At 55.5% G+C, this 57,671-nt stretch carries 46 protein-coding genes, 1 tRNA gene and 1 pseudogene (1 of these 48 running past the window's edge); 31 read left to right on the plus strand and 17 right to left on the minus strand.

The window, feature by feature from the left end; translation table 11 throughout:
* Window positions 1-129: 129 nt before the first annotated feature.
* A pseudogene (locus OCH02_RS19130) lies at window positions 130-288 on the plus strand (tyrosine-type recombinase/integrase); the annotation flags it as partial.
* 472 nt (window positions 289-760) lie between these two features.
* Here the strand turns inward: OCH02_RS19130 and OCH02_RS19140 are convergent.
* Entirely contained in the window at window positions 761-2,215 is a 1,455-nt protein-coding gene (locus OCH02_RS19140) for a PLP-dependent aminotransferase family protein (protein ID WP_261432550.1), read from the minus strand.
* A gap of 273 nt (window positions 2,216-2,488) precedes the next feature.
* Between OCH02_RS19140 and OCH02_RS19145 the strand changes: the two genes are divergently transcribed.
* The 3 genes from OCH02_RS19145 to OCH02_RS19155 all read left to right on the plus strand — a co-directional run bounded on the left by OCH02_RS19145 (window position 2,489) and on the right by OCH02_RS19155 (window position 4,688).
* A complete protein-coding gene (locus OCH02_RS19145; protein ID WP_261432551.1) occupies window positions 2,489-3,037 on the plus strand; it encodes a GNAT family N-acetyltransferase in 549 nt (182 codons plus the stop codon).
* A gap of 185 nt (window positions 3,038-3,222) precedes the next feature.
* Window positions 3,223-3,546 (plus strand): DUF3302 domain-containing protein, encoded by a 324-nt coding sequence (locus OCH02_RS19150; RefSeq protein WP_261432552.1) that lies wholly within the window; start codon window positions 3,223-3,225, stop codon window positions 3,544-3,546.
* Window positions 3,547-3,551: 5 nt separating this feature from the next.
* On the plus strand, window positions 3,552-4,688 hold the full coding sequence (locus OCH02_RS19155) for an HlyD family secretion protein (RefSeq protein WP_261432553.1): 1,137 nt from the start codon (window positions 3,552-3,554) through the stop codon (window positions 4,686-4,688).
* Between the two features lie 50 nt (window positions 4,689-4,738).
* On the opposite strand, the gene OCH02_RS19160 is transcribed toward OCH02_RS19155, so the two are convergent.
* Window positions 4,739-4,909: a hypothetical protein gene (locus OCH02_RS19160; RefSeq protein ID WP_176979969.1), complete on the minus strand. Its 171-nt coding sequence runs from the start codon at window positions 4,907-4,909 to the stop codon at window positions 4,739-4,741.
* Window positions 4,910-5,616: 707 nt separating this feature from the next.
* Here OCH02_RS19160 and OCH02_RS19165 point away from each other — a divergent pair.
* Window positions 5,617-6,366 carry a LuxR family transcriptional regulator gene (locus OCH02_RS19165; RefSeq protein ID WP_176979968.1) on the plus strand — a complete coding sequence of 250 codons (750 nt, stop codon included), beginning with the start codon at window positions 5,617-5,619 and terminating at the stop codon, window positions 6,364-6,366.
* Here OCH02_RS19165 and OCH02_RS19170 read toward each other — a convergent pair.
* On the minus strand, window positions 6,338-6,970 hold the full coding sequence (locus tag OCH02_RS19170; protein WP_261432554.1) for an acyl-homoserine-lactone synthase: 633 nt from the start codon (window positions 6,968-6,970) through the stop codon (window positions 6,338-6,340). The genes OCH02_RS19165 and OCH02_RS19170 overlap by 29 nt on opposite strands.
* Before the next feature lie 436 nt (window positions 6,971-7,406).
* Window positions 7,407-7,994, minus strand: coding sequence for a histidine phosphatase family protein (locus tag OCH02_RS19175; protein ID WP_261432555.1), 588 nt, complete (start codon window positions 7,992-7,994; stop codon window positions 7,407-7,409).
* A gap of 145 nt (window positions 7,995-8,139) precedes the next feature.
* On the opposite strand from OCH02_RS19175, the gene OCH02_RS19180 reads away from it, so the two are divergent.
* Window positions 8,140-8,376, plus strand: coding sequence for a DUF4282 domain-containing protein (locus OCH02_RS19180; protein WP_012004591.1), 237 nt, complete (start codon window positions 8,140-8,142; stop codon window positions 8,374-8,376).
* 35 nt (window positions 8,377-8,411) lie between these two features.
* On the opposite strand, the gene OCH02_RS19185 is transcribed toward OCH02_RS19180, so the two are convergent.
* The 5 genes from OCH02_RS19185 to OCH02_RS19205 all read right to left on the minus strand — a co-directional run bounded on the left by OCH02_RS19185 (window position 8,412) and on the right by OCH02_RS19205 (window position 13,739).
* On the minus strand, window positions 8,412-8,834 hold the full coding sequence (locus OCH02_RS19185; protein WP_261432556.1) for an HIT family protein: 423 nt from the start codon (window positions 8,832-8,834) through the stop codon (window positions 8,412-8,414).
* Between the two features lie 103 nt (window positions 8,835-8,937).
* Complete coding sequence (locus OCH02_RS19190) at window positions 8,938-9,975, minus strand: LacI family DNA-binding transcriptional regulator (protein WP_261432557.1); 1,038 nt, start codon at window positions 9,973-9,975, stop codon at window positions 8,938-8,940.
* Between the two features lie 68 nt (window positions 9,976-10,043).
* Window positions 10,044-10,805 carry an SDR family NAD(P)-dependent oxidoreductase gene (locus OCH02_RS19195; protein WP_261092969.1) on the minus strand — a complete coding sequence of 254 codons (762 nt, stop codon included), beginning with the start codon at window positions 10,803-10,805 and terminating at the stop codon, window positions 10,044-10,046.
* Window positions 10,806-10,829: 24 nt separating this feature from the next.
* Complete coding sequence (locus OCH02_RS19200; protein WP_261432558.1) at window positions 10,830-12,701, minus strand: TRAP transporter large permease subunit; 1,872 nt, start codon at window positions 12,699-12,701, stop codon at window positions 10,830-10,832.
* Window positions 12,702-12,725: 24 nt separating this feature from the next.
* Window positions 12,726-13,739, minus strand: coding sequence for a TRAP transporter substrate-binding protein (locus tag OCH02_RS19205; RefSeq protein ID WP_261432559.1), 1,014 nt, complete (start codon window positions 13,737-13,739; stop codon window positions 12,726-12,728).
* A gap of 322 nt (window positions 13,740-14,061) precedes the next feature.
* On the opposite strand from OCH02_RS19205, the gene OCH02_RS19210 reads away from it, so the two are divergent.
* On the plus strand, window positions 14,062-15,510 hold the full coding sequence (locus OCH02_RS19210) for an alpha/beta hydrolase (RefSeq protein WP_261432560.1): 1,449 nt from the start codon (window positions 14,062-14,064) through the stop codon (window positions 15,508-15,510).
* Here the strand turns inward: OCH02_RS19210 and OCH02_RS19215 are convergent.
* Both OCH02_RS19215 and OCH02_RS19220 read right to left on the minus strand, forming a co-directional pair.
* A complete protein-coding gene (locus tag OCH02_RS19215) occupies window positions 15,507-16,256 on the minus strand; it encodes an NAD-dependent epimerase/dehydratase family protein (protein WP_261432561.1) in 750 nt (249 codons plus the stop codon). The genes OCH02_RS19210 and OCH02_RS19215 overlap by 4 nt on opposite strands.
* Before the next feature lie 93 nt (window positions 16,257-16,349).
* Window positions 16,350-17,213, minus strand: coding sequence for a LysR family transcriptional regulator (locus OCH02_RS19220; protein WP_261432562.1), 864 nt, complete (start codon window positions 17,211-17,213; stop codon window positions 16,350-16,352).
* A 114-nt stretch (window positions 17,214-17,327) separates the two neighbouring features.
* Between OCH02_RS19220 and OCH02_RS19225 the strand changes: the two genes are divergently transcribed.
* Window positions 17,328-18,086, plus strand: a complete 759-nt coding sequence (locus OCH02_RS19225; RefSeq protein ID WP_261432563.1) for an SDR family NAD(P)-dependent oxidoreductase — start codon at window positions 17,328-17,330, stop codon at window positions 18,084-18,086.
* Window positions 18,087-18,098: 12 nt separating this feature from the next.
* On the opposite strand, the gene OCH02_RS19230 is transcribed toward OCH02_RS19225, so the two are convergent.
* On the minus strand, window positions 18,099-18,698 hold the full coding sequence (locus OCH02_RS19230) for an HD domain-containing protein (RefSeq protein WP_261432565.1): 600 nt from the start codon (window positions 18,696-18,698) through the stop codon (window positions 18,099-18,101).
* Between the two features lie 111 nt (window positions 18,699-18,809).
* On the opposite strand from OCH02_RS19230, the gene OCH02_RS19235 reads away from it, so the two are divergent.
* From OCH02_RS19235 to dppF, 13 genes are all read left to right on the plus strand, one after another.
* Window positions 18,810-19,274: a MarR family winged helix-turn-helix transcriptional regulator gene (locus OCH02_RS19235; protein ID WP_261432566.1), complete on the plus strand. Its 465-nt coding sequence runs from the start codon at window positions 18,810-18,812 to the stop codon at window positions 19,272-19,274.
* A 156-nt stretch (window positions 19,275-19,430) separates the two neighbouring features.
* A complete protein-coding gene (locus tag OCH02_RS19240; protein WP_004934114.1) occupies window positions 19,431-19,856 on the plus strand; it encodes an organic hydroperoxide resistance protein in 426 nt (141 codons plus the stop codon).
* Between the two features lie 224 nt (window positions 19,857-20,080).
* Window positions 20,081-21,775 carry a kdo(2)-lipid A phosphoethanolamine 7''-transferase gene (gene eptB, locus OCH02_RS19245; RefSeq protein WP_261432567.1) on the plus strand — a complete coding sequence of 565 codons (1,695 nt, stop codon included), beginning with the start codon at window positions 20,081-20,083 and terminating at the stop codon, window positions 21,773-21,775.
* Window positions 21,776-21,892: 117 nt separating this feature from the next.
* The gene (uhpA, locus tag OCH02_RS19250; RefSeq protein ID WP_017891232.1) at window positions 21,893-22,483 is read left to right on the plus strand and encodes a transcriptional regulator UhpA; all 591 of its coding nucleotides are present in this window, start codon (window positions 21,893-21,895) and stop codon (window positions 22,481-22,483) included.
* Window positions 22,483-24,024 (plus strand): signal transduction histidine-protein kinase/phosphatase UhpB, encoded by a 1,542-nt coding sequence (uhpB, locus tag OCH02_RS19255; protein ID WP_261432667.1) that lies wholly within the window; start codon window positions 22,483-22,485, stop codon window positions 24,022-24,024. The genes uhpA and uhpB overlap by 1 nt, the downstream gene beginning before the upstream one ends.
* Window positions 24,025-24,118: 94 nt before the next feature.
* Complete coding sequence (locus OCH02_RS19260; protein ID WP_261152920.1) at window positions 24,119-25,450, plus strand: MFS transporter; 1,332 nt, start codon at window positions 24,119-24,121, stop codon at window positions 25,448-25,450.
* 120 nt (window positions 25,451-25,570) lie between these two features.
* Window positions 25,571-25,647 (plus strand) — tRNA-Pro (locus OCH02_RS19265).
* A 436-nt stretch (window positions 25,648-26,083) separates the two neighbouring features.
* Window positions 26,084-27,775, plus strand: a complete 1,692-nt coding sequence (locus tag OCH02_RS19270) for a glycosyl hydrolase family 18 protein (protein ID WP_261432568.1) — start codon at window positions 26,084-26,086, stop codon at window positions 27,773-27,775.
* 601 nt (window positions 27,776-28,376) lie between these two features.
* Window positions 28,377-29,984 (plus strand): dipeptide ABC transporter periplasmic-binding protein DppA, encoded by a 1,608-nt coding sequence (gene dppA, locus OCH02_RS19275; protein WP_261432569.1) that lies wholly within the window; start codon window positions 28,377-28,379, stop codon window positions 29,982-29,984.
* Between the two features lie 142 nt (window positions 29,985-30,126).
* The gene (gene dppB, locus OCH02_RS19280) at window positions 30,127-31,146 is read left to right on the plus strand and encodes a dipeptide ABC transporter permease DppB (protein ID WP_153858669.1); all 1,020 of its coding nucleotides are present in this window, start codon (window positions 30,127-30,129) and stop codon (window positions 31,144-31,146) included.
* An 11-nt stretch (window positions 31,147-31,157) separates the two neighbouring features.
* A complete protein-coding gene (dppC, locus tag OCH02_RS19285; protein WP_261432570.1) occupies window positions 31,158-32,060 on the plus strand; it encodes a dipeptide ABC transporter permease DppC in 903 nt (300 codons plus the stop codon).
* Between the two features lie 14 nt (window positions 32,061-32,074).
* Entirely contained in the window at window positions 32,075-33,055 is a 981-nt protein-coding gene (dppD, locus tag OCH02_RS19290; protein ID WP_261092993.1) for a dipeptide ABC transporter ATP-binding protein, read from the plus strand.
* Entirely contained in the window at window positions 33,052-34,041 is a 990-nt protein-coding gene (gene dppF / locus OCH02_RS19295) for a dipeptide ABC transporter ATP-binding subunit DppF (RefSeq protein ID WP_012004614.1), read from the plus strand. Before dppD ends, dppF begins: the two co-directional genes overlap by 4 nt.
* Window positions 34,042-34,319: 278 nt before the next feature.
* Here dppF and bcsG read toward each other — a convergent pair whose 3' ends face one another.
* From bcsG to bcsE, 3 genes are read right to left on the minus strand one after another with little or no spacing between them, the layout of a single operon-like run.
* On the minus strand, window positions 34,320-35,972 hold the full coding sequence (bcsG, locus tag OCH02_RS19300) for a cellulose biosynthesis protein BcsG (protein WP_261432571.1): 1,653 nt from the start codon (window positions 35,970-35,972) through the stop codon (window positions 34,320-34,322).
* The gene (gene bcsF / locus OCH02_RS19305) at window positions 35,956-36,171 is read right to left on the minus strand and encodes a cellulose biosynthesis protein BcsF (RefSeq protein WP_017891241.1); all 216 of its coding nucleotides are present in this window, start codon (window positions 36,169-36,171) and stop codon (window positions 35,956-35,958) included. Before bcsF ends, bcsG begins: the two co-directional genes overlap by 17 nt.
* Window positions 36,158-37,726, minus strand: coding sequence for a cellulose biosynthesis protein BcsE (gene bcsE, locus OCH02_RS19310; RefSeq protein ID WP_261432573.1), 1,569 nt, complete (start codon window positions 37,724-37,726; stop codon window positions 36,158-36,160). Before bcsE ends, bcsF begins: the two co-directional genes overlap by 14 nt.
* 199 nt (window positions 37,727-37,925) lie before the next feature.
* Between bcsE and bcsR the strand changes: the two genes are divergently transcribed.
* The 9 genes from bcsR to OCH02_RS19355 all read left to right on the plus strand — a co-directional run bounded on the left by bcsR (window position 37,926) and on the right by OCH02_RS19355 (window position 54,049).
* On the plus strand, window positions 37,926-38,117 hold the full coding sequence (gene bcsR, locus OCH02_RS19315) for a cellulose biosynthesis protein BcsR (protein ID WP_174354730.1): 192 nt from the start codon (window positions 37,926-37,928) through the stop codon (window positions 38,115-38,117).
* A gap of 3 nt (window positions 38,118-38,120) precedes the next feature.
* Complete coding sequence (gene bcsQ / locus OCH02_RS19320; RefSeq protein ID WP_261432574.1) at window positions 38,121-38,858, plus strand: cellulose biosynthesis protein BcsQ; 738 nt, start codon at window positions 38,121-38,123, stop codon at window positions 38,856-38,858.
* Window positions 38,855-41,458: a UDP-forming cellulose synthase catalytic subunit gene (gene bcsA / locus OCH02_RS19325; RefSeq protein WP_261432575.1), complete on the plus strand. Its 2,604-nt coding sequence runs from the start codon at window positions 38,855-38,857 to the stop codon at window positions 41,456-41,458. Before bcsQ ends, bcsA begins: the two co-directional genes overlap by 4 nt.
* A gap of 55 nt (window positions 41,459-41,513) precedes the next feature.
* Complete coding sequence (bcsB, locus tag OCH02_RS19330) at window positions 41,514-43,823, plus strand: cellulose biosynthesis cyclic di-GMP-binding regulatory protein BcsB (protein WP_261432576.1); 2,310 nt, start codon at window positions 41,514-41,516, stop codon at window positions 43,821-43,823.
* A 5-nt stretch (window positions 43,824-43,828) separates the two neighbouring features.
* Window positions 43,829-44,941, plus strand: coding sequence for a cellulose synthase complex periplasmic endoglucanase BcsZ (gene bcsZ / locus OCH02_RS19335; protein WP_261432577.1), 1,113 nt, complete (start codon window positions 43,829-43,831; stop codon window positions 44,939-44,941).
* A complete protein-coding gene (gene bcsC, locus OCH02_RS19340; RefSeq protein ID WP_261432578.1) occupies window positions 44,923-48,396 on the plus strand; it encodes a cellulose synthase complex outer membrane protein BcsC in 3,474 nt (1,157 codons plus the stop codon). The genes bcsZ and bcsC overlap by 19 nt, the downstream gene beginning before the upstream one ends.
* 289 nt (window positions 48,397-48,685) lie before the next feature.
* Complete coding sequence (gene hmsP / locus OCH02_RS19345; RefSeq protein ID WP_261432579.1) at window positions 48,686-50,692, plus strand: biofilm formation regulator HmsP; 2,007 nt, start codon at window positions 48,686-48,688, stop codon at window positions 50,690-50,692.
* A gap of 291 nt (window positions 50,693-50,983) precedes the next feature.
* The gene (locus OCH02_RS19350) at window positions 50,984-52,273 is read left to right on the plus strand and encodes a dicarboxylate/amino acid:cation symporter (RefSeq protein WP_261432580.1); all 1,290 of its coding nucleotides are present in this window, start codon (window positions 50,984-50,986) and stop codon (window positions 52,271-52,273) included.
* Between the two features lie 282 nt (window positions 52,274-52,555).
* Window positions 52,556-54,049 carry a M16 family metallopeptidase gene (locus OCH02_RS19355; protein ID WP_261432581.1) on the plus strand — a complete coding sequence of 498 codons (1,494 nt, stop codon included), beginning with the start codon at window positions 52,556-52,558 and terminating at the stop codon, window positions 54,047-54,049.
* 27 nt (window positions 54,050-54,076) lie between these two features.
* Here the strand turns inward: OCH02_RS19355 and ppiC are convergent, their stop codons facing one another.
* Window positions 54,077-54,358, minus strand: a complete 282-nt coding sequence (gene ppiC / locus OCH02_RS19360) for a peptidylprolyl isomerase PpiC (protein ID WP_017891252.1) — start codon at window positions 54,356-54,358, stop codon at window positions 54,077-54,079.
* A gap of 109 nt (window positions 54,359-54,467) precedes the next feature.
* On the opposite strand from ppiC, the gene rep reads away from it, so the two are divergent.
* Window positions 54,468-56,492: a DNA helicase Rep gene (rep, locus tag OCH02_RS19365; RefSeq protein ID WP_261432582.1), complete on the plus strand. Its 2,025-nt coding sequence runs from the start codon at window positions 54,468-54,470 to the stop codon at window positions 56,490-56,492.
* A 31-nt stretch (window positions 56,493-56,523) separates the two neighbouring features.
* On the opposite strand, the gene ppx is transcribed toward rep, so the two are convergent.
* Window positions 56,524-57,671, minus strand: partial view of an exopolyphosphatase gene (ppx, locus tag OCH02_RS19370; protein WP_261432583.1) — the 3' portion only. It continues 349 nt past the right edge of the window; only the last 1,148 of its 1,497 coding nucleotides appear in the window; its start codon lies beyond the right edge, outside the window; its stop codon occupies window positions 56,524-56,526.

Below are 57,671 nucleotides of genomic sequence, written 5' to 3' on the forward strand. Positions count from 1 at the left end.
ATCCCTGCTCAGTGACCTGCTTTACGGCTTCAATTTTGAATTCTTCAGTGAAATTTTTGGCTGACATAAACACTCCTTCATTAAGCCTCTATTATGAGGCAAAAAAGTGTCTATAAAACCCGGGTCTATTCAGATAATGGTTTGGACACACGATTAATACAAGATTATCTCGGCCATAGAAATATTCAACATACAGTACATTACACGGCAAGTAATGCGTCTCGTTTTCGTGCCGTAACATTTTGCGAATCATTAAAAAAACCCCTTGCTTTAAACAATAAGAGTTAGTAGCCCGGAGAGCAATGGAGTTATATTGTTGCATTAATGCCCATTTAACAATGCCACTTAGACACCAATAAACTGATTTGTATGTAATCCCTGCTTCAAACAGAACAGGGATTATGTTAAAGGCTCAGGTTCGGCCAATCGGATTATCTCGGATTGCGTCATAAAAAGGGGATGCGTACTCATTGATAGGGCCCCCTCCCACATATAGCGAAACATTGTGAGTTGTGTCAGTCAGGACCTCTGTGGACATGTGATATTAAAGACCAGCTTTAGTTTTTAACACCCCATAGGGTGTTTTTCCATCATGTGCTGAATGGGGACGATGACAGTTATAAAACGCTTCCCATTCAGCTAACTTTTCATAAAAATCGACATCATCGGTAGAGTGAGCTGTATAAAAGTTACTATTTATAATGAAAATGAATTAAATATCGATTGGATGGTTTTGATTTATCACTCCTGTTATTGCCAATCAATCTGCTTCATTCCCCAAAAGTGATTGAGAACACCATTGCCCAAGCAGGGCGATCGCCTGCTCAACCTCATCGTTATAACCAAAGCCTGCATTCAGTCGGAAACAGTGATCGTAGCGGTTATCCGTGGCAAAAATATGCCCGGGGGCGATGCCGATCCCGGCATTGCGCGCTTTGATAAACAGCGTACGTACATTCAAGGTATTCTTCGGCATTTCCACCCACAGCACATAGCCGCCTTCAGGCTCAGAGACGTTTGTGCCCGGGGGGAATACGCGTAGCACTACCTGACGGATTTTGTTCACCAGGTTAGCCAACTTATGCCTGAGTTTGCGCAGATGGGCGTCGTATCCGCCATTGCTCAGTAATTCGGCAATGGTTGCCTGCGGCAATATGGGTGAGCCCATGGTCGAGGTATATTTCAGCGAGGTGATTTTTCGCATGTAATGGTTGCTGTGAACCCAACCGACACGCACGCCTGGCGCCACGGTTTTAGAGAAACCGCTGCACAGGATGACATTGGGGCTAAAGGCCCTCATTGGAAATGGCCGTTGGTCACCAAAGGCGATGTCGCCAAAGGTGTCATCTTCAATAATGATCACATCGTTTTCATCGGCCTGCCGCGCGATGTGCGCTTTTTTCTCGTTCGGTATGGTTTTGCCCAGTGGGTTATTAACATTGGCGAGGGTGACAAACACCTTCACCGCTTTTCTCTGGAACAGCGCAACCAGCTTTTCACTATCCACATAGCCTTCGTTACCCGTTTCAACCTCAATCACGCGCAGTTTGAGCTGACGCAACATTTGCAATAAAACGAAATAGCAGGGCGATTCAACGGCAACCGCATCTCCCGGTTTCACTGTCGCAAGCAGCGAGAGCGACAGTGCCTCCACGCAGCCGTTGGTCACTAAAATGTTATCCGGATTAATATTGCAGCCATAGTCTATCGCTCGTCGGGCGATTTCTGTTTTTAACGGTGCATAGCCGGAGCCTTTGACCGTATCACCGAGCAAAAATGGCTTGCTATAACCAAGCTGGCGCATGATCAAACTCAGCTTTTTGATGGGGTACAAAGAGCTATCACCATTAGCCAGATCCAGACGAACGCGGCAATCTTCCCCCACCATTGCCATGTGCAATTCGGTTTGTTCATCCAGCGGCGCAATCTCACGTGGCTGTTCCACGATAGCGTCGCGCTTTTGCAGCGAATGCTGCCTTGGTGCGACAAAAAAACCGGATTTGGGTTTGGCTACGGCGTAATGTTCATCTTCCAGGGTACGCAAGGTTTTAAGTGCGGTTGTCAGACTGATGTTGTATTGAGTGGCCAGCGTTCTTACCGACGGCAAACGTGCATTGGCAGGTAAAAATCCCGCGTGGATTGCCTGCTTTATCTGTTCGGCAATCTGACGGTACAGGCTGCCCTGTCTCCCCGCTTCCGTCTGCTCCATCGGCATCTGTTCCACTCCATATCGCTCTGATCTGTACGTATAAAACAGATTACTTTGAGAGTAGTTTAGCTAGCAAGGCTTAGAAATAATGAATTCAACGTGTTCATTCGCAGAACCTTTTTCAATTCGAATGGGTGAATGACCGAGGTCTATATTCTGTGACTGAGCCGTTCGTTATTTATCAAAGGATAACTTTGAAGGGATACAGAGAATTAATTTTTACTGCAATGATAAATTTCTAAAAAAACTGGGCTATTTTCGACTTTCGAGGAGGTTTGCATGGAATTGTGTGTGGCCAATGTGGCTGATATTGAACAAGTGACTGAACTGCTCAAGCGGTACCAGGTAGCAACCATCAGTGAGGAAGACAAAAAAGATGGTTTTGTGACCACTTTACTGACCTATGAACAAATGGTCGCGTTGATTGAACAAGAACAAGGGCTGTTTGTCGCCAGGCAAGAAGGGAAAATTGTCGCGTTCGTGATGGCCGCTTCCTGGCGGTTTTGGGCGCCCTGGCCTTTGTTTGAGCACATGATTGGCAGATTGGGAGAATGTGAGTTTGCCGGCCAGGTGTTGACGGTGGAGAACTCCTACCAATACGGGCCGATCTGTGTCGACGTTTCGGTTCGGGGTAGCGGGGTGCTTGAAGCGCTGTTTGCGTTTGCATTAAAACAAATGTCATCGCGTTTTGATGTTTTGGTCACATTTGTGAATAAAATTAACCCACGATCTTATGCAGCACATACGCGTAAACTGGGGCTCCAGGTTTTGAATGAGTTTACCTTTAATAATAATCATTATTACTGGATGGTTTGCGCTACTCGTTAGAGCGATAACGGATCTTTCGCTTAAACCCAAAAGTTCCATAAAATCAAAGTGTCGTTGTTATCTATTTTTGGTTCATTTTCTATAAGGTACACCCGCCGAAATAAACTTACCCAGTTTTAGCACAAAGAGCTAAAAACGCGTCTATCTTTACCAGTGAACACGGGTTCCGCAAATGAGAGGCAGTTATGTTTCTTAATTACTTCGCGTTGGGTGTACTTATTCTGGTTTTCCTTATTATTTTCTATGGGATTATTATTCTGCATGATATTCCCTATCTTATTGCCAAGGCACGCAACCACCCGCATGCCGATGCTATCCATGTCGCGGGCTGGGTAAGCTTATTTACTCTGCATGTGATTTGGCCATTTTTATGGATATGGGCTACTTTATATCGCCCCGAGCGTGGTTGGGGTATGCAAGGTCAGGAGGCGTCGTTCGCACAGTTGCAGCAACGTGTGGCGGAGCTGGAGTTGAAACTGGTTGATCATAAAACGCCGCCTTCGGAGTAGCCACCATGGATCTGCTCATTATCCTGACTTATGTTGCTTTTGCCTGGTCTATATTTAAAATTTTCAAAATACCGGTCAATAAATGGACCGTGCCCACGGCTGCATTAGGCGGAGTGTTTTTAATTGGCGCATTAATTCTGCTAATGAATTATAACCACCCCTATACTTATTTGGCGCAGAAAGCGGTTATCTCAATCCCTATTACGCCACAGGTGACGGGCGTGGTTAGCGAAGTTACCGAGAAGCAAAACGTATTAATAAAAAAAGGTGAAGTGCTGTTTAAATTAGATCCCATACGCTATCAGGCGCGGGTCAATCGACTTCAGGCTGATTTGGTCACCGCGATTAATAATACTCAGGTGCTTAAAGGGCAGCTCGACGAAGCTATTGCCAACACATCTCGGGTCAGTGCAGAGCGTGACCGCTTATATAAAGACTATCAACGTTATGTCAGAGGCAGCCAGGCCAAGGTCAATCCATTTTCGGAAAGTGATATTGATAACGCCCGGCAGAACTATCTGGCGCAAGATGCGCTGGTAAAAGGTTCGGTGGCGGAGCAAGCACAAATAAAAAGTCAGTTAGACAGCGTGATTAACGGGGAACAGTCTCAAATCGTTAGCCTCAGGGCGCAGTTGGCGGAGGCCAAATATAATCTTGATCAAACGGTGATACGCGCTCCCAGCGACGGTTACGTGACACAGGTGCTGATCCGTCCAGGGACCTATGCCGCGGCAATTCCGCTGCGGCCGGTGATGGTGTTTATTCCTGAGCAAAAACGGCAAATCATTGCTCAGTTCCGCCAAAACTCGTTGCTGCGTCTTAAGGCCGGTGACGAAGCCGAAGTGGTGTTTAATGCATTTCCCGGCCAGGTATTCCCCGGTAAATTGATCAGAATTCTTCCGGTAGTCCCCGGCGGGTCTTACCAGGCGCAAGGGACGCTGCAATCGCTGAGCGTGGCCGCCGGCAGCGACGGTGTGCTGGCGGTGATTGAGCTGGTACCCAACAGTGAAATCGATGAATTACCTGACGGAATTTTTTCGCAGGTGGCAGTTTACTCCGACCACTTTACGCATGTGGCGGTGATGCGCAAGGTACTGCTACGCATGACCAGTTGGATGCACTATCTCTATCTGGACCATTAGCCCAGCACAAAAAAGCCGCTTCCTGAGGAGGCGGCTTAGTGACTTACGGCTTAGGCATATTGCGTTAATCGCCAGGTGACAGCCTGGTTATTATAGGGTGGCATGGTATTGCCTTTGGCAATGGGAGCGGTGGTTGATGGTGTACCTACAACCGTCCAGACGCCGCTTTCAGGGCATTTGTGCCCGGTAGAGGCTGTGGTGCCGATAGGGGATTTAGCCATAATGATCTTTCCTTAATCAGTGCGGTGCTACCCTTAGCCCCGCCAAGAAAGATATTTACATGTTCAGGTATATATTCAATCCCACAAGCCAAATACAAAGTATTAGTTTGTTATTAGTAGATTCAGGTGTTGGTTATTTAGTTTTAACCGTTCTTCACCCTAGGTTGTTTCAATATATAATAAATGTATATTTTAAAAGTGATAACATTTAATTTAAATATGTTTTTTTGATATGATTTAAGTTGTTTATTATTCTGAAGTGTATACTTGTTATATTGAAATATGTTTGAAGTGAGAAAGAAAAAACAGGCTCAACGTACAGCCATTCCCGCCCCTCTGATCAGCTAGGTTATCGTCGACCATGATCGTCGCTTGTCTGCTTAAGAGAGTAAAGCAACCCAATGGAGATGCATTGGTGACCTGCGGCCTTGGCGAAGATGAATTTGAAAGGATAAATTAGCGGTGTTAAAGTAAGGCTCCGGCCAGCAGTGACTTTTTGCACATCCTGTCTGACCGGAAAATTTTTCCCTGGTGTTGGCTGACTTAGCTACCTGACCGTACAGGTCAGGTTTTTTTTACTGTTCGTCCAACGGGATTTATTATATGCAGTGGTTCCAAATTCGTAAGTTGTACTTAAGTCTTATCGGTACCTATACTTAAGTGCAGGTTCTCATCACAGGGAAAATCCAGACCACCACGGAGCCTGTATGTTTTCTATCTTCAATGAAAATCAAACAATAACGGAAACGCTTAGGGACCATATCGACAGGAAGTTGTCCTCACTCGGTAGCCCGGCATACGCTTACACGGTCGTCAGAAAGAAAAATCCGTCAGATGTGCTTATTATTTCCAGTTATCCGGATGAATGGGTAGACCTCTACCGCGTTAACAATTTCCAGCTTACCGACCCGGTGATACTGACTGCGTTCAAACGCACTTCGCCCTTTACATGGGACGAAAATATCACCCTGATGTCAGATCTTAAGTTCACCAAGATCTTCTCCCTCTCCAAACGGTACAATATCGTTAACGGCTTCACCTTTGTTCTGCATGACCATATGAACAACCTGGCGTTGTTATCAGTCATTATCGACAACAATAAGCAGGGTGCATTGGAAGAGCGGCTTTCGTCCGAGCGCGGGACGATGCAGATGTTATTGATAGATATTAATGAGCAGATGTATCGTCTCGCCGGGTCGGTCTCATCCAGTCGGCAGAGGCATCATGCGGACGAGGACAAACCCATCTTCACCCCGAGAGAAAATGAAGTTCTGTATTGGGCCAGCATGGGGAAAACCTATGGGGAGATTGCCACTATCGCCAGCATTTCCTTGAGTACGGTGAAGTTTCATATGGGGAATATTGTGGTCAAACTGGGTGTCAGCAACGCCCGTCAGGCTATCCGGTTGGGCGTTGAGCTTGAGCTGATTACACCGGCAACAACAGCGGCCAGGTGATAACCGACGGAGCAGGGCAGCCAAGATCCGTGATGATCCCCGATGCCATTCGAGCCTGGTCTTCTGGCCCTGTTGGCAGAAACAGCAGATAAATTCTTTCGCGTTCGCTGAGGTATGCTTCTTTGAGTACGCTGACTTGCCATCCTGAGCGTTTCAAGATCCTCAGCATAGCTCGGCTCACTATGGTGTGAATACCATTACGCTCATGGTGGCGTGCCCAGTTAATCATTGCCTGAAACAGAGCTTGGCTAACAGGGTACTGCTCACCGAGCAGCCGCCGTGCCCGAGTCTTGTCGACAAAAAAGCGACTTGATTCTATACCTACCAGGGGCAGTGACACACTGTCAAAACTGGCCTGGAACGTGTGCGTTATCATGTTGGGCTGACTCAGGGCGGTGAAGCGAACGCTGCAGATCAACTGTCCTTGGCACAGTCCCAAAATGTAACTCGTGTTAGGGTTATCAAATTCATCAAACTCCATATCGAGTTTGCATGCCACGTCCCACCCCAGTCGGTCGCTGAAGGTTTTTTTTCTCAATCGGTAAAGCTCATCTGAGTGTGTTGCTTTCAGCTCATCATAGCTGACGTCAAATAATTCAAGCATTCCATTACCTTGTTTTTATTGGCGGAAACGTATCGCGGTATTTAGATTACCTGGCGATATTCTACAAAAATTTTAAGCACACTACGGATGAAAACAAAGCCATGTCGAGGGATGAAATTAAGGGGCAGCCAGTTGCCAAAACGTACGTTTGACTCAAAGGCGTAAAGTCTGGCAGGCCATGCGTGATTTTTTGCGTATTCCGCTGACAATGAACTTTCATTCTGGTTAGTGAACATATGGGTTGGTAAGATAATACTTTAGGCTAAGAATTATTAGGTTATACCAGATCAATGAGTCTCGTTTCCTGAGTTGTATAGAATTACTCTAAACATGCAATAATTCTCATTTTCCCGTTAGGGTACTTATTTATCTAGTCCCTATATCATACAGGGCTGCTGCTCACCATTTCTATTCGTCAGCCAAAGGCGGTTTGGCATTATCCCCCCGAAGGGCAGGTCTCCGCCAACTGCGTCAAACCCTCACTTTCCTGCCTGAATGAAACCTTGTCCTGATCCAGCGTCACCACAAAAATGCTGTCAAAGTCGCTGCCCGGCCATTTGGGCACTGAATCGGCGTTGCCCCCGCGTGCGGCCACGATGTTCTTCACTGCCTTATCGAGATTCTTGTGTTCCCAAGCGATAAAAATACGTGAGTTTCGGTATTTATCGCTCAGCAGTTCCTGCTGCAGCCCATTGATGTCATCGGCGTGGAACTGAATGCCGATCGGTAACCCTACCCGTACGGCGGTGGGCATGATGGTCGACAGCGCCCGCAGTGAACTGCCGGTCTTGTCTTCTTTCGGCCCGGCGGCAAAGATAAAGTCCGGCTTGCCATAGCGGTTCAGCAGCACGTCCGGTAGTGCCAGTGCGCGGTTCAGTCCCTTGCAGGTTAACTGCCCGCTGTTGTTGGCCGGTTTTTCCCCATGCCGCACAAAGATCAGCGTTTCCTGCGCCAGTGCGCTTTGGCTGAGCAGCAGCAACGCCGCCAAACCACCGAGTAAATTGTGAGCAACTTTGTTAAACATCTTCAACCCTTATGTAATGGCTTGCTGATTTCTATGCGCTTTTGGTCGCGTTACTCGCTATCATTACCGATGTGACAAAAAGGGCTTGCCGCTCCGATGCGGCACCTCTGGGATAATTAAATACTGGCCTAAGGAAGGATTTACAATGAAAAACATTTTCTTTTTTGATGCGATGCTGACTCCGAAAATCATCACCGGTGTTTACTGGCTGTGCCTGCTGAGCATTATTGTTGGCGGGATTGGGGCGATGTTCTACGGTGAGTTTTTCCGTGGTCTGTTCGCGATCATCATCGGCGGCGTGTTTACTCGCGTTTGCTTTGAAATGATCATTATTGCGTTTAAAAATAACGAATACCTGCGCAAAATCTCCGAAAAGCCGTAATGCGATAAAAATGCCGGGCATCGCCCGGCATTCTGTTATTCCCCCAACGTCAGCGCCAGCCGTTCCCGCATCAACGCAATAAAATTATCCGGCAATGTTTTCGTCGTGGATGCCCGCAGCGCCTGGCTCCAGACCGGCTCCGGGAAGTGCGAGTCGTCGAGGTAACGCGGGACGATATGCCAATGCAAATGCGGTAGCGCGGTGCCCAGGCTGGCGATGTTGATCTTCGCGGGCGTCAGTAATTGGCGCAACTGCGCCTCAACCTGTGCCACCACCGCCATGATGTTGTTGCGTTGGTCGTCACGCAGGTCGCTTAACTCGGCGATGTGTTCATGCCACACCACCCGACACCAGCCGGGGAATGGGCTGTCGGCGATAAAAATTGCCCGGCACTGTGAGTTTTGCCACAGCACGGTCTCATCGGTCGGATGGCAGTAAACACAAGATTCATGATTCATTTTATTCTCCTGCTGCGGTTTTGGGCGCAGCGAAACCCCGCCGCGCGTTAGCGCAGCCAGGTATTCAGTGTGAAAGAGAGCGGGACCGGCGGCCCCGCCGGGGCTACGAGTTAATCACCGACTGGCGGCGCACCAGGCTGGGGGCAAATAAAAACTCCTCAACTGGCAGTTCCGGGTTTTCCAACCGGCCGATCAGCCGATCGACAATTTTCACTGCCATTTCGCGCAGCGGAGGGGCCACAGAGCTGAGCGCCGGGTTGAACAGTTCGGACAGAAACATGTTATCGATGCCGACCACCGAAATATCCTCTGGCACCCGCACCCCCAATCGCTGGAAGGCAGAAATCATGCCGATGGCCAGCATGTCGTTCAGCGCGACAACACCGTCCGGCCGCGGTTCACTCTGGCAGACTTGTTCGGCCAGCGTTTTCCCCAACTCGGCCATTTCGGCATCGCCGTAGGCGAACTGCGCTTTACCTTCTATCACCCTGACCGGCAGCCCGGCAGCTTCCAGTGCCTGCCGATAACCGGCAATCTTGTTGGCGCGGCTGCTGGTCATGCCGGAGGCGGTGGCGAAAGCGATACGCTGGCAGCCCTGGGCGATCAGATGCTGGGCCGCCATGCTGCCGGCGGCGCTATTGTCCATCGACACGCTGTCGATCGGCAGCGCCGTTTCGCCAGGGGCTGTCAGGGTGCGTTCGTCGTAGTTGATCATCACCAGGCCGCGTTTCAGGGCGTCACGGAAATGGGGGCGATCGTAAAAGGTGGAGGCGACCACCACGCCACGGATGCCTAATGCCAGCAGGTCGTCCAGAAAACGGATCTCTTCTTCCTGCTGGCGATGGGTATCACCCAGCAGCACCTGATAGCCGTAGTTTTGCTTGGCCGCCAGCTCAATTTCGCGTACCAGTGCGGCGAAGCTGGGGTTGACGATCGAGGGCACCAACAGGCCGAGCATTTTGACCTGTCCGGTTTTGAGCTGCTGCGCCGCGCGGTTTGGTTGGTACTGCAACGCCGCCATCGCCTGCTCAATACGGGCCAGCGTATCCTTGCGCATCTGATCGACCCGGCCGTTCAGCACGTTGGAAACCGTACTGACCGAAACCCCGGCATGACGTGCCACATCACGTATATTCGCCATCACATTCCCGTTTTGCATTAACCCATTACCGCGACTTTATCACGCACTCGAAAGTGAGTCACAGGCCCTTAGGGCGCGATCTGCCCGCCGTTGACGTCGATAATCTGTCCGGTGATATAACCGCTGCAGTTATGCGATGCCAGGAACAGGTAAGTGGGCGCCACTTCTTCGCTGCGGCCAAAACGCCCCATCGGGATCGAAGCGCACATCTTGCTCAGCACTTCTTCACTTTTGCCGTGGTGGAAGGCGGTATCGATGCTACCCGGCGAGACGATATTGAACCGAATATTATCTTTGGTGAACTCCTTCACCCAGTTGCGATGAATGTTGTGCAGCCAGGCCTTGGCGCTGGCATACAGACCGGCACCGATGCCGCCGCCTTCACGTGCGGCGATGGACCCGGTGCTGATCACACTGGCGGTAGCGCCGCTCTCGCGTGCCGAGGCGCGCAGGTGCGGGATAGCGAATTTGGTGACCATCAGTGCCGAGCGGCAGTTCAGGTCCATCACCCGATCAAAGAATTCGTCGTCTATCGCTTCCAGGCCGTTACGTCCGCCCAGTCCACCGGCGTTATTGATCAAAATGTCGATGCCACCAAAGCGGGCGACAAAGGCTTCGACCAGCGCTTCACAGCCTGCGGAGCGTGATAAATCGGCAGAGAAGAACTCGCATTCACCGGGGAAGGCGGCTATTTCTGCCGGTGACTCGCTGCGCATGCCGTTAATTCCCACTTTGGCGCCGTGTTGGGCGAACAGGGCGGCGGTCGCCAGACCAATACCGGCGGTGGAACCGGTGATCAACACGCGTTTATTGGTTAAATCAGAGAACATGGTGTGACTCCTTGCTTGAGAAAATCAGTACCCCAGCTGCGTGGGCAGCCAGGTGGTGAGCGCCGGGAACAGCGCGATAACGATGATGCCGAGCAGTATGATCAGCAGGTATTTGGCCATCGGCTTAATCACATCCTGCATAGGCACGCCGCAAATGGTGCAGGTGGTGTACAGACCCAGGCCGATGGGCGGGGAAAACAAACCGAAACCCATCGCCAGAATCATCACAATGGCGTAGTGCAGCGGGTTAAAGCCGAGTTGGGTAGCGATGGGTACCAGAATGGGTGCAAAGATAATCAGTGCCGGAGCGCCCTCCAGCACCGCGCCGAAGATAATCAGGATGACAATCGACAGCAGCAGGAACAGCCACGGGCCGTAGTCCGCACCGATAGCGACCAGCAGCTGTGCGCACTGCTGAGGGATCATTTCGATGGTCAGGGCGAAGGACAAACTGGTGGCGCAGGCAACGATAAACAGCAGCATGCCGGACAGCGCAGCGGTATCGACAAACAGCGTCAGGGTGGCTTTTAGGGTCAGTTCCCCAAAGGCCAGTCGACCGACCACGATGGCGTAAACTACCGCGAAGGCGGAAATCTCGGTGGAGGTGGCGATACCGGCCACCACGCCCTTGCCGATCATCAAAATCATCACCAGCCCGACGGTGGCACCGATCAGCAGTTGGCGGGTTGGCATTCGCACCGGGTAGGCGTCATCGACGTTGATGCGCTTGCCGAATATCACGGCAGCAATCAGCAGTAACACCAACAGGCACAGCGCGGGGATCAGTCCCGCGATGAACAGTGCGCCAATGGATATGTTGGCGATAAAGCCCATCACGATCAGGTTAACGCAGGGGGGAATGGTTTCCGCCATGATGGCCGAGGCGGCGAACACCCCGGCAGACTCTGCCGCCGGTTGACGCGCCCGCCGCACCGCGGGCATCAGCACGCCGCCGACCGTGGCGACGTCCGCCAGTTTGGAGCCGGAAATGCCGGAGAAGAATGCCACCGACAAAATAGTGGTGATGTTCAGGCCGCCGCGATAACGACCGGTGCCGCGTACGATCAGTTCAACCAACCGTGACGACATGCCGTTGACCTCCATCACCGCACCGGCCAGCAGAAAGAACGGAATAGCCAGCAGCACGAAATGGTCGACGCCGGCAGTCACCTGCTGGGCAAAGAACACGAACGGCAGCGACGGATCGCTGAGGAAGAACACCATCGCCGACATGCCCAAAGTAAAGGCGATCGGCACGCCGGAGATGATGCCCAAAATAAAGCAGGCCAGCATCAGCGCGGCGGGCAATGAGCTGAATCCCAGCGGGATATGCAGGCTGAGGTAACCCGTTCCGCCCAGAAGAGCAACGGCGGCGGCGCTGATTAACACCACTTTTAACGGTGCCTGGCAGGCGTGATCGAGCGCGCTGACCAGCATCACCGCCGCGCCGATAAATACCGGTACCACAAAGATCGCCTGCGGCAGGCCGTGTTCGGTGGTCTGCGGTAGTGAAATACCCACCAGGCTGAAGCTCGATACCGTTAACCCCAGAGCCACCAGGACCAGCACCCAACGGCTGGCATGTACTACGTAGGGGCGGACCACCACCGGTACCCAGCGCAGGAACAGATCGACGCCGATGTGTCGGCCACGCCCCGTGGAGGTGGCGACGCCGAAGAACACCAGCGTTACCATCAGTGCGCGCGCCACTTCTTCCGCCCATTCAATCGGGCTGTGCAGCGCGTAGCGCCAAATCACCGAGGCGAACACCACCACCACGTTGATCAGCAGCGCCAGTGCGCCACCCCAGGCGGTAAAGCGGGTCAGACCGCGGCTTAACTGCGTCAGGATGGCCACTTTTTTCACACTCATTTCAAGGGTTACAGGAAGGGTCATAGCATATCCTCCGCCAGAAGGGCGTTACGGCTGCGCCGTGGCATGAATGGCATCCAGCACCGCTTTGGCCTGTGGATATTTCCCGCTAAATGCCGCCTGCAGCGGCAGAGTTTGCTGACGGAAATAGTCGCGGTCGGTTTCGGTAAAGGTCACGCCGGCGGCTTTCAGTTTTTCCATCGCCTGAGTTTCTTTTTCCGCCGCGATTTTGCGTTCATAAACCGTGGCTTCGCTGGCTGCCGCCAACACCTCGGCTTGCAGTGGCTGCGGGATGCGTTGGAACGCCGCCTGGCTGATGGTGGCGACAATCGGGTTGTAGATATGGCGGGTCAGCGTGGCGTATTTGGCTATCTCGTAATACTTGCTGGTGTAGACCGTAGCAGCGTCATGTTCCACGCCGTCGATCACCCCCATCTGCAGCGCGGAATAGACTTCACCGCCGGGCATCGGGATCGCCGTGGCACCCATGCTTTTCAGCGTGGCGATAAAGTTGGGGGCCGGCAGCACGCGTACTTTCATTCGGTTGAGGTCCTGCGGTGTCTGCAGCGGTTTTTTACTGTAAATGTTGCGTGCGCCCAGGCTGAAGCCGTAGCCCAGCACTTTGATATTGCTTTGCTTGGCCAGCATGGCGCTCAGCAGTTGGCCCGCCTGACCATCCAGTGCCTGGCCCAGTTGCTGGTTGTCGTTGAACAGATAACCCAGATCCAGCACGCCGATTTCCGGCACCAGCGTGGCCCAGATTGAGGTCCCGGAGATAGTCATATCGATCGCGCCGATACGCACCTGCTGGACTGCATCGGCCTCTTTGCCCAGCATGCCGTTCGGGAAATAGCTGAGGGTGATTTTGCCCGGCAGGCGCTGGTCCAGATTTTGTTTGAAGCGGTGAAACCAGATGGCGTGCGCGGAATATTCATCATCGGGCAGTGATGAATACACCCGCAGGTTAACTTCGGCGGCGTTGCTACGCAGCGGCAAGATAAACAGCATAAATAACAGTGTGATAAACAGACGCGGCGTTAAGCGGCATATCAGTGATTTCATCAGCCTGGCTCCCGATCGCAGGTAGCCTGCGATGCTGGTGGTGAAGATGATTCCCCTGTGGGGTAACGCTGTAGGGACAGGGGGAACGGGTACGATACTTTGTGTCTTCGGTTTCACTGTAACGTTTTAGTGTATCGTTACAGTCAACCTACAAACATTGATTGGGTAGATCAATTTTTATCCGCCAAAACGGTTGGGAAATGCAGATTCTGTGAGCAGGTTCTAAAAATCGGCGGGTAGCGATTGGTCGTTATTGAACTGCCGCTGCGGGCATTTAACTTCTATAATCGCAGCTTGGATAACCGTGAAATCAGGAGTGAGCATGCCTTCCAGGGCGATAATCAAATGGACCAAACGGCTGACGATAGTGATGGTCACCGTGCTGCTCACGCTGTTTGCGGTACGGATTTACGATACCCAAAGCGGCCCGGCGCTGGAGCCCTGGCACACCTTTGTACCGCACGAACTGTCGGCCGCCGAGCTGGACAACACCGACTGGCAGGGCTATCTGGCCGCAGAGAGCCGGGTGTTTGATGAGGTGAAGGCTAACGTCACGGACAAACTCTCCGCCAGTGAACGTATTCCGCTCAACCGCTACTTTGACGGCAGCCCGATATACCCGGAGCACTTCGCCCATGACTGGAACCGTTCCTATGAACTGCTGCCACAGGGCGAACCGCGTGGTGCGGTGGTGCTGTTGCACGGCCTGACCGATTCCCCTTACAGCCTGCGGCACATTGCCGAGAACTACCGACAGCAGGGATATGTGGCGGTCGGTATTCGCCTGCCGGCACACGGTACGGTGCCGGGGGCGTTGACCGATATTGAATGGCAAGACTGGTTGGCGGCGACACGTTTAGCCGTGCGCGAGGCACGCAGCAAAGCCGGGGGCGATAAGCCACTGCATATCGTGGGCTTTTCCAACGGTGGTGCGCTGGCGATGAAGTACGCGCTGGATGCATTGGACGATCCGCAGTTGGCGGCACCTCAACGACTGGTGCTGATCTCACCGATGATCGGCGTGACCAGTTTTGCCCGTTTTGCCGGTATTGCCGGTTGGCCTGCGGTGTTCCCGGCGTTTGCCAAAGCCGCGTGGCTCGGGGTGCTGCCGGAATTTAACCCTTTCAAATACAACTCGTTCCCGGTGAACGGAGCGCGTCAGTCTTATCTGCTCAGTAACGGTCTGCAACAGCAAATTGCCCGGGCGGCGCGTGACGGCAAACTGGATAAATTAGCGCCGATACTGACCTTCCAGTCGGTGATGGATTCCACGGTCAGCACCCGGGCGGTGATCCGCGCGTTATACAACGAATTGCCGGCTAACGGCAGCGAACTGATGCTGTTTGACGTCAATCGTACGGTCAACTTCGGGCCGCTGCTGCGGCCAAACGCGGCTGCGGCGGTCAGCCAACTGTTGCCTGCGCCTCCACGCCGCTACCAGACCACGGTGATCGCCAACGCCTCACCGGAAAGCAGTGAGGCGATCGCCAGCGTAACGCCAGCCGGGGTAACGACGGTAAGTGAGCAGCCGCTGGGCATGACTTACCCAGCGGATATTTACTCGTTGTCGCATGTGGCATTGCCATTCCCGGTCAGCGACTCACTTTATGGCCGTTTTCCGGCGCAGCGTGATGAGTTTGGTATTAGCCTCGGCACGCTTGCTGCGCGTGGTGAAAGCTCGGTGTTGGTGGTCAGTCTCGATTCGCTAATGCGCATCGCCTCCAACCCGTTTTTCCCTTACCTGCTGCAGCGCATTGATAGCAAACTTTAGCCGAAACCGAGGATGCTAAACGCGTCGTCCTGCGGGTAGTAACCGAGCAGTTGGCTGGTTTCCTCCAGCGACAGCCGCTTGTAGCGATTATTGGAAACGCCGTGCACCACCGCATGATGCACGCCTTCAACGCGCAGGCAACGTTCCAGCAGATCGGCGGCGTCGCGGTGGCTGAGAAAAGCGCTCATATCACGGGCGCTGAGCTGTTCACCAGGCTCCAGCGTGGTGAAGTTGGCGATGCGTACCGACAGCGCAGAAAGCCCTTCCTGATGGGCAAAGTAGGCGGCGATGCCCTCGCCAAATGCCTTGCTGACGCCGTACATATTTTTCGGTTTTGGTGCGTCCTGCGGTCTAATCTGATAATCCAGCGCATAACCTTCTACCGCCTGCGCGCTGCTGGCGAAGACCACGCGTTTACAGCCGGCGTCTTTTGCCGCGCGGAAAATATTGAAGGTGCCGAGAATATTGTTATCCATCAGCGAGTGGCAAAAGTCCGCATCGGGAGAGGGATCGGCCGCCAGGTGCAACACGGTATCGATGTCGGCGCAGGCCGCTCGGCAGGCTGCGATGTCGGCAATGTCGAAGCTGATGGTCTCATCATTCGGCTGCAGGTTGGTCAGCAACCCGAGGTCTTTTTCCGCCAGCCGCAGTTGATAGCGATTTCCCACCGATTGACGGAATGCCGTCGCCACCCGGCCGCCCGCGCCGGTAATCAGAATTCGTCCAAATTCAGTACGCAAAGTCATGATCTCAGCCAGTCCCTAAAGTCCATTCTGTGGTGACCAGTAATAATCCGCCGCGTCAGATTTGTCCAGCATCAAATTAGCATGTCTTATGTTTTAGCCTGCCAGTGGGCATTTTTCCCCGATGGTTTCGGCCAGAAAGTTCATTACCGCGCGCACGGCCGTCGAGCGGGCCAAGTCCGGGTAGGTAACCAGCCACAGCTCGCGGGTCGGTGCGGCGATTGGCGTGGGCAGTGTAACCATATCTGGGTCGCCATCGGCAACAAACGTCGGCAATACTACGGCTCCCAGACCCGATCGTGCGGCTTCTTGCAATGAGAACAGATCGCTGGCCTGAAATACCACCGGACGGCCCTGCAACAGCTGTTGCAGCCATTGTTGATGCGGTTGGTTTTGGTAATGGTGATCGTAACCGATGAAGGCCCGCGCCGCCTCCGGCAGGGCAGCGTGCTGCGGCGTGGCATACAGCGCGTAGCGCATCATGCCGATGCGCTGCACCAGCAGGTCCGGTTGTTGTGGACGCACCATACGCACCGCTACTTCGGCATCACCGCGATCCAGTTCGGCGATCGCCGATTCGCCGGAGAGTATCAGCGTAATATGCGGAAAAGTCTGGTGAAATTGCGCAATCTGCGGGGCAATAACCCGCGCGGCAATCGACGGCGGGGCGCTGATACGCACCTGGGTTTGCGGTGTTTCACCAATGCTGCGCGCATGGCGGACTATGGCGTGGCTTTGGTTTTCGATGTCAGTCGCCAGGCCGGCAATCACCTTTCCGTCCTGCGTCAGCGGCGTGCTGCGCGGCAGACGCAGGATCAGCGGCACGCCGAGGGCTTTCTCCAGTGCCGCCACTCGACGCCCTACCGTGGCGTGATCGCAGCCCAGCTCCCGTGCCGCTGCCGACAATGAACCGGTGCGTGCCAGCACCACGAAGTGTTTTAAATCCTGCCAATCGAACATCAGTGAATTCCTGCACAGTATTGCCGCGAGTTTACGGAATATTCACACAGACTGGGACGTGATTCAATGGCGTTATCTTTGTAACCAGATTGAATTATTCAATTAGGATATCTTATGAATTTGCATCTGCAGGGGCGTATCGCGCTGGTGACCGGTGCCAGCGAAGGGATTGGCGCAGGCATGGTTCGGGTATTGGCGGCGCAGGGGGTGATTGTGGTGGCGACGGCGCGCCGGGAAGACCGCTTGCAGACCCTGGCAGATGAAGTTGAGCAAGCCGGTGGCATACGGCCCTGTGTGGCCGTGGCGGATGTCGCTAATACGCAATCGCTCGACGCTATGCTGTCGCAGGTCATGCAGCGCTTCGGGACCATTGATATTGTGATTAATGCGGTCGGCGGGGCTCGCCCAACCACGTTGAGCGAAGGCGATGCCGGTTGGGAAGAAGCCTTTGCCCTTAACTTTACCCCGGCGCGTAGGGTGACTCACGCCTTGCTCCCCCGGATGCTGGCGCAGGGCTGGGGACGGGTGATCAACATCAGTGGCTCGATGGAGCCGCGCAGTTTGAATGCGGCCACCGCCGCCAAGGGGGCGTTGCACCTATGGGCCAAGGGGCTGGCAGGCGACGTGGCGGCGCAAGGCGTTACGGTTAATACGCTGCAGCCCGGGCGAATTAATAGCGAGCAGGTGCGTGAAAAACTGCACCCGACAGAGGCCGCACGCCAGGCATTTATCAAACAGAATATCCCGATTGGCTACTTTGGTGAGCCGGAGGATATGGCCTATCTGGCCGCGTTTCTTTGTTCCCCGCAAGCGCGCTATATCACCGGGGCGGTGATCCCGGTGGATGGCGGTATGCATTATTTTGCGCACTGAAGTGGTTGTCGGCTAAGCCGCATCGCTTTCCCGGTAGCGCCGGCGGGCATGTTCAAACCAGCTTGCCGGGACGTTATGCGGTGGCAATTGCAGCCTTTCCAGCCCCTTTTCGACGATATGATGCGCCTGCTGCCATAGCGTCGGGTCACCTTCGGTCAACACTTCCAGCAGCCGCTGTTTTTCGATCAGGTAGGTTTGGGCGAAATGGCTGTCATAGTCCAGCAGTGAACGGGTGTTGTCGATCAGGTCTGCCAGCTTGATGGTTTTGGCCTGCGGTGAGGCCTTGGCGCTGTGGCGGCGATCGCGGTTTTTACGCTCAAAGCGGTTGCCGTCACCGGTGCCGCTGACGTTGGTCAGCATCGCCACCAGGCTTGCGACCTGCGGGCCAAAATGGCTTTCGATATCGCCAAGAGTGGTGGGTGTATCTTCTACCGTGTCGTGCAGCCAGGCGGCGGCCAGCATTTCTTCGCTGTGCGGCACGCTGCTGACGATTTCCATCACCGCCTGCGGATGAACAATATAAGCGTCATTCGTATATTTTCGGCGCTGATCGATAGCCGCATGTGCCTTGGTAGCGTAGCGGCGCGCGCGCTCTGTCAGAGTGTCTGTCATGTCCTTTCCCTCCACACAGCACCTCGCTGTGGCATCCCCTGCTTTTAACAAGGTAGCATATTGGCCAAAAAATAGTTTGCGATTACATCGCGCACTATCTATATTCAGAACATGAAAATCGAAAACACCGAACAACCCGCGACGAAAAACCTGCTGCTGCTTGACCAGCAACTTTGCTTTGCCCTGTACTCCGCCAACCTGGCGCTGAACAAGGTGTATCGCAAACTGCTGAGCCAGCTTGAACTCACCTATCCGCAATATCTGGTGATGCTGGTGCTGTGGGAGCGGGACGAAATCAGGGTCACGGACATTGGCGAACGGCTATTTCTCGATTCCGCCACCCTGACGCCATTGCTGAAACGCCTGGAGACCGCCGGTTTGTTAGCGCGTTACCGCGCCACCACCGATGAGCGGCAGGTGATTATCGCGTTAACCGACGCCGGTCGTGCATTGAGCGAGAAAGCGCAGTCGGTACCGGAAGCGGTAATGTGCGCTACCGATTGCAGCCTTGACGAAATCGTCAATATCAAACAGCAGTTGGAAAAGCTGCGTGGCAAGCTGATCAACCAGCTTTGATACCCCGTGCCGGACGCAGGATCGGCACGGGTGGACTACACTGGAAGTAAGCGTTAAATATATAGCGTACGATTTAATCGTGAAAGATATACCAATGACGACGTTCCGCCAGCAGGAATTGCCGTCTTGCCTCCAACCAGAAAGAAGGAATGATGTATGTCGATTGAAAAAGTTGTGTACCGTGCTCATGCCACCGCAACCGGTGGTCGCGATGGCCGTGCGACCTCATCTGACGGCGTGTTGGATGTCAAACTGGGCGTGCCGAAAGAAATGGGCGGCGCGGGCGGTGAAGTCACCAACCCGGAACAGTTGTTTGCTGCCGGTTATTCGGCCTGCTTCCTCGGCGCACTGAAGTTTGTCGCGGCGAAAGAAAAAGTGAAGATCCCGGCCGAAGCCAAAATTGACGGCACCGTCGGTATTGGCGAAATCCCCAACGGTTTCGGTATCGAAGTGCAGTTGGATATCTCTCTGCCGGGCATCGAGCGCAGCGTGGCGGAAGACCTGGTGAAAAAAGCCCACGTGGTCTGCCCTTATTCCAACGCCACCCGCGGCAATATTGATGTAACGCTTAACGTTAAGTAAATTTTCGCCGATATCACGGAACAAATGGAGGGTTTCAGCCCTCCATTTCTCGTCTCGCTCCCCTTTATCCTTTGCACAAAAAATGGCAAAAACGCTTATTTTTTGAGAATTCTCTTGATTCTTACCCCAAAAATAGCGCTTATTGCCGATCGGCTGAACCTGCAGCCGCATCGAATGTCTGACAGACTTCAGAACTGTTAAAGCCCCCGGAGCCACCGCGTTACATGAACAAAGTTAAATCGCTATCACAGCAGAATTTATCGTTATTGTTAGCGATCTATATCGGCATCTTTTTGAACCTTTCCGTTTTCTATCGTCGCTTTGATTCGTTTTCGCACGGGATTCAGGGGATTAAGGTTATTTCTGCGGTAACCGAGGTTATCGCCATCGTTCTGTTCACCTTCTTTATTATGCGGCTGGTCTCGCTCGGCGGCCGGCTGTTCTACCGGATTACCGCCTCGCTCTTGGTGCTGATTTCCGTGGCTGCCAGCTATTACATGACGTTTTTCAACGTGGTGATCGGCTACGGCATTGTGGTGTCGGTGATGACCACCGATGTCGACCTGTCGAAAGAAGTGGTCGGAATGCACTTCGTGCTGTGGATGGTGGTGCTCAGCGCATTGCCGCTGCTGTGCATCTGGAAAAACAACCTGCGTTATACCCTGATCGAGCAACTGAAAACGCCCGGACACCGGATAAAACCGCTGGTGGTGCTGGTGGCGGTGGTGGCGCTGGTCTGGCTGCCGCTGCGTATGCTGGATAACGAGCAAAGCGCGCAGGAAAAAATCACCAATGTGGATTTGCCAAGCTACGGTGGCGTGGTCGCACATTCCTATTTGCCATCCAACTGGCTGTCGGCGTTGGGGCTGTTTGCCTACACCCGCTATGACGAAAGTCAGGATCAGGCCAATTTGTTCGACCCGGCCAAGAACTTTACCTATGTGGCACCGGCCGATATCGATGACACCTACGTGGTATTTATCATTGGTGAAACCACGCGCTGGGATCACATGGGCATTCTTGGCTACGACCGTGACACTACGCCACGGCTGTCCAAAGAGAAGAATCTGGTGGCGTTCCGCGGCACCTCTTGTGATACCGCCACCAAACTGTCGTTGCGCTGTATGTTCGTGCGGGAAGGCGGTACGGCAGATAACCCGCAACGGACGCTGAAAGAGCAAAACGTGTTCGCGGTAATGAAAGATCTGGGCTTCACCTCTGAGCTGTTCGCCATGCAGAGTGAGGTTTGGTTCTATAACAACACCGAAGTGAACAACTATTCGTTCCGCGAGATGATCGCTTCCGAAAAGCGCAACGACGGCAAGTCGGTTGACGATATGCTGCTGGTGGATGAAATGAAGGAGTCGCTGGCCCGTTATCCAAAGGGCAAGCATCTGGTGATCCTGCATACCAAAGGCTCACATTATCTCTATTCCCAGCGTTATCCGCGCAGCTACGCGCGCTATCAGCCGGAGTGTATCGGCGTTGACGATTTCTGCTCCAAGGATCAGTTGGTTAACGCCTTCGATAACTCGGTGCTGTATACCGACAGCTTTATCGCCAATGTGATTGACCAGGTGCGCGAGAAGAAGGCCATTGTGTTCTATTCTTCCGATCACGGCGAATCGATAGGCGAGAATTCGCATCTGCATGGTACGCCGCGTGAAATGGCACCGGTGGAGCAGTTCCGCGTGCCAATGATGGTATGGGCATCTGACAAGTTCCTGGAAGACCCACAGCATCGCGGTGCTTTTGAGCAATTGCAGGCGCAGCAGCGGGTTGGCAAGACCCACCGCCATGTCGAACTGTTCGATACCATTCTCGGCTGCCTCGGTTATACCTCGCCGAACGGCGGCATCGTGGCGAAAAACAACTGGTGTAATATTCCGCAGGAAAAAGCGGCTCCGGCCGAGCTGTAACCTCTCCCATACCGGGCGCATTGCGCCCGGTAAAATCTGTTAATACCTTCCTTTCATCAACTAATCCGGCACGGGCTTGCGGTATACTTGCGCACTTTCCTCGGACCGGAGATTTCCATGACCTTGCGCGTGGCGTTTATTGACGATCATGACATTGTGCGATCGGGTTTTGTGCAACTGCTGTCGCTGGAGCCGGATATTCAGGTGGTCGGCGAGTTCAGCAGTGCGGCTCAGGCACGCGCCGGCCTGCCCGGTCTGGAGGCGGAAATCTGCATCTGTGATATTTCGATGCCGGACGGCAGTGGACTGGATCTGTTGGCGGATATTCCCTCGGGTATTCGGGTGGTGATGCTGTCAATGCATGACAACCCGGCGCTGGTGGAGCTGGCGCTGGAGCGAGGTGCCTGCGGGTTCTTGTCCAAACGCTGCAAGCCGGAAGATCTAATCACTGCGGTGCGCACCGTCGCCAGCGGTGGCGTGTATCTGATGCCTGAAATCGCCCAGCAACTGGCACGGGTGAAGGTGGACCCACTGACCCGTCGTGAACGTGAAATCGCACTGTTACTGGCGCAAGGGCAGGAGGTGCGGGAGATTGCTGCTGCGCTGGGTCTGTCACCCAAAACGGTACACGTGCATCGCGCCAATCTGTTCGCCAAGCTGGGTATCAATAACAACGTCGAACTGGCGAAGCGGATGCTGAACCTGTGATGCAACGCTTGATCACCCAACTGGCATTGTTCTTTATCTATGCCACCAGTGCGTTTTGCCTGTGGGGCATTGGCACTGCGCTGATCGACCCGCCGTGGCAGGCGCTGTTGCTGTTCCCGTTTGGTCTGCGTATGGGCATTCTGCTGCAAAGCCCTTACCGCTTCTGGCCTGGCATCCTGCTGGCCGATCTGCTGCTGATGGTGGTGCTGGCCGATCAGTTCGGTTACGGGCCGGCACTGTGGGCTTCGGTGGTGGTGCTGGTGCTGACGGTGTTGCTCAGCCTGGTGGCTTCCCCCTGGCTGCTGCGGCATCAGGAAAGCGACAGCGAATGGCAATGGCCGTTGATGCAGGGTGCTGTGGTGGCGGTGGCCGCGTTGCTGCAGGCGTTGGTGTGGCAGTTAGTGAACGGTGAGGGGGCCAGAGCCCTGTTGCTGGGGTTGGCGGGGGGATTCACCATTGCACCAACCTGTCTGCTGCTGTGGCACTATCTGGCGCGGCAGATCTGGGTGCCGCTTGAACCGGGCCTGATCCATAAGCCGGTGACGCTACGGCTGCGCCATTTGGCCAGTTATTTACTGCTGTTTGCGCTCAGTATCTGGCTGCAACAGCAGGTCAATGCCGCCGAACTGCGCCGTTTTGCCCCCTTTTGTCTGGCTATTCCGATTGTCTTTATGTCCTATCGCTACGGTTGGCAGGGCGCGCTGTTGGCAACCTTGCTCAATGGTGTGGTGCTGGTGGCCAACGAGCCGCCCCAACCCGAATCTCACCGTGATTTGCTGCTGTCGCTGCTGGCCCAGAGCCTGACCGGTCTGCTGCTCGGCGCGGGTATTCAACGCCAGCGCGAGCTGAACCAGCAACTGCGACTGCGGCTGACGGAAAACCGCCAACTGGCGCGCGCGCTGGTCACGGCAGAAGAACAGACCCGGCGCGAGGTGGCGCGGGAGCTGCATGATGAGGTCGGTCAAACCATCACCGTGATCCGCACCCAGGCCAGTATTATCAAGCGTTTGGCACCACAACCACAGGTGGTGGGCTGCGCCGAGGCGATAGATACCCTGGCGCTACGGGTGTATGACGGCGTGCATGATGTGCTGACCCAGCTGTGGCCGGCTGCGCTGAATAATTTGCCGCTGTCGGCGGCGGTGGCGGCGATGCTGCGTGAAGCATTACCGCAGGATACGTCGCTGGTGAGCGTGATGCAGTGGCAGGTGCCGGATGAACTGCTGGATGAAACGCTGAAAATTACTCTGTATCGGGTCTGTCAGGAAGGGGTGACCAATGTCTGTCGTCACGCCGCCGCCAGCCGGATTGAGCTGGATGCACGCCTTCGCCGGCGCAAAGGGCGCTTGCCGCAGGTACTGTTGACCATTCGCGATAACGGCGTCGGTATCGATTTGGCCCATCATGAGCCGGGTTATGGCCTGCGCGGCATGCAGGAGCGCATCAGCGCACTGGGCGGCCGCCTGCGGCTGACGTCGGAGAATGGCACCTGTTTGAATGTGATCTTACCCACAGTTTCATCGGCGGAAGGGCCAAACTAGGAAATACTCCTAGCCGCGTCGGGAATCCGGCGTAAGTCATTTTCGCGCGCGCGCAGCATGATAGCGGCACTTTTCATATTCTCTGAGGTTTCACATGTGGTCTTTCCTTAAAAGCCGCGATGATGTGCCGCCGGTTACCGATCAAAAACAGATCGATGCCAGCTATAAATACTGGCGCATCCAGCTGATGTGGACGATGTACATCGGCTATGCCGCGTTTTACTTCACGCGCAAAAGCTTCAACTTCATTATGCCGGCGATGCTGAGCGATCTTGGCCTGACGATGTCTGACGTCGGCATCCTCGGTACGCTGTTCTACATCACTTACGGCTGCTCGAAGTTTATCTCAGGCATGATCAGCGATCGTTCCAACCCGCGCTATTTTATGGGGTTGGGTCTGATTATGACCGGCATACTCAATATCTTCTTCGGCCTCAGTTCTTCGCTGTTGATGCTGGGGACGCTATGGATCCTCAACGCCTTCTTCCAGGGCTGGGGCTGGCCGCCATGTTCAAAAATCCTCACAAGCTGGTACTCGCGTTCCGAGCGCGGCGGTTGGTGGGCGATCTGGAATACATCGCATAACTTTGGCGGAGCGCTTATCCCTCTGCTGGTCGGTTTTATCTCGCTGCACTTCAGCTGGCGTTACGGCATGATTATTCCGGGCATTATCGGCGTGGTGTTGGGCCTGCTGATGTGTTGGCGTCTGCGTGACAAGCCGTCCACCATGGGGCTGCCCAGCGTGGGCAAATGGCGTAACGACGCCATGGAACTGGTGCAGGAATCGGAAGGCCAGGGGCTGACCAACCGCGAAATCATCAAACGCTATGTGTTGACCAACAAGTACATCTGGCTGTTGGCGATATCCTACGTGCTGGTGTACATCGTGCGTACGGCCATCAACGACTGGGGTAACCTGTACCTGACCCAGGAAAAGGGCTATTCGCTGATGACCGCCAACTCGGCGATCTCGCTATTCGAAGTGGGCGGCTTTATTGGTTCGCTGGTGGCCGGTTGGGGTTCTGACAAGCTGTTCCGCGGTAATCGTGGGCCAATGAACCTGATCTTCGCCATCGGGATTTTCCTGTCGGTCGCGGCGCTGTGGATCATGCCGGGTATCACTTTCCTGCTGCAGGCGGCCTGCTTCTTTGCGATCGGTTTCTTCATCTTTGGCCCGCAGATGCTGATCGGCATGGCAGCGGCCGAATGTTCGCACAAGGATGCTGCCGGGGCGGCAACCGGTTTTGTCGGCCTGTTTGCTTACCTGGGGGCGGCGTTGTCCGGCTACCCGATTGCCCGCATCATGGAAATCTGGCACTGGAACGGTTTCTTCGTGGTGATCTCGATCGCCGCCTGTTTGTCCGCGTTGTTCCTGCTGCCGTTCTTGCGCGCTCAATCACCGGCGCTGAAAACTGCGAAGGCATGATGAAAAAGCGTGCTGCAGGCTGCTGTAGCGCGCTTTATGCCGCTTTTATCGCCACTTGATTGGCCGGGACGAGAAAGTGATTGACGCGTAATATCGTCAGCAGTAAGATGCGCCCCGCATCGGCGAGTAGCGCAGCTTGGTAGCGCAACTGGTTTGGGACCAGTGGGTCGGAGGTTCGAATCCTCTCTCGCCGACCACATTCAAGAAAACCCGCTTTTTAGCGGGTTTTTTTACGCCTGTAGCTTTGTCGAACAGTGCTCAATCTGAGCTGACTTACTGTCGAAGGCAGTGTTAGCGTGAACGCCTTGTTACGGCAATGAGCACTGTGATAAATATTTATCCTTCCTCAGTAATAAATTCACTCTCCTTATATCTGACCACTTCCAAAACGCATGTTTAAATAAATTCACTGTTGCATAATAAAACCCAGTTGATAGTGCTCTTGTTTTAAGGGGTATTTTATCTATAGTCTGAATACACAACGCGAGAGTAATTATTCCCGCCGCGTGAAAAGACGAGTGACTATTTATTTACTTTAATCGGCCAGGATTGTTGCAGAATTATTCTGCTCCGATAATCGGCGGCCGTCATTAAATATTTTACGTTTATCCTCTCGGAATAAAGGAATCAGTTATGCGCAAATTTAATAAACCGCTGTTGGCGTTGTTGATCGGCAGCACGCTGTGCTCTGCGGCGCAGGCCGCTGCTCCAGGCAAGCCTACGTTGGCCTGGGGCAATACCAAGTTCGCTATTGTCGAAGTCGATCAAGCGGCGACGGCTTATAATAATCTGGTGAAGGTAAAAGATGCCGCCGACGTTTCTGTTTCATGGAATTTATGGAATGGCGATGCCGGTACTACGGCAAAAGTATTATTAAATGGAAAACAAGTCTGGAGCGGTGCCTCAACCGGCGCTTCGGGCACGGCAAACTTTAAGGTTAATAAAGGTGGCCGTTATCAAATGCAGGTGGCGTTATGTAATGCCGACGGTTGTACCGCCAGCGATGCCACCGAAATTGTCGTGGCGGATACCGATGGTAGCCATTTGGCACCGTTAAAAGAACCGCTGCTGGAAAAGAATAAGCCTTATAAACAAGACTCCGGCAAGGTTGTCGGTTCTTATTTTGTTGAATGGGGCGTCTACGGCCGCAATTTCACCGTTGATAAACTGCCGGCGCAGAACCTGACGCATCTGCTGTATGGCTTTATTCCGATCTGCGGCGGTGACGGCATCAACGACAGCCTGAAAGAGATCGAGGGCAGTTTCCAGGCGCTGCAACGCTCTTGCCAGGGCCGTGAAGACTTCAAGGTGTCAATCCACGATCCGTTCGCCGCGTTGCAGAAAGGGCAAAAAGGCGTGACCGCCTGGGACGCCCCCTACAAAGGCAACTTTGGCCAGTTGATGGCGCTGAAGCAGGCGCGTCCGGACCTGAAAATCCTGCCGTCGATTGGCGGCTGGACCTTGTCCGACCCGTTCTTCTTTATGGGTGACAAGGTCAAGCGCGATCGTTTCGTCGGTTCGGTGAAAGAATTCCTGCAAACCTGGAAGTTCTTTGACGGCGTGGATATCGACTGGGAATTCCCGGGCGGACAGGGCGCTAACCCGAAACTGGGCAACGCGCAGGATGGCGCGACCTATGTGCAATTGATGAAAGAACTGCGGGCGATGCTGGATCAGCTTTCCGCAGAAACCGGTCGCAAGTATGAACTGACCTCTGCGATCAGCGCCGGCAAGGACAAAATCGACAAGGTGGACTACAACACTGCGCAGAACTCGATGGATCACATCTTCCTGATGAGCTACGACTTCTATGGCGCGTTCGATCTGAAAAACCTGGGCCACCAGACGGCACTGAAAGCGCCGTCCTGGAAACCGGATACGGCATATACCACGGTGAATGGCGTCAATGCGCTGCTGACGCAGGGGGTGAAGCCGGGCAAAATCGTGGTGGGTACTGCCATGTACGGCCGTGGCTGGACCGGTGTTAACGGCTACCAGAACAACATTCCGTTTACCGGTACCGCGACAGGCCCGGTGAAAGGCACCTGGGAAAATGGCATCGTCGATTACCGCCAAATCGCCAATGAGTTTATGAGCGGTGAATGGCAGTACAGCTACGACGCCACTGCCGAAGCCCCTTATGTGTTCAAACCTTCCACCGGCGACTTGATCACCTTTGACGATGCCCGCTCGGTACAGGCGAAGGGCAAGTACGTGCTGGATAAGCAGTTGGGTGGGTTGTTCTCCTGGGAAATCGACGCTGATAACGGCGATATTCTGAACAATATGAATAGCAGCCTGGGCAACAGCGCTGGCACGCAATAAATCGGTTGTAGCACGTTGCCGGGGGATATCCTTTTGCCCCCGGCTTTTTAACAGACGAAAGTTTTTTTACGGTGAATAGATTGTGGCGTCACCCGGCTAAAAAATACGCTAACGCCTCACCCTTTCGGGTAACAGGACAGCATTTCGTCCTGTCTTATACGGCGATCACAAAAATAACCGTTCAGATATTCATCATTCAACAACAAACTTTTTTGGTTTTTTATCGGAGTTAAACACCAGCAACTTTCTGCAACGCAGCTAATCGAGCTAAAAATGACCGCATAGCATAAGTTTTCATGCTGCATCTGTTAAAGAAAGGTTTTTTTTATGTTTGTTTGCTGTTTCTCACAGTCTGTGTAAATCCCCACTGGTTATATTGACGACACCCCAAACAGTTGGCAATTTGGTAGCCTCAGGGGTAAGAGCGAGAGTTGTTTGAGTGAATTCCACGCGCTCAGACGCCCCCACCGGATGCGTTCCCCCGGCTCTCTTGCGCAATTATCCCTCCCAGCCTTCGGGCACCGACTGCACAGGCCGCGCAATAAAAAATACAGGCTCTGGCGGTAATACACACATCACATCACATAATGGAGCACTAGCGATGACAAGTTCCTTGGGAAAAACAGGGATTCTGAAATTCGGTATTGGGCTGATTGCGTTGACCGTTGCGGCCAGCGTGCAAGCCAAGACTCTGGTTTACTGTTCTGAGGGTTCCCCGGAAGGGTTCAACCCGCAGTTGTTTACCTCGGGCACGACCTATGACGCCAGCTCGGTCCCTATTTACAACCGTCTGGTCGAATTCAAAATCGGCACCACCGAGCTGCAGCCTGGCCTGGCTGAAAAATGGGATGTCAGCGAAGACGGCAAAATCTACACCTTCCACCTGCGTAAAGGCGTGAAGTGGCAGAGCAGCAAAGACTTCAAACCGACCCGTGATTTCAACGCCGACGACGTGGTGTTCTCCTTTGAACGCCAGTTAGACGCCAACAATGCCTATCACAAAGTCTCCGGCGGCAGCTATGAGTACTTTGAAGGCATGGACATGCCGAAGCTGATCGCCAAAATCGAGAAAGTGGACGACTACACCGTACGCTTTGTGCTGACCCGTCCTGAGGCACCATTTGTCGCTGACCTGGGCATGGACTTCGCTTCTATCCTGTCTGCTGAATACGCGGACGTGATGATGAAAGCCGGCACCCCGGAGAAAATTGACCTGAACCCAATCGGCACCGGTCCGTTCCAACTGCTGCAATACCAGAAAGACTCCAAAATTCTCTACAAGGCGTTTGACGGTTTCTGGGGCACCAAACCGAAGATCGACCGTTTAGTGTTCTCCATCACGCCTGACGCTTCAGTGCGTTACGCCAAACTGCAGAAAAACGAATGCCAGGTGATGCCGTATCCGAACCCGGCTGACATCGCGCGCATGAAGCAGGATAAAACCATCAATCTGATGGAACAACCGGGGCTGAACGTCGGTTACCTGTCATTCAACGTTGAGAAAAAACCGCTGGATAACCTGAAGGTGCGCCAGGCGTTAACTATGGCGGTCAACAAGCAGGCGATCATCGATGCGGTGTACCAGGGTGCAGGCCAGGCGGCCAAGAACCTGATCCCACCGACCATGTGGGGCTATAACGATGCGGTGAAAGACTACGCTTACGATCCGGCCAAGGCGAAAGAACTGCTGAAAGAAGCGGGCATGGCAGACGGTTTCTCCATCGACCTGTGGGCAATGCCGGTACAGCGTCCGTACAACCCGAACGCGCGCCGCATGGCGGAAATGATCCAGTCTGACTGGGCGAAAATCGGCGTGAAAGCCAAAATCGTAACCTATGAGTGGGGCGAATACCTCAAGCGCGCCAAAGCGGGCGAGCATCAGACGGTGATGATGGGCTGGACCGGTGACAATGGGGACCCGGACAACTTCTTCGCCACGCTGTTTAGCTGCGCCGCGGCCAAAGACGGTTCCAACTATTCTCGCTGGTGCTACAAGCCGTTTGAAGATCTCATTCAACCGGCGCGCGCCGAATCGAACCACGACAAACGCATAGAACTGTACAAACAGGCCCAGGTAGTGATGCACGATCAGGCTCCGGCGCTGATTGTTGCCCACTCCACCGTTTATGAGCCAGTGCGTAAGGAAGTGAAGGGCTACGTCGTGGATCCGCTTGGTAAGCATCACTTTGAGAATGTCTCTCTGGATTAATTTCACTACCGGTTAATTCCACGGCCCTCTCTTTAAGGGAGGGCCGTGGTTGCCCGTAGGCAGAGAAACACCAGAAGTGTGTGAGCTTTAATAAGCCTGGCGGACGATGAGCTGCCGGGCATTGATACAGAGAGTTCGGGATATGTTGCAGTTCATACTCCGACGTTTGGGGTTAGTTATCCCAACGTTTATCGGCATCACTTTGCTGACTTTTGCATTCGTCCATATGATCCCCGGCGACCCGGTGACCATCATGGCCGGGGAACGCGGGATCTCCGCAGAACGCCATGCACACCTGATGGCGGAAATGGGGCTGGATAAACCGCTCTATCAACAATATTTCACTTACGTATCCAACGTGTTGCATGGCGACCTGGGTACCTCGCTGAAAAGCCGTATCTCCGTTTGGGAAGAGTTCGTTCCGCGCTTCAAGGCCACCCTGGAGTTGGGCGTCTGCGCGATGATTTTCGCCGTGCTGGTAGGCATTCCGGTTGGGGTGCTGGCGGCGGTCAGGCGAGGCTCAATATTCGATCATACCGCGGTGGGCATATCACTGACCGGCTATTCGATGCCGATTTTCTGGTGGGGCATGATGTTGATCATGCTGGTCTCGGTGCAGCTCAACCTGACGCCGGTATCGGGACGGGTCAGCGATACGGTGTTCCTTGACGATAGCCTGCCGTTGACCGGCTTTATGCTGATCGACACCCTGATCTGGGGCGAACCGGGCGACTTTGCTGACGCCGTGATGCATATGATCCTGCCGGCCATCGTGTTGGGTACCATCCCGTTGGCTGTGATCGTGCGTATGACGCGCTCCTCAATGCTGGAAGTGCTGGGCGAAGATTATATTCGTACCGCGCGCGCCAAGGGCGTGAGCCGTATGCGGGTGATTGTGGTGCATGCGTTGCGTAACGCCTTGCTGCCAGTCGTGACGGTGATCGGCCTGCAGGTCGGTACCATGCTGGCCGGTGCGATCCTGACCGAAACCATCTTCTCCTGGCCGGGCCTGGGGCGTTGGCTGATGGATGCGCTGCAACGTCGCGACTATCCGGTTGTTCAGGGCGGCGTGTTGCTGGTCGCCTGTATGATTATTCTGGTTAACCTGCTGGTAGACGTGCTCTACGGCGTGGTTAACCCGCGTATTCGCCACAAGAAATAAGGGGCGCTCTGATGTCTCAAATCACTGAGTCTGTAGTTAAAGGTGCGCCGAAGCCAATGAGCCCGTTCCAGGAGTTCTGGCACTATTTCAAGCGCAATAAAGGGGCCGTTGTCGGCCTGGTGTATATCGTTCTGATGTTTGTGATTGCCATCGGTGCCGGGGTGCTGGCACCGCATGCGCCGGCGGATCAGTTCCGCGACGCGCTGCTCAAGCCGCCGGTCTGGCAAGACGGCGGCAGTTGGCAATATCTGCTGGGTACCGACGACGTTGGCCGCGATGTGCTGTCGCGCCTGATGTACGGCGCCCGACTGTCACTGTTGGTCGGCTGTCTGGTGGTGGTGCTGTCGCTGATCATGGGCGTGGTGCTGGGCCTGCTGGCCGGTTACTTCGGCGGCGTGGTGGATGCCATCATCATGCGTATCGTCGACATCATGCTGGCGTTGCCCAGCCTGCTGTTGGCGCTGGTATTGGTGGCAATTTTCGGTCCGTCGATCGTCAATGCTTCACTGGCGTTAACCTTCGTCGCCCTGCCGCACTATGTGCGACTGACCCGCGCTGCGGTATTGGTGGAAGTGAACCGCGACTACGTCACCGCTTCACGCGTGGCGGGTGCCGGTGCGATGCGCCAAATGTTTATCAATATTCTGCCAAACTGCCTGGCGCCGCTGATCGTTCAGGCTTCTCTGGGTTTCTCGAACGCTATCCTGGATATGGCCGCTCTCGGCTTCCTGGGTATGGGTGCACAACCGCCAACGCCGGAGTGGGGCACCATGCTCTCCGACGTACTGCAGTTCGCACAAAGCGCCTGGTGGGTCGTGACCTTCCCTGGCGTGGCGATCCTGCTGACGGTGCTTGCATTTAACCTGATGGGGGACGGCTTGCGTGATGCTCTCGACCCCAAACTCAAGCAGTAAAGAGGACGAGAGAGATGGCGTTATTAAATGTAGACAAGCTTTCGGTGCACTTCGGTGACGAAGGCACCCCTTTCCGCGCGGTAGACCGTATCAGTTATAGCGTGGAGCAGGGCCAGGTGGTGGGGATCGTCGGTGAGTCCGGCTCCGGCAAATCCGTCAGCTCGCTGGCGATTATGGGCCTGATCGATTTCCCCGGTAAGGTGATGGCCGAAAAGCTGGAGTTTAACGGCCAGGATCTGCGCAAAATTTCCGAAAAAGAGCGCCGCCAACTGGTGGGCTCGGAAGTGGCAATGATCTTCCAGGATCCGATGACCAGTCTGAACCCGTGTTACACCGTCGGTTTCCAGATTATGGAAGCGCTGAAGGTGCATCAGGGCGGTAACCGTAGTACCCGCCGCCAGCGGGCTATCGATCTGCTGACGCAGGTGGGGATCCCCGATCCGGCCTCGCGTCTGGACGTGTATCCGCACCAGCTTTCCGGTGGGATGAGCCAGCGCGTGATGATCGCCATGGCAATTGCCTGTCGGCCAAAGCTGCTGATTGCCGATGAACCCACTACCGCACTCGACGTAACCATTCAGGCGCAAATTATCGAGCTGCTGCTGGAATTGCAACAGCGTGAGAATATGGCGCTGCTGTTGATTACCCACGACCTGGCGCTGGTGTCTGAGGCTGCGCATCATATTATCGTGATGTATGCCGGTCAGGTGGTGGAATCCGGTAAAGCATCGGAAATCTTCCGCGCACCGCGGCATCCTTATACTCAGGCGCTATTGCGTGCGCTGCCGGAGTTCGCGGCCGACAAGGCGCGCCTGGCTTCGCTGCCGGGCGTGGTACCGGGCAAATATGACCGCCCAAGCGGCTGTTTGCTCAACCCGCGTTGCCCGTACGCCAATGAGCGCTGCCGCGTTGAAGAGCCGGAATTACGCACCATTCCCGGCCGTCAGGTTAAATGTCACACACCGCTGGATGATGCGGGGAGGCCGACCGTATGAGCCAGAACCAACCCTTATTGCAGGCGATTGACCTGAAGAAACACTACCCGGTCAAGAAGGGCATCTTTGCCCCGGAACGGCTGGTTAAAGCGCTGGACGGCGTCTCTTTCACCCTTGAGCGTGGCAAAACGCTGGCGGTGGTGGGTGAGTCCGGCTGTGGCAAGTCAACGCTGGGCCGTTTGTTGACGATGATTGAAGTGCCGACCGGTGGTGAGCTGTACTACCAGGGGCAGGATCTGCTGAAGCCGGACGTCACCGCTGAGAAGCTGCGGCGCCAGAAGATCCAGATTGTGTTCCAGAATCCTTACGGATCGCTCAACCCGCGTAAAAAGGTCGGGCAGATCCTCGAGGAGCCGCTGCAGATCAATACCGGGCTAAACAGCGCGCAACGTCGTGAGAAAGCGCTGGAGATGATGGCCAAGGTCGGCCTGAAAACCGAACATTACGATCGCTACCCGCACATGTTTTCCGGTGGGCAACGCCAGCGTATTGCTATTGCACGTGGGTTGATGCTTAACCCGGACGTAGTGATTGCCGACGAACCTGTCTCCGCTCTCGATGTCTCGGTGCGGGCGCAGGTACTGAATCTGATGATGGATCTGCAGCAGGATTTGGGGCTGTCCTATGTGTTCATCTCGCACGATCTGTCGGTAGTGGAGCATATTGCCGACGAAGTGATGGTGATGTACCTCGGCCGCTGCGTGGAAAAGGGCAGCAAAGATGCCATTTTCAACAACCCGCGTCATCCGTATACCCAGGCGCTGCTGTCCGCGACGCCACGTCTGAATCCGGATATGCGTCGTGAACGCATCAAGCTGACCGGCGAGCTGCCCAGCCCGATGAATCCACCGCCGGGTTGTGCATTCAATGCCCGCTGCCGTCGTGCTTTTGGACCCTGTACCCAGCTGCAGCCGCAGTTAAAGCAATACGGCGAACAGATGGTGGCCTGCTTTGCGGTCGATCAGGATGAAAATCCTGCGGCATAGCTTTGTTATCAATGACGATTAATTTAAATGCCGGCATTTACGCCGGTATTTTTTTTGATTAAAGCCACGGGCCTGTTAATTAGTTTATTGAGCGAATAATTCATTTGTATTAATGGCGCTTATTTCTCTTAACGAAATCCTGACGAAATAATCGTTTGTTAGGAATCTTCGCACGATCATAATAAATGAATCGCTTAAATTTAACGTTGCCTGATACCGGCTATAAAAAAGCACGCCCGAAGGCGTGCTGAGTATTAACGAAAATATTCTTGGGGCATTTACTGGGGGTAAGGCACCCAATCACCGCCGTTCAGGCGGATATACGGTTTACCCTGGTATTGCATCACGATGGCGTTGTCATTTTCCGAAATGACCGCCGTCTGCGGCAGGTTCTGCGTCAGCGCCTGCCAGTCGACGCTCGGGGCGGTGAAAGCTTTGCCGTCGACCAGGCGTGAGACTAGCTCGGAAAGTGCCAGATAGCTGCTCGGTGTCTTAATCTGCAGCGTACTGCCCTGATGCGGCGCTTTCATGCCCACCAGTTTGATGCCCACCGGCGTATGGGTAATGTTCGGGCTTGGGATATCCCGCAGGCCGGACATCTGCATTTTATCGCCCACCAGTGCCGCACCGTGCTCCGGTACAATCACCACCATCACCTTGCGCCCGGATTTCTCCAGTTGGTCAAGGAAGGTATTTAACTGGTCGAACAGCTTCTGCGCCCGTGGCTGATAGTCCGCGCTCTTGTTCGAACCGACGAAGCGGTTGCCGTCGTGCAGCGGAATGACGTTGAAGAAGGTGGCGCTGCGGCCGTCGCCGGCCTTCTGTTGCTGATCCAGCCAGCGGGTGAGCAGTTCCAGATCGTTGAAAATCGGCTCGCCGTCGAACGAGGCCAGCTCATTACCGATACCGGCTTGTGACATCAGCGGCGCTTGCATATCGCCCTGCTCGCGCAGCTCCTTCAGGTAATTGCCGAACACGCCGGAGTGGTCCAGCATCAGCTGTTCTTTGAAGCCCAGCTTGGCGAGATTATCGAACAGATAGCATTGCTGGTTCACCGGCTGATACAGGTCGTGGTGCGAGAGCTGGCCGCAGCTGGCACGCAGCAAGCGTATGGATGCCGGGCCACTGTAGGCGGTCGCCGAGTTGAAGTTGTCGAACATGATGTCCATCTTCGACCACAGTGGGTGGTTCTCCAGTTTCACCGCATCCATGTCTGCCCAGGCCAGCGAACAGATATTGATTACCAACAGGTCGAACGGCTGAGCATCGGCAGGCAGGCTGGCCGGGAAGGCGGTGGCGCGGGCTTTTTCCTTATCGTAAAACTGGTTCAGGTAGGCCGTCAGGTTGGCGCTGGTGGGCGGCGCGCTGTCCGTCGGGGCACCATCACCGCCCGCCGTCGGGGCTGTCGCTGCCGGTGTGCTGCTGGTGGCCGCGGGGCTGCTGGCGGGCAGCAGTGATACTGCCGGGCCGGCAATATTGACCAGGTTCAGCCACACCAGCGCGGCAACGGTGAACACCGTCACCCGTATCCACTGGGATAAAAACAGATAGGCAATCAGCATCACAAAGGCGGCGCCGATCATCTGCCAGTTGATAAAGCGGTTGGTCAGCCCCAGCAGATACTGGGCGCTAAAGCCGGTCAGCTGCGAGCCCTGGCTCATGATGCTGTTGATGCCAGGCAGCCAGGTGTCGTGATAGAACAGCGCGAAACCAATCGGGATTGCCAGATAATGGCGCCAGCGGTGCACGCGCAGCGCCGGTATCGGCATCAACAGAAATGCCATGAACACCAGGTTTGGCAGTGCGTGGAAGTTTAGATAACCGAACCACAGCAGGGCAAACTTGGCCAAAAAGTAGTAGTTCCACCCCCCCAGCCCACGCCAGTAGCGCCACAGGGAGTTATCGGATTGCGGGTTATTTGTTGGCTTCATGGCTGTTTTTACGCTTAATCTGAGATGAAGAACCTTCGCGCACCCATAACCCGGCGGATTTTAAATAGCGCGGTGATAACAACAGGTTTTGCCAGTATTGACGCCAGTGCGGGAAACGCCGATGAAAGGCATAGCCCAGTGGAATAAAAATAATGGCGCACAGGATAATCAACTGCACGATATCGCTAAGATTCAACATGCTTGTTCTCCTGTGCCGTGGTGGTTAGCGTGAAGGCCACCGGCTGACGGCGTTCCTGCGGGCTTTCAGCCTCGACGGCGGTCTGATGTGGCGCTACCGGTGCGGTCGCCGCGGCCAACTGAACAGGTGCGTTGTGCGCCAGTCGTTTGATTTCTGAAATAATATCTACGTCCTGATGCCACACCACCCGGTTGCTGAAGGCTTCATCCACCGGCAGGCGGAAGATAAATTTCAGGGCGGTATCCAAATCGTTAATTCGGCAGGTGGAGAGGAACAGCACCAGGCGGCCTTGCACCACGGTCATTACGTCGCCGAAGCGGCGCAAAAAACACAGGGTCATTGCCTGTTCGGCACGCAGCCCCGGCGCCGGGCGCAGTGCGACCATCACGCCTTTGCCGTCTTCGGGCAACAGCGTGTTGCCCATCAGCGAAATGACCGCCTGGCTAAAATCATCCGGCCGCATGTAGCCTTTCAGCTGCAACGGCCGCAACCCGGCCAGCAGGGCGTCGATATCTGCCGGAACGTGGCGTGAGAAGCGTTGCCCCTGGATGCCTTCAAGCATGGTCAGAAAGCGCGACAGCGGTGCCACGTGCGGCACAATCAGGTTGGCGCCGCAGGCCAACAGCAGGCGTTCGTCGCTGTAACGCAGGCTGGCGCTCATCTCGCGCACCACGATTTTCAGCCCGTTGCCGCGCTGGCGACGCAGGCTGTGGATTTGGTGCGCCAGTGCATCTATCTCATCGCTTTGGTACAGCGCAAAAATCAACGTTGCCGAGAGTGTCAGCATGCCGTGCTGCGCCAGTAGCGCATTGCTTTCCAGCAGTTGCCAGTTGGCCGACAGCGGCGGCGCACCTTCCAGAATGCTCTGTTGGGCCAGATAAAGTCCTTCATCGCTGCGAATGGAGGTTGGCGAGGGTTTGTTGTTGTCATCGTCACCCTGCCAGCCGTTTTCACCGGCATACAACGTCAGCAGTTGGTTGGCATTGATGCCGTTTTCGGTACTCCACCAGTTAACCAAATACTGTGCGCTGTCCTGTTGCCACTGCAGGCTGGACAGGCCGTTAAGGATCCGGTGCTGGGCGCTGAGTTGCCCCTTGAGCTTGTTGACGCCGCCGCCGTGGCTGAGAATCAACAGCGTGCAGCCTTGTTGGCGCAGCCAGATGGCGGTGGCGCGCGTCCATCTGCGCAGTTCTTCACGGGTGAAGGTCTGCCACAAACTGGCGTGGGCCAACAGGATCAATAAGCGGTTTTGGGGTTTTAAGGCGCGCATCAGGTCGTCGCTGAAATGCATCAGCGCGGCTTTTTTTTCCGGCAACTGGTACAGCGGAATTTTTTTCAGGGCCGGGGAGGCCAGCTCGGCCAGCAGTCGGTCAGGTTTATCCCCACTGCAAATCAATGCCACCTGGCTGGTTGCGGCCTGGGCGGCCAGGGTTTGTTGGCAAAGCAGGTTAGCATCGGTCTGACGGTCGATATTCACCCAATACAGCCCCGGGGCCTGCATGACAGACAGTTCTTCCCAAACCTGCCGAATACCTAATGAGAAAGATTGCGCCATAGGTTATGTTTCTACTTTCGTTGAAAGTGTCGTCGCGGCCAACTGAGTATAGCTATTCAGTCATCCTGTTATTGGAAACAATAATAAAAAAGAAAACAATCCTTGTACTAATATTTGTTGAGAATCATCTTATTGGACGTATCTTTTTTTTTGCGTTGCTATAGTTAATTAACATTAGCCTATTTTTAAAGGCGGCAGAATGAATAATCAATTAACGCGCTTTCATGCAGTAGTACCGCCAGAAACACAGGATGATCTGCTGGCCCTCAGCCACGCCTTTTCTTTACCAAAATTAAGTTATATCGATATTTCGCGTCAGGAGCGTTTAACGCAGATGATGACTCGCTGGCCGCTGCTGGCCGAACTCGTGCAGAACACGGGGAGTCGTTAATTTATGCCAGTGATTGCGCTGCAGGGTTTGCGAGGCGGGATGGGCACAACGTCGGTCACCGCGGCGCTTGCGTGGGCATTACAGCAATTGGGCGAGTCGGTGCTGGTCGTCGATTTCGCGCCGGATAACCTGCTGCGTCTGCATTTTAATACGCCGTTTGAGCTGGCGCGCGGCTGGGCCAGAGCGGAGCAGGATGGCGGCGAGTGGCAGCAGGGCGCGATGCGCTACTGCGAAAACCTCGACTTTCTGCCCTTTGGCCAACTCACCGCGGCAGAACGGTTAAATTTACAACAATATTGTCGGCAACATCCCACCCGCTGGCAGGACAATCTGGCGCAGCTAGGCGCCAGTGCGCAGTACAACTGGATCCTGCTGGATTTGCCGACGGATGACCCCCTGTTGGCCGCGCAGGCACTGCCGTTGGCTGACTGCGTATTTATGCTGATCGCCCCGGACGCTAACTGCCAGGTGCGGTTGCATCAACAGGCTTTGCCGGAAGGCTGCCGTTTCCTGATTAACCAATATTTCGCTGCCAGCCAGCTCCAGCAGGATTTGCATCAGCTGTGGTTGCAAACCCTGGGCGGGCTGTTGCCGGTGGTCATCCACCGTGATGAGGCGATGGCCGAGGCGCTGGCGGTAAAGCAGCCGCTGGGCGAGTATCGACCGGAAAGTCTGGCCGCAGATGAAGTGCTGACGCTGGCCAACTGGTGTCTGATCAATCTGAAGGATGCGGCGTCATGAGCCGGGTGATGAGCCTGCTGCTGGTGCCGCCGGTCCAACAGGCGGTGCAGACGCGTTATCGCGCCTATCGTCGCCATGGCTCATCGGCCTTTACCGCCTTTTTCACCACGTTGCTGGTGGCGCTGGGCTGGATTTTCCTGCGTTTTGAATCGCCGGGCTGGCAACGGCTGCGGGCCGGTCGTGCCTATTGGTTCCCGCATCTGTCGTCTAGCCGCCCGCGGCCGGCGGATGTGCTGCGTTATCTGGTGCAGGGATTGTGGTTGTTGGTGTTCCGTACCGATCGCGAGCCGATGAGCCATCAGCGCTTCGCCGGTTGGCAGCGCCTGCAATTGCGCTACGCCAATTGGCTGAACGCTATCCCTCAACGGCTGGAAAATGCCGGGCTTGAGCAACGCTCGGTAGCACGGCTGAGCCGGATGAACCGGCGAGTGCGCCGCGTGCTGTTTATTATTGTCGGCGTATTGGCGGCGATCCTGGCGATCCTGTGTATTTCGCAGCCGTTCGACCTGCCTGCGCAGTTTGTGTTTGTGCTGTTGCTGTGGGGCATCGCCATGGTGGTGCGCCGGATACCGGGCCGCCTGCCGGCGCTGATGTTGATCGTGCTGTCGCTGACCGTGTCCTGCCGCTACCTGTGGTGGCGCTATACCGCCACGCTGAACTGGGACGATCCGCTCAGTCTGACCTGCGGTCTGCTGTTGCTGGTGGCGGAAACCTATGCCTGGGTGGTACTGGTGCTGGGCTATTTCCAGACCGTCTGGCCGCTTAACCGCCAGCCGGTACCGATGCCCGCCGACAGCGCGACCTGGCCGACCCTCGATCTGCTGGTGCCGACCTATAACGAAGACCTGGGGGTCGTGAAGCCCACTATCTACGCCGCGCTGGGCATCGACTGGCCGAAAGAGAAGGTCACCATTTATATCCTCGACGACGGCAATCGCCCTGAGTTCAAGGCCTTTGCCGAAGAGGTGGGGGTGAAATATATTGCCCGGCCAACCCACGAACACGCCAAGGCCGGTAACATCAATAACGCCTTGAAGCAGGCTACCGGTGAGTTTGTGGCGATTTTCGACTGCGACCACGTGCCGACGCGCTCTTTCCTGCAATTGACCATGGGGTGGTTCTTCAAAGACAAAAAGCTGGCGATGCTGCAGACCCCGCATCACTTCTTCTCGCCGGATCCGTTTGAACGTAACCTCGGGCGTTTTCGTCAGACGCCGAACGAAGGCACGCTGTTTTATGGCCTGGTGCAGGATGGCAACGATATGTGGGACGCAACTTTCTTCTGCGGCTCCTGCGCTATCTTGCGGCGCAGTGCGCTGGATGAAATCGGGGGTATTGCGGTGGAAACCGTTACCGAAGACGCCCATACCTCGCTGCGCTTACACCGTCGTGGGCATACCTCGGCCTATATTCGTATCCCGCAGGCGGCGGGGCTGGCGACAGAAAGCCTGTCGGCGCATATTGGGCAGCGTATTCGCTGGGCGCGGGGCATGGTGCAGATCTTCAGACTGGATAACCCGTTGTTCGGCAAGGGACTGAAACTGGCGCAGCGGTTATGTTACGCCAACGCCATGCTGCACTTCCTTTCCGGTATTCCGCGGCTGATCTTTCTCACCGCGCCTTTGGCCTTCCTGCTGCTGCACGCCTATATCATCTTTGCTCCGGCGCTGGCGATCGCGCTGTATGTGCTGCCGCATATGATCCACGCCAGCCTGACCAATTCGCGCATTCAGGGTAAATACCGCCACTCTTTCTGGAGCGAGATCTACGAGACGGTACTGGCCTGGTACATCGCCCGGCCGACCACGGTGGCGCTGTTTAATCCGCACAAGGGCAAATTCAACGTGACCGCCAAAGGCGGGCTGGTGGAGGAAGAGCATGTCGACTGGGTGATTACCCGGCCCTATATGTTCCTGGTGATATTGAACCTGGCTGGATTGGTGTTTGGCGTCTGGCGATTGGGCTACGGCCCGACGGACGAAGTGATGACGGTGATCATCAGCCTGGTGTGGGTCTTGTACAACATGACCATTCTCGGCGGCGCGGTGGCGGTGGCGGTAGAGGCCAAGCAGGTGCGCCAGGCGCACCGGGTGGAGATTGCCATGCCGGCCGCCATTGCCCGTGCCGACGGGCATCTGTTCCCCTGCACGCTGCGTGATTATTCCGACGGTGGGGTGGGGATTGAGATGCGCGTGGCGGACGCGTTGAAAGACGGTGACAAGGTGTCGTTGTTACTCAAGCGCGGCCAGCAGGAATACAGTTTCCCGTGCGTGGTGACGCGCGCTTTCGGCAGCAAGGTGGGCATCCGCATGGTTGGCCTTAGCACCCGTGAACATATTGATTTTATTCAGTGCACCTTTGCCCGCGCCGATACCTGGGCGTTGTGGCAGGACGGCTTCCCTGAAGATAAGCCGATCGAAAGCCTGCGTGACGTTCTGGCGCTGGGCTTCCGGGGTTATATACGTATGGCAGATTACGCACCGCCGTTGGTGCGCCGCTTGTTGGTTGGAACCACGACGCTGATTGGCTGGGTGGTGTCATTTATCCCGCACGGTGTCGGCAGGGCTCCGGCCTTCAGCCAAAAAGAGACAGTGGTATAGGCAAACCGCCCGCTTACTCGCCTGGCCCCCAGGCTCTAACATTGATGATGATACGATGACGAGAAAAATAACCTGGTTTACTGCCCTGGCCTTAGGCATCAGCACCCTGTCTCAGGCTGAGACTGCCACCGCGCCGACCGTTGCCGCGCAACCGCCGCTGGCGGTGCCTGCCGACGCAGCGGTTACGACACCCATGGGATCGGTCGCGCCGCAGGATCCGAATGCGCCGGTGCGTGACGTGCAGTTGCAGTTTGCCCAGATTGCGCCGCCGCCGGGCACCTTTACCCTGCGTGGCACCCGGCCGGATGGCCAGGTCGAATTCGGTGTGCGCAGCGATGAAGTGGTGTCGCAGGCGATGCTCAATCTGGAATTCACCCCGTCACCTTCGCTGATCCCGGTGGAGTCGCACGTCAAGGTGTACCTCAATGACGAACTGATGGGCGTGACCACTCTCGCCAAAGAGCAGCTCGGCAAACCCAATCGTATCCAGATGGCGATCGACCCGCGCTATATCACCGATTTTAACCGTGTGCGGTTGGTGTTCGTTGGTCATTACCAGAACATTTGTGAAAACCCGGCCAGCACCACGCTGTGGCTCGAAGTCAGCAAATCCAGCTCGTTGAATTTGCGCTACCAAACTCTGCCGGTGAAGAACGAGCTGTCGCATTTCCCGGAGCCGTTCTTTGACAGCCGTGACAACCGGCCGCTGACCCTGCCAATGGTGTTTGCCGGTCAGCCGGATGTCACCCAGCAGCGGGCTGCGGGCATTCTGGCTTCGTGGTTCGGCAGCAAAGCGCAGTGGCGCGGCCAATCGTTCCCGACGCTGTATAACAAGCTGCCGGAACAGCATGCCATCGTCTTTGCCACCAACAAGCAGCGCCCGGACTTCCTGCGCGATTATCCGCCGGTCAACGGCCCGACGGTGGAAATGATCAGCCATCCGGATAATCCGTACATCAAGCTGCTGCTGGTGCAGGGCCGTGACGACAACGATTTGATCACCGCCGTGAAAGGCATTGCGCAGGGTAACATCCTGTTCCGAGGGCAGAATGTTACGGTGGACAAGGTCGAACAACTGGCGCCGCGCCAGCCGTATGACGCGCCTAACTGGGTGCGGACCGACAGACCGATGACCTTTGCCGAGCTGCAGCAGTACGCTGAACAACTGCAGACCAGCGGCATCGAGCCTGGGCCGATTTCGCTGACCATGAACCTGCCGCCGGACCTGTTCCTGATCCGCAGTACCGGCATTGATATGCATCTGAAATATCGCTATACCGCGCCACGCATTCAGGACGGCTCGCGCCTGAGCGTCAGTCTGAACAACCAGTTTGTGCAGGCCTATTCGCTGGTGCCGGAGCATGAGCAGGGCGCTCAATTGTTGCGTTTGCCGCTGACCCAGGGGCTGATCGACTCGGACAAGAGCGTCAACATCCCGGCGCTGCGGCTGGGGGCCACCAACCAACTGCGTTTCGACTTTGACTACACCACCCTGCTCGCCAGCGGGGCCGAAGGCCGCTGTGAAACCTACTCCTTCACCGCTAACCATGCGGTGATCGACGGTGCATCGACCATCGATTTTTCCGGTTACCGCCACTTTATGGCGATGCCGGATCTGCGTGCCTTTGCCAACGCCGGTTTTCCTTTCAGCCGTTTGGCCGATCTGTCGCAAACGCTGGTGCTGGTGAACAAGCAGCCACAGCCATCGCAGGTCAGCGCATTGCTGAACGCGATGGGCGTTATCGGCGCCCAGACCGGTTATCCGGCGCTGGCGGTGACGGTGAGTGACGACTGGTCGCAAGCCAAACAGCGTGACGCCGATATTCTGATGATCGGCACTATTCCGCCGGAACTGCGGGACGACAAAAAAATCAACCTGCTGGTCGATGCCACCCAGAGCTGGGTGAAACAGCCGACACGGCAGTTGCCGCTGCCGACCATGGACGTGCTGGCGGAGGACACCAGGGCGGACAGCAAAACCACCATCAGTTCAGAAGGGGCCATGTCGGCGATAGTCGGCGTACAGTCACCGTTTAACGATCAGCGCAGCATTGTGGCATTGCTGGCCGACAGCCCGCGTGGCTACGACCTGCTCAACAATGCACTGCTGGACAGCGGCAAGCGTGCGGCGGTGTTTGGTTCGGTAGCGGTGATCCGCGAATCCGGGGTGAACAGCCTGCGCGTGGGCGACGTTTATTATGTCGGGCACCTGCCGTGGTGGGAGCGTATCTGGCATGCGCTGTCGACCCACCCGGTGTTGCTGGCAGTGATTGCGGTAGTGGTGGTGGTGATCCTGGCGCTGATGTTGTGGCGTGGTTTGAAAGCCTTCAGCCGTCGTCGCCTGTCGCCTGAAGATCGGGATTAATCGCTATGCCTGCGGCATTGAAGCGTCTGACATTCGGCATGTTGCTACTGTGCTCATTCAGCGCGGTAGCCACCTGCGAGTGGCCAGCCTGGCAACAGTACAAACAGTTTTATATCAGCGAGCAGGGGCGGGTGATCGACCCGAGTAGCCCGAATCGTATCACTACCTCGGAAGGCCAGAGCTATGGCCTGTTCTTCGCGCTGGTGGCCAACGATCGGCCTGCTTTCGACCAACTGCTGGCGTGGACGGAAAATAACCTGGCGGCGGGCGATCTCAGCGCCCATTTGCCGGCCTGGCTATGGGGTGAGGACGATAAAAAGCAGTGGACGGTGCTGGACAGCAATTCGGCCTCCGATTCCGACCTGTGGATTGCCTATAACCTGCTGGAGGCCGGTCGCCTGTGGAAAAGCCGTCGCTATCAGACCCTGGGTACCTTGCTGTTGCAGCGTATTGCCCGTGAAGAAGTGGCAGATATCCCCGGTCTGGGGCTGATGTTGTTACCGGGTAAGGTGGGGTTTGTGGCGGGAGATCGCTGGCGGCTCAACCCAAGTTACCTGCCGCCGCAACTGTTGGCGCGTTTTGCCGCGTTGAACGGCCCATGGCGTGCGATGCAGCAAACCAATCAGCGGCTATGGCTGGAAACTGCCCCTCACGGCTTCTTGCCGGACTGGGTAGTGTGGCAGGTCGGCAAAGGCTGGCAACCGGACACCGTCAAGCCGAACATCGGCAGCTATGATGCCATTAGGGCCTATTTGTGGGCCGGTATGCTGGCAGATGACGATCAACACAAGGCGGCGCTGCTCAAGCAGTTGCAACCGATGGCACAGCTCACCGTTCAACAGGGCGTGCCGCCGGAGAAAACCGACACCGCCAGCGGTAAAACCACGGGGAACGGCCCGGTGGGTTTTTCTGCCTCGATGTTGCCGATGCTGGCCAATCAACCCGAGGCGCTACAGGTACAACGCCAACGTATTAAGCAGAACCCGCCGGGCGACAACGCCTATTTCAGCGCCTCGTTGGCGCTGTTCGGCCAGGGATGGGATCAACAACGTTATCGTTTTAATCGGCAGGGTGAACTTCAACCCGCCTGGGGCGGCCAATGCGTAACTTCCGAATAAACTGGCTGGGCCTGGTGCCTTTAAGTCTGGCGATGTTGCCACAGGCGCAGGGGGCAGAAACCGTCGCGCCGGAACAATGGTTGCTGGAGCAGGTGCGCGTTGGTGAGGCCGGCAACAAAGATGAGTTGGTGCGCCAATCACTCTACCGGCTTGAGCTGATGGATCCGAACAACCCGGAGGTGATTTCAGCGCGTATGCGCCTGGCATTACGCCAGGGGAATCAGGCGTTGGCGCAGCAGCAGCTGGATAAGCTGAAAACGATTGCGCCGCAGTCCAGTGCCTATCGCCAGGCGGAAATGAACATGCTGCTGACCCAACCGGAAACCCGCCAAAAGCTGCAGCAGGCGCGGCTGATGGCGACCGCCGGTCGTTTGCCGGAGGCCAAAGCGCAGTATGATGCCCTGTTCCATGGGGATCCGCCGACGCTTGAGCTGGCGGTGGAGTATTGGCGGCTGGTGGCACGGCTGCCGGGACAGGAAGCCGCGGCACTAAAACAACTGCAGGCGTTGGATCAGCAATATTCCGGTAACGTGCCGCTGCGTATGTCGCTGGCGCGCATGTTGTTTAGTCAGGATCGTGATGCACAGGCCTATGATTTGCTGCAGAAAGTGGCGGCCGATCCTGCCGGGCGCGGGGATGCTGCCGATCTGTGGCTGGAGAAAGTGAAGGCCATGCCGGTCAGCCCGCAAAGCCTGGCGGCCCTTAACCGTTTTCTCGGGGTGTTTGAAACCGGCGATCAGGCGGTCAGCGCCCGGCAAGAGCTGGCCCGGCAGCAGGCGTTGTTGTCGGATCCGGCCTATCAGGCACGGGTACGCGGGTTGGCGCAGGTCGACAAGGGCGGCAGCCGTGCCGCCATTCCCGAACTGAAGAAAGCGCTGGCGGCTTCCCCCAATGATGCCGAAGTGCTGGGCGCGCTCGGGCAGGCTTACTCGCGCGCGGGTAATCGTCCGCAGGCCTTGAGCCTGTTCCGCCAGGCGTTGCAAGCCGATAAAAGCGGTTACGGCAGCAGTAAATGGCAGAGTTTGATCAAGAGTAACAGCTATTGGCTGGCGGTCGACGAGGGTGACAAGGCGTTGAAAGCCGGCAATCTGGCGCTGGCCCAGCAAAAATACCAACAGGCACGGCAATTCGACAACACCGACAGCAGTGCGGTGATCGGTTTGGGTGACGTTGCGGTCGCGCGTAAAGATGACGCCGCCGCCGAACGCTTTTATCAGCAGGCATTGCGGTTGGATCCGGGCAGCGGCAGTGCGGTGCGTGGTCTGGTGAATATTTACCAACGGCAATCGCCGGAAAAGGCGCTGGCCTACCTCAACAGTCTGCCGCGCAGCCAGCAAAACAAAATGCGCAGTACGCTGGAGGGTTTGCAGCTCGATATGCTCAAGCAGCAGGCCGATCGGCTGGTTCAGCAGCAGCAGTGGCACCAGGCGGCCGAAAAATACCGTCGTGCCCAGCAGATGGACCCCGATGACGTCTGGTTGACCTATCACTACGCGCAAACGCTGCGTCAGGCCGGGCAGCCGCAGCAGGCGGATACCCTGTTCGCTCGGCTGGCGCAAAAACAGCGTGGTAACCCGCAGTTGGCCTATGCCTATGCGCTGTATCTCTCCGGTAGCGATCGCGACCCGCAGGCGCTGGCACAGTTGAATGCCTTACCCACCGCACAGTGGAACGACAATATGCGCGAACTGGCGCAGCGTTTGAAAATGCAGGCAACGCTGGAGCATGCCGAGCAGCTACGCACCGCAGGTGATGAGCCGGGCGCGGTGGCTTACCTGCGTCGACAGCCGGTGGATACCCGTATCGATCTTCAGTTGGCCGATTGGGCGCTGGCACGCGGTGACTATGACGCCGCACTGGTCGACTATCAGCGGGTGCGGGCGCGCGAACCGAATAACCCGGATGCGCGACTGGGCGAAATCGAGGCTTATGTGGCGCAGGGCAAGCTGAACGAGGCACGCCAGCGGCTGCAAACCAACGCGCCGGAGCCAATCCCCTCAGGCAACAGCGAGCGACGGGAGGCTAACGCCTGGTATGCCGTTGGCGAACCGCAAAAAGCCACCGACATCTTTACCCGGCTAAAAACCGCGGCCCAGCCAGAGCCGGCAAGCCAGTCGAAGGCGTTGATTTACCGTGATGCGGCGCGGCTCGAGCGCGACCAACGCCAACCGGCGCTGGCGCAACAGGATTACAAACAGGCGATGGTGGCCAGCGGCATTGCGCCGGACGTGCCGCAGGATAACGACAGTTACACCTATCTGACACGCAACAACCCGAGCGATGACTGGCTCAAGCGAGGTATTCGCTCGGACGCGGCAGATTTGTACCGTCAGCAGGACGTTAACGTCACGCTCGATCACGATTACTGGGGCTCGAGTGGTACCGGCGGTATCTCAGATTACAAAGCGCACGACACCATGCTGCAGGTGGATATGCCGTTGTACGACGGGCGGGCATTTTTCCGTTCCGATACCGTGCAGCTGGATGCCGGCCGTTTCTCTACCGACGGCAGCGGCAAATATTACGAAACCTTTGGTACCTGTAATACTCAGGGTTGTAGCGGTGACGAACATCAGAAAACCACCGGCACCAGCGTGGCGGTGGGCTGGCAGAACGATCGCTGGTCAGGGGACATCGGCACCACGCCGATGGGCTTTGAGGTGGTCGACTGGGTCGGCGGGCTGGCCTACAGCAATGACTGGAACCACATTGGCTGGACGTTGGCGGCTTCGCGTCGACCGATTTCCAGCTCATTGCTGGCGTTTGGTGGTACCAAAGATCCGAACACCGGCACCACCTGGGGTGGCGTTCGCGCCACTGGAGTCAGCCTGAGCGGCAGCTACGATCGTGGCGAGGCTCATGGGGTCTGGGCCGATCTCAGCGCACATCAGTTGACCGGTAAAAACGTTGAGGATAACCAACGTGAACGCTTTATGGCCGGTTATTACTACAAGCTGATCAATGAAGATAATCGCCGCGTCACCGTCGGGCTGAACACCATGCTGTGGCACTATCAGAAGGATTTGAGTGGTTACTCTCTTGGCCAGGGGGGCTATTACAGCCCGCAGCAATATATGTCGCTGGCGCTGCCGGTCAATTATCGCCAGCGAACCGAGAACTGGTCATGGGAGCTGGGTGGGTCGGTGTCGCTGTCCCATTCGAAAACCAACAGTCAACAACGTTATCCGCTGCAAGGGCTGATCCCGGACTCGCTGCCGGACAAGTTTGCGGTAGAAGACGGCAGTTCTTCTTCCGGTGTCGGTTATACCCTGCGGGCGATTGTCGAGCGACGCCTCAGTTCGCACTGGACGCTGGGTGCCGGGCTCGATATCCAGCAGGCAAAAGACTATACACCAAGCCACGCATTGATTTATCTGCGCTATTCGATGGCCGGTTGGCAAGGCGACCTGGATTTACCGCCGCAGCCGCTGACGCCATACGCCGATTTCAAGTAACTCAACTCAGGTAGATTCAGAGTGTCGGCACAGGGTAGTTTTGCTACCCTGTGTGAGTTTGGTATGCATCCTGAGATACCTGGGCCTGGCGCACCGAGGGCACTATCACTAATAACTGGCTTTGTAAGCCGCGTTTCATTAGGAAAAGACTGAAACCCGCGGTTTTCTTGGTTTTGTCCTGGGTATGGCAAGATAAAAACAGCTGACAATCGAGTATACTCAGACCGGTCCGAGGGATGGGTATTATTCATCCCTTTTTTATTTCAGCCCGAATTAGCGGAGAGCAGGTTTGCGGGTCAGGCGTTCATTAACGATTAAACAGATGGCAACGGTTTCCGGCGTGGCGCTGGTGACAATCTGTATCTTTATCGTGATCCAGTTATTCCATTTTGTGCAGCAGCGCAGGGATGACTATGCCCAGCAACTGGAAAATATTGCTCATTCCGTACGCCAGCCGCTGGCGGAGGCCGTGCTGCGCATGGATGTGCCGGAAACCAAGCGGGTGCTGAACACCTTGCTGCCGGTAGGTATCCTGAGCCGGGCGGATATTGTACTGCCGAACGAATTCCAGGCATTACACGCCAATTTCCCGCCTGAACGCCCGGTACCGACGCTGATTGCTCGCCTGTTTGAGCTGCCAATCCAGATTTCCGTTCCGCTCTATTCGCTGGAGCGCGTGCCGGCCAACCCGCAGCCGTTGGCTTATCTGGTGCTGCAGGCCGACTCGTTCCGCATGTACCAATTCATTCTCAGCATTCTGTCGACCATGTTATCGACCTATTTGCTACTGGCGCTGATTCTGTCGGTTTCTATCAGCTGGTGTATGAACCGGCTGATGGTGCATCCGCTGCGCGCGATGGCCAAAGAACTGGAAAATATTTCCCAGGAAGAAGCGCCTTACCATCAACTGATGCTGCCGGCGTTACACCAGGACGACGAACTGGGGTTGTTGGTTCGCAATTACAACCGCAATCAGCAGCGGTTGGCCAAAGCCCATGCCGAAATGAGCCGTATGAGCACCCATCATCCGGTTACCGAGCTGCCGAATCAGGCGCTGTTTACCGCTCTGCTGGAGCAACATATTGCTTCCAGCCTGAGGCCTGAGCGTTTTAATTTGCTGGTTATTGGCATCGAAACCTTGCATGAGGCCTCCGGTGTGCTCAACCCGGCAATGCGTGAAGCCCTGCTGCTGACGTTGGTTAAGAAACTGCGTGAGTGCATCGATGAAAACGGCGTGCTGGCGCAGCTGAGCAAAACCGAGTTTGCCATTCTGGCCAAAGGTGTTGAGCGGCCGTTCCACGCCATGCAATTGGCGCGTCGAATCATGGCACAGATTAACGCGCCGCTGAGCCTGCAGGATATGCCGCTGCGGCCCAACGCCAGCATCGGCATCGCCCATTATCTTAATCCGGGAGAAAGCGCGGAGCAGTTACTGCGCAGTGCCACCTCGGCGATGATGTCGGCGCATCGTGAAGGTAAAAATCAGGTGTTGTTCTTCGAGCCCAGCCTGACGGAGCGTACGCAAAAACGACTGACGCAGGAAAGTGAAATTCTGCAAGCCATCGAACAGCGTCGTTTCACCCTGTTTTTGCAGCCTCAGGTCGATATGCAGTCCAACTCGGTGATCGGCGCCGAGGCCTTGCTGCGCTGGCAGCAGTACGACGGCAGCTTTACCCTGCCGGCCGAAGTTATTCCGTTAGCCGAAGAGCTGGGTGTGATTGTGCCGCTCGGCAACTGGGTGCTGGAAGAGGCTTGCTTGATCCTGGCCGATTGGCAGGCCCGGGGTATTACGCTGCCGCTGGCGGTCAATGTGTCCCCAATCCAGATGCGGCATGAGGATTTTATTCCGCACCTGAAGAACCTGCTGGCGCAGTATCAGATTGACCCGCGCAAATTGCTGCTGGAAATTACCGAAACGGTGCGTATTGACGATCTCGATCGCGCATTGGCGCTGTTGCGGGAGTTGCACGATTTGGGGCTTTCCATCGCGCTGGATGACTTCGGCATGGGATATTCCAGCCTTAATTACCTCAACCGATTGAAATGCCTGCCGATCGATTTGATTAAAATCGACAAGAGCTTTATTCAGGGCCTGCCGACGGACGATGCCATGGTGCGTATTGTCAGTTCGATTTCTGAGGTGCTGGCTCTGCCGGTGATGGCCGAAGGTGTTGAAAATGCCGAGCAGCGTGACTGGCTGTTGCAGCAGGGTATTCATAGCGGCCAGGGCTTCCTGTTTGCTCGTCCGTTACCGCGCAGTGAGTTTGAAGCCGAATTCTGCCGGCCTTCGGCCTGACTCCCTTTTGCCTTTCGTCATGGGTGACATCCGGGTCGCCCATTACCCTGTCCGAAAACCGCCAGTGATACCTACCTCTTTTGCGTTAGTGCAAACAAAGGGTTACGCAATTTATAACCTTGCATTTGGGCTGGCGCGTTTCAGCTCTTAAATTCGTATCAACATGTATCTATTGGTGCAACAAATTATTTCCATGTTGTTAGGTGGGTGTTATTTTCCGCGCAAGCGATGAACAGGCGAGATAACTAGACTACCGCCTGGTGCGTGTCTTCCCCTCCAAAGGATGTTCATATGAAACTCACTATCTTTAAGAGCCTCTATTTTCAGGTGCTGACAGCGATTACGCTGGGCGTCCTGCTTGGCCATTTCTACCCTGACATTGGCGCGCAGATGAAACCTCTGGGCGATGGATTCGTCAAACTGATTAAAATGATCATCGCTCCGGTGATTTTCTGTACCGTGGTGACCGGTATCGCGGGCATGGAGAGCATGAAGGCCGTAGGCCGTACCGGCGCGATTGCACTGCTTTATTTTGAAATTGTCAGCACCATTGCGCTGCTGATTGGTTTGCTGATCGTCAACCTGGTACAACCGGGTGCCGGGATGAACATCGACCCCGGTACGCTGGATGCCAAAGCGGTAGCCGTCTACGCCGAACAAGCCCAGCAGCAAGGCATTGTCCCGTTCTTGCTGGACATCATTCCCGGCAGCGTGATTGGTGCCTTTGCCAGCGGCAATATTCTGCAGGTGCTGCTGTTTGCCGTGCTGTTTGGTTTTGCCCTGCATCGCCTGGGCGATAAGGGCCAACTGATCTTCAATGTGATTGAAAGCTTCTCCCGCGTGATCTTCGGCATCATCAATATGATTATGCGCCTGGCGCCGTTGGGAGCCTTTGGGGCAATGGCGTTCACCATAGGTAAGTACGGCGTGGGCTCGCTGCTGCAGCTCGGTCAGTTGATCGCCTGTTTCTATCTCACCTGCGTTCTGTTCGTGGTGGTGGTGCTGGGCTCGATTGCCCGCGCCAACGGCTTCAGCATTTTTAAGTTTGTTCGTTATATAAGAGAAGAGTTGTTGATCGTGCTCGGGACCTCTTCTTCCGAGTCGGTACTGCCGCGTATGCTCGACAAGATGGAAAAACTGGGCTGCAAGAAATCGGTGGTGGGCCTGGTTATTCCGACCGGCTATTCCTTTAACCTGGACGGCACCTCAATCTACCTGACTATGGCCGCGGTGTTTATCGCGCAGGCGACCAACACCCATATGGATGTTATCCATCAGGTAACGCTGCTGGTGGTGCTGCTGCTGTCCTCTAAAGGGGCGGCAGGGGTGACCGGCAGTGGCTTTATCGTGCTGGCCGCCACCATTTCCGCCGTCGGTCATCTGCCACTGGCCGGTCTGGCGCTGATTCTGGGTATTGACCGCTTTATGTCTGAAGCCCGTGCGCTGACCAACCTGGTCGGTAACGGTGTGGCCACGGTGGTGGTGGCAAAATGGTGTAAACAGCTGGATGAAAAACAACTGCATGACACCCTGTCCAACAAGACTGGCTCAGGAGCCGATAAAACGCTGCCTTCAGCCTGATTTTATCCTCAAATCACCGGTTGCCACGGCAACCGGTGACATTTTATCCCCCCGCGTAATGATTTCTTGCATTAAAAATACGGTTATCCATTATTTTTCACACTAATGAGTGACATCCGCAAAGGCGCGCGGTCTAACTCGATGGTACACTTTCTACTTTCCGCCCCACTGTGAAACTCAGGGCGTTTTGTTTGTAGGCTGTTGGTTGCAGCCTAATATTCCGGTAAATGGAATATCCGCATTTGCATAAAGAAATTGGATAGTCATTAAGTAGGGGTTCACATGCAGGGCACCAGAATTCATCTCATAGCAGGTGGGCTGCTGTTGGCTGTAGCCAACAGCAGCGTGCAGGCTGAAGCACTACAACCCGATCCTGCCTGGCAGCAGGGGGCATTGGCCAACGGGTTTTCATGGCAGATATTAGACACACCGCAGCGGCCGAGCGATCGCGTCGAGCTGCGGTTGATGGTTAACACCGGCTCTTTAGTGGAGTCTTCACAACAGATTGGCTTCGCCCATCTGTTGCCGCGCCTGTCGTTGGCGCGCAGCGAAAGCTTTACGCCGCCGCAGTTGCGCTCACTGTGGCAACAAAGCGTAGACAGCGAACGACCTTTGCCGCCGGCCATCAGTTCTTATGACTTCACCATTTATAATCTCAGTTTGCCGAATAACCGCCCAGATCTGCTGAAAGAAGCGCTGACGTGGCTTTCCGATACCACCGGCAAGCTGGCGATCGACGAACATACGGTGCATGCGGTGGTCAACTCCAGTGTTGATCCGGTTGGCACTTTCCCACCGAATCCAAAAGATGCCTGGTGGCGCTATCGCCTGAAAGGCTCAACGATGCTGGCACACGATCCGGCCCAGCCCGCCAAGCGACCGGTGAATGTTGATCAACTGAAGAAATTCTACCAGCAGTGGTACACCCCGGACGCGATGACGCTGTACGTGGTGGGCAAGGTAGACAGCCGTAGCCTGAGTGAACAAATCAACAAAGCCTTCTCGCCGCTGCAAGGCAAGCGTGAAACGCCGGCCCTGATGCCAACGCTGACTTCACTGCCACCACAGCCGGTCAGCCTGATCAGCGAGCAGGTGAAGCAGGATACGCTGTCGATCATGTGGGATGCACCCTGGCACCCGATCCGTGATTCGCAAAATCTGAGCCGCTATTGGCGCGGGGATATGGCTCGCGAAGCGCTGTTCTGGCATCTCCAGCAGGTGCTGGACAAGAGTGACCAGAAAAACCTGCATCTGGGCTTCGATTGCCGCGTGCAGTACCAACGCGCCCAATGTGCCATCCATCTCGACACGCCAAACAACAACCTGAACAACAGCCTGGGCTTTATCGCCCGCGAGTTGGCTAACGTGCGTAATAACGGTTTGTCGCAAGACGAGTTTAACGCACTGCTGGCGCAGAAAAACGATCAACTCAGCAAGCTGTTTGCCACCTATGCCCGCACCGATACGGATGTGTTGATGAGCCAGCGCCTGCGTTCGCAACAGAGCGGCGTAGTGGATATCGCGCCGGAGCAGTATCAAAAACTGCGTCAGGAGTTCCTGAGCGGATTGACGCTGGAAGCGCTGAATCAGGAACTGAAACTTCAGCTTTCGCAAGATGCGACCCTGGTGCTGATGCAGCCGAAAGGCGAGCCTGAGATGAGCATGAAGCAGTTACAGGAAACCTATACCGGCATTATGTCCCCGGCACCTGCCGTAGTCTCGGAAGAGGTTAAACCTACCGATACCGCTCCAGCGCCGGAGACCAGCGCACAGTAAGGGGTGGGGGGGCGTTTGCCCCCTCAATCAACTGCGGTACAGCACTTTGATGATGTGGTAGCCGAACTGGGTTTTGACCGGGCCGTAGGGCTTGAGCAGCGGAATGCTGAATACCGCTTTATCGAAGGCTGCCACCATGGTGCCCTTGTTGAACTCGCCCAAAGAACCGCCATTGCGTTTTGATGGGCAAGTTGAGTATTTGCGCGCCAGGGTGTCAAAGCTGACGCCGCGTTTAAGCTTGGCCAGCAGTTCATCGGCCAGTTTTTCGTTATCTACCAGAATGTGCAGGGCGCACGCCGTCTTTGCCATGGTATTGCCTTTATCAATACAGAAATTGCGCTGATTATACCCGTTAAATCTCGTCGACGCTTTCTGCTACAATCCTCTCCCACGTTATAAAGTCGAGCAATAAAGCGCCATGCGATTAAATCCCAGCCAACAACAAGCCGTCGAATTCGTTACCGGGCCCTGTCTGGTGCTGGCCGGTGCCGGTTCCGGCAAGACGCGCGTCATCACCAACAAAATCGCTCACCTGATCCACAACTGTGGTTATCAGGCGCGGCACATCGCCGCCGTGACCTTCACCAATAAGGCTGCGCGCGAGATGAAAGAGCGTGTGGCGCAAACCATGGGGCGCAAAGAAGCACGCGGACTGATGATTTCCACTTTCCACACGCTGGGGCTGGAAATCATTAAACGTGAATATGCCGCGCTGGGGATGAAGTCCAACTTCTCACTTTTCGACGATCAGGATCAGCTGGCGCTGTTGAAAGAACTGACCGAGAAATGGCTGGAGAATGACAAGACGCTGGTGGCGCAGCTGATTTCCACCATCTCCAACTGGAAGAATGACCTGATCGATCCCCAGAAGGCGATGGAGCTGGCGCGCTCTGAACGCGACAAGCTGTTCGCGCATTGCTATGGCCTGTATCACGCGCATATGCGTGCCTGTAACGTACTGGATTTTGACGATTTAATCCTGCTGCCGACACTGCTGCTGCAGCGTAATGAAGAAGTGCGCGAACGCTGGCAGAATCGTATCCGCTACCTGTTGGTGGATGAATATCAGGACACCAACACCAGTCAGTACGAACTGGTGAAGTTGCTGGTGGGTAACCGTGCGCGTTTCACCGTGGTGGGGGACGACGATCAGTCGATTTACTCCTGGCGTGGTGCGCGTCCGCAAAACCTGGTGCTGCTGAAGGAAGACTTTCCGGCGTTGCAGGTGATTAAGCTGGAGCAGAACTACCGCTCCAGCGAGCGTATCCTGAAGGCGGCGAATATCCTGATCGCCAATAACCCGCACGTGTTTGAAAAACGGCTGTTTTCCGAGCTGGGTTACGGTGAAGAGCTGAAGGTGGTGACCGCCAATAATGAGGATCATGAGGCCGAGCGTGTTGTCGGGGAGCTGATTGCCCATCACTTCGTGAAGAAAACCAACTACGGCGATTATGCGATCCTTTATCGTGGTAACCATCAGTCACGGCTGTTTGAAAAAATGCTGATGCAAAACCGCATCCCTTACAAAATTTCCGGTGGCACCTCGTTTTTCTCACGGCCGGAAATCAAGGATCTGCTGGCCTACCTGCGTGTTCTGACTAACCAGGATGATGACAGCGCATTTCTGCGCATCGTTAACACGCCAAAGCGTGAGATTGGCCCGGCAACGCTGCAAAAGCTGGGTGAATGGGCCAATCAACGTAACAAAAGCCTGTTCCGCGCCAGTTTCGATCTCGGTCTGAGCCAGCACCTGACCGGTCGTGGGTTGGAGTCGCTGCAGCGCTTCACTCACTGGCTGGACGGGATTGCTCAGTTGGCGGAGCGTGAACCGATAGCCGCGGTGCGCGATCTGATCCGCGGTGTAGATTACGAAAGCTGGCTGTTTGAAACCTCACCCAGCCCGAAAGCCGCCGAAATGCGCATGAAAAACGTCAATACCCTGTTCGGCTGGATGACGGAAATGCTCGAAGGCAGCGAGCTGGATGAGCCAATGACGCTGACCCAGGTGGTAACGCGCTTTACCCTGCGTGACATGATGGAACGTGGCGAAAGCGACGAGGAGCTGGATCAGGTTCAGTTGATGACGCTGCATGCTTCCAAAGGACTGGAGTTTCCTTATGTCTTCCTGGTGGGGATGGAGGAGGGGTTACTGCCGCATCAGAGCAGTATTGATGAGGATAACGTCGATGAAGAGCGGCGTTTGGCCTATGTGGGGATCACTCGTGCCCAAAAAGAGCTGATTTTCACCCTGTGTCGCGAACGTCGCCAATATGGTGAACTGGTGCGGCCGGAGCCAAGTCGTTTCTTGCTGGAACTGCCGCAGGATGACCTGGCGTGGGAAAGTGAACGTAAGGTGGTCAGTCCGCAAGAACGGATGCAAAAAGGTCAAAGCCATCTGGCGAATATTCGCGCTCAGTTGGCCAAGGCTAAAGGCGGAAGTTAGAAGAAAGGGCGCGATTAGCGCCCTTGTCATATCAACGTTGTTCTTCCAGTATCAACGGCCAATGAACATAGCTTTGCCAATGACTTTCCTGATCCAACGCCTCTGCCCGTAGCGGGTGCTGTTCCAGCCAACCTGGCGGCAGGATCACCGTCAGCTCATCATCATTATTGGCACGCAGGCGCACCGCCGGCAGCGTATCGTCGCGGCGACGGCTGGCGAAGATGATGGCCAGGCGCAAAATCCGGCATAAACGTTGCGCCGTACGCGGCGGCAGGGCGTTTTGCTGGCTCAGCAGTGGCAGATCGATAGTGTTGCTCTGGTTTTGCAGCAGGGTGGCCAGCAGTTTTTTCTGTGCCGGGGTGAAGCCGGGTAAATCCAGATGGCGAATCAGGTAGGCGGCGTGTTGCGGCGCCTGTTTGAAATCAACGCTGAGGCCGATTTCGTGGATCAGGCAGGCGCTGTGCAATAACTCGCGACATCGCGCATCCAATTGCCATTCATTGCTTACCTGCTGCGAGAAGTTGGCGGCCAATTGGCTGACGCGTTCGGCTTGTTCGGTATCCAACAGATAACGTCGTTGCAGGTTGCGAATGGTGCGGTTGCGAATATCCTGTTCGACCGGCAGATGCAACATGCCGTAGACCAGTCCTTCGCGCAGTGCGCCGCCGGCCAGCATCATGCTTTCGATGCCCAACTCCTGGAAAATCGCCAGCAGGATCGACAGCCCGCTTGGGAACACCAGAGCGCGCTCCAGCGTCAACCCTTCAATTTCCAACTCTTCCAGCTTGCCGCACTGAATGGCGCGCTGTTTCAATTGGCGCAGTTTGGACAGGGTGATACGTTCATCCATGCCCTGTGCCACCATGATTTCCTGCAGCGCCTGGACGGTGCCGGAAGCGCCGACGCAGACTTGCCAACCATGCTGACGCAGCTGTGGCGCGATGGGACGCACCATTTCACGTGCAGCCTGTTCGGCCCGCTCGAAATTCTCCTGCCCCAAATTGCGATCGCTGAAGAACCGCTCCAGCCAGGTGACGCAACCCATTGACAGGCTGTACAGCTGGGCCGCCTGTGCGCCGGTACCGGTGACCAGCTCGGTGCTGCCGCCGCCGATATCGACCACTAAACGCTGGTCCGGACCGCCGGTAGTATGGGCAACGCCGTGGTAGATCAGCCGTG

Source organism: Serratia quinivorans (assembly GCF_946227985.1).
Taxonomy (GTDB): domain Bacteria; phylum Pseudomonadota; class Gammaproteobacteria; order Enterobacterales; family Enterobacteriaceae; genus Serratia; species Serratia quinivorans_A.

Coding starts and splice junctions, on each gene's coding strand:
- OCH02_RS19140 (WP_261432550.1), bottom strand. CDS start 2,215: ATGCCGATGGAGCAGACGGAAGCGGGGAGACAGGGCAGCCTGTACCGT.
- OCH02_RS19145 (WP_261432551.1), top strand. CDS start 2,489: ATGGAATTGTGTGTGGCCAATGTGGCTGATATTGAACAAGTGACTGAA.
- OCH02_RS19150 (WP_261432552.1), top strand. CDS start 3,223: ATGTTTCTTAATTACTTCGCGTTGGGTGTACTTATTCTGGTTTTCCTT.
- OCH02_RS19155 (WP_261432553.1), top strand. CDS start 3,552: ATGGATCTGCTCATTATCCTGACTTATGTTGCTTTTGCCTGGTCTATA.
- OCH02_RS19160 (WP_176979969.1), bottom strand. CDS start 4,909: ATGGCTAAATCCCCTATCGGCACCACAGCCTCTACCGGGCACAAATGC.
- OCH02_RS19165 (WP_176979968.1), top strand. CDS start 5,617: ATGTTTTCTATCTTCAATGAAAATCAAACAATAACGGAAACGCTTAGG.
- OCH02_RS19170 (WP_261432554.1), bottom strand. CDS start 6,970: ATGCTTGAATTATTTGACGTCAGCTATGATGAGCTGAAAGCAACACAC.
- OCH02_RS19175 (WP_261432555.1), bottom strand. CDS start 7,994: ATGTTTAACAAAGTTGCTCACAATTTACTCGGTGGTTTGGCGGCGTTG.
- OCH02_RS19180 (WP_012004591.1), top strand. CDS start 8,140: ATGAAAAACATTTTCTTTTTTGATGCGATGCTGACTCCGAAAATCATC.
- OCH02_RS19185 (WP_261432556.1), bottom strand. CDS start 8,834: ATGAATCATGAATCTTGTGTTTACTGCCATCCGACCGATGAGACCGTG.
- OCH02_RS19190 (WP_261432557.1), bottom strand. CDS start 9,975: ATGGCGAATATACGTGATGTGGCACGTCATGCCGGGGTTTCGGTCAGT.
- OCH02_RS19195 (WP_261092969.1), bottom strand. CDS start 10,805: ATGTTCTCTGATTTAACCAATAAACGCGTGTTGATCACCGGTTCCACC.
- OCH02_RS19200 (WP_261432558.1), bottom strand. CDS start 12,701: ATGACCCTTCCTGTAACCCTTGAAATGAGTGTGAAAAAAGTGGCCATC.
- OCH02_RS19205 (WP_261432559.1), bottom strand. CDS start 13,739: ATGAAATCACTGATATGCCGCTTAACGCCGCGTCTGTTTATCACACTG.
- OCH02_RS19210 (WP_261432560.1), top strand. CDS start 14,062: ATGCCTTCCAGGGCGATAATCAAATGGACCAAACGGCTGACGATAGTG.
- OCH02_RS19215 (WP_261432561.1), bottom strand. CDS start 16,256: ATGACTTTGCGTACTGAATTTGGACGAATTCTGATTACCGGCGCGGGC.
- OCH02_RS19220 (WP_261432562.1), bottom strand. CDS start 17,213: ATGTTCGATTGGCAGGATTTAAAACACTTCGTGGTGCTGGCACGCACC.
- OCH02_RS19225 (WP_261432563.1), top strand. CDS start 17,328: ATGAATTTGCATCTGCAGGGGCGTATCGCGCTGGTGACCGGTGCCAGC.
- OCH02_RS19230 (WP_261432565.1), bottom strand. CDS start 18,698: ATGACAGACACTCTGACAGAGCGCGCGCGCCGCTACGCTACCAAGGCA.
- OCH02_RS19235 (WP_261432566.1), top strand. CDS start 18,810: ATGAAAATCGAAAACACCGAACAACCCGCGACGAAAAACCTGCTGCTG.
- OCH02_RS19240 (WP_004934114.1), top strand. CDS start 19,431: ATGTCGATTGAAAAAGTTGTGTACCGTGCTCATGCCACCGCAACCGGT.
- eptB (WP_261432567.1), top strand. CDS start 20,081: ATGAACAAAGTTAAATCGCTATCACAGCAGAATTTATCGTTATTGTTA.
- uhpA (WP_017891232.1), top strand. CDS start 21,893: ATGACCTTGCGCGTGGCGTTTATTGACGATCATGACATTGTGCGATCG.
- uhpB (WP_261432667.1), top strand. CDS start 22,483: ATGCAACGCTTGATCACCCAACTGGCATTGTTCTTTATCTATGCCACC.
- OCH02_RS19260 (WP_261152920.1), top strand. CDS start 24,119: ATGTGGTCTTTCCTTAAAAGCCGCGATGATGTGCCGCCGGTTACCGAT.
- OCH02_RS19270 (WP_261432568.1), top strand. CDS start 26,084: ATGCGCAAATTTAATAAACCGCTGTTGGCGTTGTTGATCGGCAGCACG.
- dppA (WP_261432569.1), top strand. CDS start 28,377: ATGACAAGTTCCTTGGGAAAAACAGGGATTCTGAAATTCGGTATTGGG.
- dppB (WP_153858669.1), top strand. CDS start 30,127: ATGTTGCAGTTCATACTCCGACGTTTGGGGTTAGTTATCCCAACGTTT.
- dppC (WP_261432570.1), top strand. CDS start 31,158: ATGTCTCAAATCACTGAGTCTGTAGTTAAAGGTGCGCCGAAGCCAATG.
- dppD (WP_261092993.1), top strand. CDS start 32,075: ATGGCGTTATTAAATGTAGACAAGCTTTCGGTGCACTTCGGTGACGAA.
- dppF (WP_012004614.1), top strand. CDS start 33,052: ATGAGCCAGAACCAACCCTTATTGCAGGCGATTGACCTGAAGAAACAC.
- bcsG (WP_261432571.1), bottom strand. CDS start 35,972: ATGAAGCCAACAAATAACCCGCAATCCGATAACTCCCTGTGGCGCTAC.
- bcsF (WP_017891241.1), bottom strand. CDS start 36,171: ATGTTGAATCTTAGCGATATCGTGCAGTTGATTATCCTGTGCGCCATT.
- bcsE (WP_261432573.1), bottom strand. CDS start 37,726: ATGGCGCAATCTTTCTCATTAGGTATTCGGCAGGTTTGGGAAGAACTG.
- bcsR (WP_174354730.1), top strand. CDS start 37,926: ATGAATAATCAATTAACGCGCTTTCATGCAGTAGTACCGCCAGAAACA.
- bcsQ (WP_261432574.1), top strand. CDS start 38,121: ATGCCAGTGATTGCGCTGCAGGGTTTGCGAGGCGGGATGGGCACAACG.
- bcsA (WP_261432575.1), top strand. CDS start 38,855: ATGAGCCGGGTGATGAGCCTGCTGCTGGTGCCGCCGGTCCAACAGGCG.
- bcsB (WP_261432576.1), top strand. CDS start 41,514: ATGACGAGAAAAATAACCTGGTTTACTGCCCTGGCCTTAGGCATCAGC.
- bcsZ (WP_261432577.1), top strand. CDS start 43,829: ATGCCTGCGGCATTGAAGCGTCTGACATTCGGCATGTTGCTACTGTGC.
- bcsC (WP_261432578.1), top strand. CDS start 44,923: ATGCGTAACTTCCGAATAAACTGGCTGGGCCTGGTGCCTTTAAGTCTG.
- OCH02_RS19350 (WP_261432580.1), top strand. CDS start 50,984: ATGAAACTCACTATCTTTAAGAGCCTCTATTTTCAGGTGCTGACAGCG.
- OCH02_RS19355 (WP_261432581.1), top strand. CDS start 52,556: ATGCAGGGCACCAGAATTCATCTCATAGCAGGTGGGCTGCTGTTGGCT.
- ppiC (WP_017891252.1), bottom strand. CDS start 54,358: ATGGCAAAGACGGCGTGCGCCCTGCACATTCTGGTAGATAACGAAAAA.
- rep (WP_261432582.1), top strand. CDS start 54,468: ATGCGATTAAATCCCAGCCAACAACAAGCCGTCGAATTCGTTACCGGG.